A 56791-nucleotide genomic window follows, 5' to 3' on the forward strand; every position below is an offset into this window, starting at 1 on the left:
ATTCAACTGCCTTCTATTTGATCTTAAATAAGTTTAAGTTAATTCCACATCAAATCATCAGGTGTACTTAAATGTTTCCCATGCTTCAAACAGAATGCATGTATGTCATTCAAATACTCAGCAAACTGCTCGACACTGGCATCAGTAGTTGTGATTAATTCATTCAACCCATCAGCCACTTGCTGATACATCGGGTGTTTTTGATCTTTCAAAGCCTTTACTGCTGCAAACGTCTTTCTGTATTGACCGACATCATCTCGATTGTAGATACGTGACAAAAACTCTCTTTTGAAAAACAAATGCTCTGTATCTTTATCAGTGCCTTGATGCTTCGCGAATTGAGCAACCCACAGCCAATAGAGTCTATTCTGCGCCTTGCTTCGATCTTCTTGCTTCTGATCTATGCGAACTACCAAAGGCTTGCCATCACTCAAAGCATCCGCATGATGCCTGTGCATATACGCAATAGCACGACCTACTTCTTCAAATGATTTGATAACAAAGCATGCAGGCTCGAGTTTGACTTTTGTATTCATCAAAACACATCCTCATTTTTGCGCATCATCAATTCTGTTTTGACCAGCCACTTTTCAAACATGGCTTCACTTTGTTCTCGGTTGCCCAATTCAAAACGATCAAATGCGGCATGACAGATTGCACATAATGGAATTACAAAGGCATCACTAGCCTTGATTCCTCTGCCTTTGCCGTGTTTTGCTGAATTACTGTGAGCCGCCTGTGAGTTTGGATTACCGCATCGAATACACGGAAGCTTACGAATCTCAGCGAGTCGCTTAGGACTTCGCATTGAGTTGCTTCTCTATGTTATAAATCTGCCTGCCGATCTCTCTTAACTCAGCAGCGCAATTCTGTCTGAACGCATGGTTTGAAAACAAATGGTTGTAATTCATTAACCGCGCCTGGTTTGCTTTGAGTATTTCTAAGTTTTTAAATGCTTCAACACGATCAACCATGACCACCACCAATAAGAAAAGAAAAACCCCACTCAAGTCTCCAGAATTGAGTGGGGTTTCATGCGCCGTAATCCGTTCGGCAAATGTAATTATTTGTTAATGCAACATTAACAATAATGCTTTAAATTTCTATCAACTATTAATTTATTGTGATGAAAGTCATGAAATACACTTTTTTACTGATATTCTCCGTATTATTACTTACTGGAGGTGTCATTGGTTTTGGGCTTGGGATTTATACAAAGGATTCATTTTTCATGGCAATTGGAGCATTGTTAGTTGTGGCCTCAATCTTAACTTACATTGAATCAAAAAAAGCAAGACGTGATCCATTCCTATGAGTGGGCCTACTTAACTTCTTTCAAACAATCACGACATACTTTGATCTCTTCATCATCAATCGTGTAATCGATCTCAGTCGCACCATGCAGGCCGAATAAGCAGAATAGGAAGTTAAACATATTCTTTTCCCTTAAAAAAAAGCCCGCTTAGCCTGGGTGGGCTAAACGGGCTGTAGTTACATCATCTCTTTTTGTTGTGAAGTTCTAAGAATGAACACAAGATACCAGCTACTCACCATAAGTAAGTATAAGAAATATATGCAGAATGTTTTAGCGTGTAATAATTAAGTTATATTTATTAATAACTTGATCATCATTTATTCAAAAAGATCACTTAATAATCAATCTTGCTTATCTGGCACGCCATGTAGGATTCGAACCGGCTTTGTTGCATAAATATGTAAGCATCTGATTTAAATAAATTTAATTTTGGATCAAAAAATAATCAAAACCTTTAAAATCATATAGTTATGAAATCTTTGTGCAACAAAGCCTAAATAGGACAATCCTGTCATAAATAAAATACTTTTGTATATAAATAAAACCCACGCCTCTCTTTATTCTATTTAAAAGCATGTAACCGTTTAATACGACGTGAATATCTGCCGCTGATTTGTATCGCTTTTATTGCTTTTCATCTTTTGTACGATAGCTTGCATTAGAGTGAAAAAATCCTGTTCTTGAGGCAGTAGTATGGCCAAGTTTCGTCATCATGTGCAACAACATGCGGAGGTCTTTACCGCTAATGGCGTTCATCTGGGCCAAATTGAACAGTTTCTGGATTTAGATCGAATCCAACTAAGTCAGGATGCCGAAGGCAAAGCACATCTGATCCCGCTATCTTGGGTGGGTGATATTTGTGAGCAGCGTATAATCCTGATTAAAAACCTGCAAGAAGTACAAGAAACCTGGATTGAAATACCGCAATAAATTTTGACATCAACCGGACTTTATTCGAGGATCTGCTTATGAATCAGCTGCCGCATCTTTCATCCGTTCAACAATCTTCGCTTTCAATACAGGCCTGTCTGGAATGCATTGTTGCTTGTCAACGCTGCGCAGATGCCTGTTTACACGAAGAACATGTGCAGATGATGCGAACCTGCATCCAGCGCTGTTTGGACTGTGTTGAAACCTGCAAACTCTGTGTTGCCTTTGAAGTTCGCAACTCGGAGCTACATCATTTAGCCATGGACCTGTGTGCCAAAGCCTGTGAACTGTGTGCCGAAGAATGTGGCCAGCATGAAGATGAACATTGTCAAAACTGTGCCCGCGCCTGTCGTGCCTGCGCAGAAGCCTGTCAGATTGAAGGTTAATATGGTTTAACGAATCTCAACTGGAAAATAAAAACCACCCGAAGGTGGTTTTTATTTTTAAAAGAGCACGACTCTGTTTTGCCCTAATAAGTAAATCAGACAGGTGATAATACATGAAGCACTCACCAGAACCGTAATATCTAAAGACCGTCGTGTATTCACTTTCATATCCATACTCCTTTCTTATTATTGTTCTGTTCTTATACCAAGAATTAGTGATATGACCAATTGCATTATATTACAAAAGCTCACCTATTTATAATATACATCCCCTACATGTATATAAATCCAGAATACTTGGTAATTTATATTAAATTTCTATCACCAAAATTAGCAAAAAATAACATTTAATTTTTTTATCTATTTAAAAATACGGATTATTCTTTTTCCACAAAACTTAATTCATACTCATCTTGGGTCACTTTTAGCTTGATTCCACGATAACGGCGCTTGTCCGGATCGAGTGCAGAATCTCGGACTTCCTTGGAAAAACGCATATCATGCATAAAATGCGCATACAATTTATAGCCCAAACGTAGTTTTTTCGGTTTCTTGCCCTCTTTTAGGCACTTATCAATGGCCTGATTTAAAAACTCCAAGCTGACATCGTTCATCTGCTTTAACCTCACTTTAACCTTTATTCATTAGTTTTAAATATAAGTAGCAAAAGTTTCATTTTTAAGAATATAGAAAAAATAATATATAGATATATAATATAAAAAATATCAGTTATTTAGCTTTGCTCGATTTTTACCATTGTTTAAAATATTTTAATAAATTACATTTCTATTAAAATCCAGGCAAAAAAAGAGTCCATACGAGGGATGTATGGACTCAAACTCATAAAGAGAAAAGTCAAGAGAAAATAAGAATTTACAGCGCATATTTCCTGATTAAAATTGTCCTATTTTCCTGGATTTCCAGCATTGGCAAAAGCTTCCATTTTTTATTTTTTTAAACGATAAGTCATATTTTTCAAAGTAATTTCAAAACGTTACTTATCACATTTTATTGACTAAGGTGCTGGCGTTAGCTGATAACCCAAGCCTTGCGCCGCACCCAGTTGTGTTGCCGAAATGGTAAAGATGGCAGTCTGGCCGGTACTGGCACCACATACGGTAATATGTACCAGACCATCATGCCCGAGTGCTTCATTATAAACTTCTATCCCGGCCTGCTGCAGTTGCTCTTTCAGCTGCTGTAAACGCACTTTGGGATCATCCCCCTCACACTGCTTTAAACCTAAGGACTTGGTCACATCTACCTGTTGTGCTGGTGTAGAAGGTACGCTTTGACATGCCATCAGCGTACAACTGGCAAACATGCCAAATAATAAACCGATCTTCATCTTGCATCTCCTTGATCAAACTGCTGCGAGCTCTGCGCTATACTGATGCTTCCTGCCCTGCAACACGTTTGATTTAACTATGAGAAAAGGAGCTGATGGATAAACATCCCCCAGACTTAGCGCTGTACGGCGGTATCCTGTTTATCTCTTGGATGTTGTGGATGCGGATTCTTTTTATTTGGAATCACTTGTGAATCGGTCTTGGGTTGAGGTTGCTGTTGCTGGGTCTTTTCATTCGAGGTTTTTTCTGGTTTAGCCATCATCGACTCCTGTCTTTATTGTTGTGTTGAACTGTTTTTATTGTTCATGATTTAAGACAGCCGCGCTGTATGGCTTTGGTCAATATTTCAGCTTTCTTGTTAATTCAGGCTTTGTTATTGCAACAGTTTTTAAAAATAAGGCGTATAAAAAAGCCGCCCGCAGGCGACTTTCCGTATTATGCCACAGTCACGACTTTGACAATAATACGTTGTAGGTTTTCTGGCTCTGCTGCATTCTGGACGCGTTTCAGTTCTTTACTAATCACTTTAAACTGATGGTTCTGATAAGAAATTACTTCAGGAATCTGGTCAAAATATAAAGCATCGGCCTGTAATTCTTCCTGGAAAAGTAAGGTTCCTAACTGGTAGTCGAGGTCTTTTAAGACCATATATTTCACAATCGTTTTCATTGTATTAACCTACTTTCACTAAGCACTTTATTTTTAGTTTTACCATTCTTTTGCAGCAGAATAAACCGATAATTTCGAGTTTCGCCTAACTGCTATACAATTGAAACCGGAACGCGCGATCTTTAGTGCTAAATGCCTGAATCCGCAACAAGATTGAGGCTGATCTCGCTTAAAATCGCTTGGAAAAGAAGAAGAAATGGAGATTCATCATGCTGAAACGCTGCTGTGATGCACTAGAACAACAGCAACTGACCATTGCTTTTATTGAAAGTGCCAGCTCAGGCTATTTATGCAGTCAGTTTTCAATTTATAAAAATAGCGGCGCAGATATTTTACTCGGGGCGCTGGTCAGCTATGACCCGAGCATTAAAGCCAACCTGTTACAGATTGATCCGGCACTGATTGCGCATTACACGGCGGAATCTGCGGAAATTACCGCGCAGATGGCCTTGCATGGCCAGGCTCTATTTAAACAGGCCAATATTGTGGTGGCCTGTACCGGCTTGCTGAAACCTGGTGGCAGCGCCTCTGCAGAGAAACCCGAAGGCACTTTTTATATTGCCATTCACTATCAGCAGCAATTGCATAATTTTCATTATCTGCTGGATGGTAGCCCGATTGAACGGCTGGATCAGCTGACTCACTTGGTGGCACAGGAAGTATTGGCGCTTATTTTATCTTCACCCGCCTAGATACACTGTTTCTCATCTTTTCTCCATGATTTTAGCTTAAAGTAAAACCATATCCTGCAATGTGGAGTCGAAGTATGAAACTGGTTCAACCATTCTTATTTTCTGCTTTGGCCTGTCTGCCCATCATCAGTTTTGCCACCGTCGGCGGCCAGCAACGGATTGAAGTGCTGGGCTATGACCAGAAAGATCAAAAAGTCTATCTGCTGCGCCATTATGAAGATGGCCGTGGCCGTTTGCCGCAGCTGTATTATTACAACTTTAAATCTAAACAGCCGAATCAGCTGGTTCAGGTCAACTCGCTGTATATTAATCCCAAAACCAAAAAGATTGACTATGACCAGCCACCTACCCGCTTTAATGCCGAGTTGGCCAAAATTAAAAACCGCTTAAAACCCTTAACCAAGATTAGTACGCAACAGGCGCAAATTAAGGTTTTGCACAGTAGCAAACGTAGTGCCAACTGGATTAATGGTACGGAAGCGGTACCGCAGTGGCAATATTGTTATCAGGTTAATGTAGGGAACTTCCGCAGTACCGTCCAGCAAGCCACCAGTTATAAGCAAGGCTTGAACATTCACCAGGCCTATAACATTCCGCAGCAGTCAAAAATGCTGGTGACTGTGAAATATTTAGGCATTCCGTTTGAAATGGGCTATCCGATTGAAGATCCGGTTCTACTCAGCACTCCTCAATAACAGCAAAAAGGAGCGGAAAAAATATAGCAGCAAAAAATAAAGCCTCAGATGAGGCTTTATTCAAGTACACGGTAGATTAAGCCGCCGAAGTACGCTCTGCAATTGGCACCACTTTACGCAGTTCTGGACCGGTATAATCCGCGCTTGGACGGATAATACGGTTATCTGCACGCTGTTCCATCACATGCGCCGCCCAACCGGTCACACGCGACATCACAAAGATTGGCGTGAACAGCTTGGTCGGAATACCCATAAAGTGATAGGCCGAAGCATGGAAGAAGTCTGCGTTACAGAACAGTTTTTTCTCGCGCCACATCACTTCTTCACAGCGGACCGATACTGGATAAAGTACGGTATCACCCACATCTTTGGCCAGACGCTCTGACCAGACTTTAATAATGCCATTACGCGGGTCATTGTCCTTATAAATAGCATGACCAAAGCCCATGATTTTCTCTTTACGCTCCAGCATGCCCAGCATTTCACGCTCAGCTTCTTCTGGAGAGGTCCAGTTTTCAATCATTTCCATGGCCGCTTCATTGGCACCGCCGTGCAGTGGACCACGCAGTGAACCAATCGCGCCGGTAATACATGAATGCATATCAGACAAGGTTGATGCACACACGCGCGCCGTAAAGGTGGATGCGTTAAACTCATGCTCTGCATACAGAATTAACGACACGTTCATCACCTGTTCATGCAACTCATTTGGTTTTTCACCACGTAACAGATGCAGGAATTGCGCGCCAATTGAATCATCATCGGTATTTTCATCAACACGTACGCCGTCATGGCTAAAACGGTACCAGTAACAGATAATGCCCGGTAAAGCGGCCAGAATACGGTCAGCAACATCTTGCTGTACATCAAACGACTGTTCGGTTTCCAGATTGCCAAGCATCGACACGCCGGTACGCATTACATCCATGGGATGTGAATCGGCCGGAATACGCTCCAGCACTTCTTTTAGTGCATCTGGTAACTGACGTAAAGATTTCAGCTTGGCTTTATAGCTGGTTAGCTGTTCGGTGGTAGGTAATTCACCAAAGAAGATCAGATAAGCGACTTCCTCAAACTGGCAGTTTTCTGCCAGATCCTGCACGTCATAACCACGATAGGTCAGACCCGCACCGCTTTTTCCAACCGTCGATAATGCGGTTTTCCCTGCGACTTGTCCGCGCAATCCAGCGCCAGTCAGTACTTTTCCTTCAGCCATTGTTTTAATTCTCCTGCTTGAACAGTTTATCTAATGTGTTTTCAAAGGTGTGGTAATCTAAAAATTCATATAATTCTTTGCGTTGCTGCATTTTATCCAGCACATGGGTTTGTGTGCCATGCTCACGAATCGACTGCATCACTTCCAGCGCTGCTTTTTGCATTGCACGTGTTGCCGACAATGGATATAACACCATACGCACGCCCTGCTCAGCTAGTTCATCAGTGGTGTAATACGGCGTATCACCAAATTCGGTAATGTTGGCCAGTACCGGTACACCGACTGCATCACAAACAGTTTTGTACATGGTAATGTCGGTCATGGCTTCTGCAAAAATGGCATCTGCACCTGCCTCGACACAGGCACAGGCCCGGTCAATCACCGCCTGCAAACCTTCTTTTTGCAAGGCATCGGTACGCGCCATCACCACAAAGTTGGGATCAGTTTTGGCATCGACTGCCGCTTTAATACGATCCACCATTTCCTGCTGGGTCACAATTTCCTTGTTCGGGCGATGGCCACAGCGTTTTTGCGCCACCTGATCTTCAATATGCACCGCAGCAGCACCTGCTGCAATCATTTGCTTGATGGTACGGCCAATATTAAATGCACCGCCCCAGCCGGTATCAATATCCACCAGCACAGGTGTATCGACACGTTCTGTAATACGGCGTACATCTTCCAGGACATTATCGAGGCTGGTCATGCCCAAATCCGGCAAACCGTAGGAATAATTGGCGACACCTGCACCCGATACATAAATGGCTTTATAGCCGACCTGTTTTGCCATCATGGCTGCATAGGCATTGACTGTACCGATAATTTGTAAGGGCTTTTCCGTGTCCAGCGCCTGTCTGAATCTTAAGCCTGCAGATGTTTGTTCTGTCATCGTCCTTTCCACAGTAGTTTCTAATTATTGAGGCTTGAGTATACTCAGAATCTTTGCCTAAACCATGACCAATTAGAATAAAGTCCCTAAAACTTTAGTCAAATATTCAAGTAAATCTATAAGAAAAAAGTCAATACATTTCCGTCTACGCTATTCCATGCCAAGCGGTCATATATTTGCTACAATTATATTTATTCCTTACCAATTGGCGGCCTGCTCCCTGATTATGCATGATTTGGCTCAGTTAGAACCCTTTAGCAAAGATGTCCCTCCGACCAAGCGTGGGCATGAACGCTGTCTGGCTTTATTATTGAGCGCCAATGACCTGTTTCTGGAACATGGCTACGATGCTGTCTCGCTGGATGATATCGTGCATCATGCCGGTGGTTCCAAGGCCTTTATCTATAAATATTTTGGCAATAAAGAAGGCCTGTTTACCGCCATTTGTGATTATCGTGCGGAAAAGTTCTTTAAAGACATTTGCTTACCCTTTGAATCTTTTGAGGGTGATTTACGGGCTTATTTAATTCATACACTAGATAATTTTAAAAGCCATTTAAGTGTGCCGGCCAATTCTGCCTTTTTAAGGTTAATTTTGGAGCGCACCCAGCACAATGTGGAACTGGCGCGTTATATCTATGAACAAGGCCCCAAGCATTTGCAAACTTCCATTGCACATGCGCTGGATCATGCCGCCGCCCAGGGTCTGATTCGCTGTGAGAATTCACTTTATTCAGCGCAGCTGTTCTTTGGCATTCTGCGTAATCTGGAATGGCGGATTTTAATGGGCTTGCCTGTTCAGGATGACCCGCAAACCACAGATGACTATATTCATTACTGTGTCGATCACTTTCTGCAAGGTCACCAAATCGTCTAGTTTTTTGCAATTTCGATTCAATATAGTATATTAGCCGATTCCCTATTTTATTTAACCAACCAACAACTAATTGTTGTTTTGATTTCAATTTCAGCAATTATTGTGGAGTAACGAATGGCTCTACGTCACTTTCTCACTTTACGCGACCTGTCGACTTTAGAACTTAACCAGATTTTGCAACGCGCAATTGAACTTAAACGCAAGCAGCATCAGCATGAAGTTTTCCAACCTTTTATTGGTAAAGTTTTGGGCATGATTTTTGAGAAGTCGAGTACCCGTACCCGTGTATCGTTTGAAGCTGGTATGAATCAGTTTGGTGGTAGCGCAATTTTCTTATCTCCACGCGACACCCAGTTAGGTCGTGGTGAGCCTATTGAAGATTCAGCACGCGTGATTTCAAGCATGCTGGATATTGTCATGATTCGTACCTTTGGACATGACATTGTGGAGCGTTTTGCTTCTTATTCCAAAGTGCCGGTGATTAATGCCTTAACTGACGATCATCATCCATGTCAATTACTGGCCGATATGCAAACCTTCCTTGAGCATCGCGGTCCAATCGAAGGCAAAACCGTGGCCTGGATTGGTGATGGCAACAACATGTGTAACTCGTATATTGAAGCGGCACACATGTGGGGCTTCAAGCTGAAAGTGGCCGCACCTAAAGGTTATGAGCCACAAGAAAAATTCCTGTCTGAATTTGCTCACTGTGTTGAACTGGTCGATTCTGCTGAAGATGCCGCAGTCAATGCCGATTTAATCGTGACCGACGTGTGGGCCAGCATGGGTCAAGAAGAAGAACAGAAAATCCGTGAACAGGCATTTGCCAACTATCAGGTTAATGAACGCCTCATGGATCTAGCGCATCCAGATTGTCTGTTCATGCACTGCCTGCCTGCACACCGCGGTGAAGAAATTTCAGAAAATATGCTGGATCATAAAAATTCTGTGGTTTGGGATGAAGCGGAAAACCGTCTACACGCACAAAAAGCCCTAATGGAATTCCTGATCAACGAGCATTTAAAATAATTGCTAACCGCATCAAGATAAAAAAGCACCGTTCATTCCCGGTGCTTTTTTCGTTTTGATCAAGTCATGAAATCCGGATTAATGATCATCTTTTAAATAGCGCGCTTCACGAGGAATTTGTAGACTATAGAAGAAACAGATCACCAGCATCACAATCACATAGATAAAGAAACTGTTTTCAATACCGGCTGATTTAAACTGTAAAGCCACTGAAGGGGCTGAGCCGCCAAATACTGCATTACCAACCGCATAAGAGAAACCAACACCGAGTGCACGCACATGCGGTAGGAACATTTCCGCTTTTACAATTCCACTGATCGAGGTATACAGACTTAACAGCATCATCAGGAAAATCAACAGCAAGGCCACCATCATGGGTGAATCACTAAAGGCACGCATCCCGATTGCCATAACAGGATAAATGGCAATCGCCATCAGACCACTAAACAGCAGCATCGAATTTCTGCGACCAATCCTGTCTGATAAAATCCCGAAGAATGGCTGCGCCACCATCAGAATAAAAATACAGCCCGTCATGATTAGCCCGACCGTCTGCGAATCAATGCCGATATTGGTCAGATAGGTTTTGGAATAAACCGTAATCACATAGAAACTAAGTGAACCCGCCGAGGTATAGCCCACCACCAGCAAGAAAGTTTTCCAGTGATTTTTAAACAGCTCTTTTAAGCTGCCCGACTCTTCTTTATCGCTGTCTTCATGTGACAACGTTTCTTCCAGACGGCTTCGTGCCAGCAGTGAGGCAATGGCAGCCAGACCACCAATCACAAACGGAATACGCCAGCCGCCATCCTGTAACTGCTGCTCGGTCATAAAACTCAGGAAAATTACACCCAGCAAGCTGGCCAGTAACTGTCCGCCGGTTAAAGTCACATATTAGAACGAGGCAAAAAAGCCGCGCTGACCTTTTAAACCCAGCTCACTCATATAGGTGGCAACCGCACCATATTCCCCGCCAACCGACAAGCCTTGTGACAAACGCACCAGCAACAGCAGGAACGGTGCCGCCATCCCGACTTGCTCATAAGTCGGCAATGCAGCAAACAGAAAGGAACTGAAGGCCATTAGGCAGATGGAAATCACCATGGACTTTTTACGGCCATGTTTATCGGCAATACGTCCAAACAGCCAGCTGCCAATCGGACGCATAAAGAAGCTTGCCGCAAATACCCCCCAGACATAAATGGCCTGGGTAGAACTATCCATGTTCGGTGCAGTCAGCGCTTGGGTAAAGTAAACCGCAAATACAGCATAGATATAGAAATCGAACCATTCGACGAGGTTGCCCGAGGCCGCCCCGATAATTCCCTTAATTCGACTGGCTTTTTCCTGTTTGGTTTAAGCTTGGCTCAAGGTTTATCTTCCTCATTTTTAATTTATTGAAATTTCTCATGTATAGGCGATAAGCTCTTGCCACATAAGGAGATATTTTTGCTTAGATACAGCATAAGCGCGTTGCTAATATAACTTTTAGTGGAAACTTCACACAAAAAACAAAATGTAATTTTTAATCAATTTTTTAGTTAAAAATTATTTAAAAACAAGAATTTACACATAAATAGATTATATATTTCTTATATTTATAAAGATGAAGCCAGATCGGGTGGTTGCTTATCCGCCCTATTCATGTTGATATAAATGTCTAGAATACAGCTCATAATGTGTGACTCGAATGAACAATAAAATCTATTTGTCGACAGTTTTAGCCCTCGGACTCAGTGCCCTTTCATTCACCAGCCATGCCAGTGAACTGGACCAGTATCTGCAACAAAAACAGATCATTGATGCCGAGTACAAAATCAAGAATACGACCGGACTTAATGAAATTCTGAATATTATTAGTGTGGAAGATTCACGCACCCTGCCGTATCAGGTCGATCAGAATACGATTATTGAACAGATGCAGCTATTTGCAGACCGAGTTGAAGTGAAAGGTTTGATTAGCAGCCCGGATTTCGAGCAGTTTGCTCAGGATGTTGGCCATAGCGAAGTGAAAAAAATCATGAAAAAGAATTTACTGCAGAATTGCGAGATGATTTTTGAGCATCAGTTCCAACGCGTCAATCCCTACCGGATTGAGCTGCAGTTAAGCTCGGCGCAGCAGCAGTATCAGTTACAGCTAAAAAATTCGGAATGTCAATTCTAAACCAACCCGATTAATCACTAACTGCGGTAGTAAATCCTGCCGCAGTAAATTCCCATTTTCAGCCAACAATGACAATAGAAAAATTAACGCACCAGTCCTTGTGGCTGCAAAATAATAATCAGCGCGCCGCACATCACCACCAGACCACCCAGCAGATCCCAACGACTTAAACTGACTTGATCGACAAATTTCAGCCACATCAGCGCGGTAAAAATGTAAATTCCACCATAAGCGGCGTAAATTCGCCCTGATGCTGCCGGATGCAAGGTTAACAGCCAGACAAATACCGCTAGAGCCAATACCGTAGGCAACCAGAGCCAATGTGATTTCCCCTGATTCAAAATTAAATAAGGAAAGTAACAGCCCAAAATTTCCGCCACCGCCGTCACCAAGAACAGACAAACCGTGGTCAGAATTTTAGTGATAGAAAAATCCATAAAAACTCACAATACAAGTGACGCGCAGCTTTCCAATAGAAAGGTAAAAAGATAAACCTTAAACAAACAAAAGCCCGTGCATACACGGGCTTTCATATTCAAGTACAGGATTAAGCCGGTTCAGCGGTTTGATCTTCAAATACTTCAAGTTTCAAACCGGTGGCTTTACCGTTTTCTTTCTTGACAGATACGGCTACATTGCCGCCGTGTTCAGCCAGCTCACCAAATAGGATCATCTCTGCCAGTGGTTTCTTCAGGTGTTCCTGAATTAAGCGCTGCATTGGACGTGCACCCATTAAACGGTCATAGCCATGTTCAGCCATCCATTCACGTGCATCCTGATCTACTTCAAGAATAACTTTTTTCTCATCCAGCTGGGCTTGCAGTTCAGTCAGGAACTTGTCGACCACGCTTTCGATCACGCTGGTCGGCAAGGCTTTAAACTGAATCACGCTGTCCAGACGGTTACGGAATTCAGGCGAGAAGGCTTTTTTCATTGCTTCCTGGTTGTCATTGCTATTGTCCTGTTCCATAAAGCCAATGCTGACGCGAGAAATACTTTCTGCCCCAATATTGGTGGTCAGTACCAGCACCACATTACGGAAGTCTGACTTACGTCCATTATTATCGGTCAATGAGCCATGATCCATAATTTGCAGCAACAGGTTAAACACATCCGGATGGGCTTTTTCAATTTCATCGAGTAGCAGCACACAATGCGGATTTTTATGAATCGCATCGGTGAGCAAACCACCCTGATCAAAACCGACATAGCCCGGCGGCGCACCAATTAAACGGGACACCGCGTGGCGTTCCATGTACTCCGACATATCGAAGCGGACCAGCTCGACACCCAGCAATTTGGCCAGCTGCTTGGTGACTTCAGTTTTACCCACCCCGGTCGGGCCGGCAAATACAAAACTACCCACTGGTTTATCAGGCGATTTCAAACCGGCGCGTGACAGTTTGATGGCAGATGCTAACGCTTCAATCGCTTCATCCTGACCGAACACCACACGTTTCAGATCACGTTCCAGATGCTCAAGCACAGTCTTGTCATCTTTAGACACCGTTTTCGGTGGAATACGGGCAATTTTCGCCACAATATCTTCGATATTTTCCACGGTAATCAGACGATCTTCCTGCTCATCTTTCAGACGGCGCTGTGCACCGGCTTCATCAATCACGTCAATGGCCTTGTCTGGCAAGAAACGGTCATTAATGTATTTAGATGACAACTCAACCGCAGAAACCAGTGCTTTATCATCATATTGGACATGGTGGAAATCTTCAAATTTTGATTTCAGGCCACGTAAAATATCAATGGTTTCAGGAATTGATGGCTCATTGACATCAATTTTCTGGAAACGACGCGACAAGGCATGATCTTTCTCAAAGACCTGACGATATTCCTGGAACGTGGTCGAACCGATACAACGCAAAGTGCCATTGGCTAGCGCCGGTTTAATCAGGTTCGAGGCATCCATGGTGCTGCCCATGCTGGAACCGGCACCAATAATCATGTGGATTTCATCAATAAATAAAATCGCTTCCGGCTTTTTCTTTAACGCATTTAACAGCTGTTTCAGGCGTTTTTCAAAATCACCGCGGTATTTGGTTCCGGCCACCAAGGCACCAATATCCAGACTGTAAATTTCTGAATTGAGCAGTGGTTTTGGCGCTTTACCATTCACGATTAACCAGGCCAGACCTTCGGCAATTGAGGTTTTACCCACCCCCGGATCACCGACCAGCAGCGGGTTGTTTTTGCGACGGCGACATAAGATTTGCGCGGCGCGTTCAATTTCTTTTTCACGGCCAATCAGTGGGTCAGTTTTGCCCTTCACCGCTTCATTGTTGAGGTTGGTGGTATACAGCTCCAGCGGACCGCTATTGGCCGAAGTTGAGCTTTCCCCATCGAGTTCTTCAATTTCTTCTTCGGCTTGCGATTCTTCTTTACGCGTACCATGAGAAAGATACTGAGTTAAGGTTAAACGGTTAATTTGATGGCGTTTTAATAGATATACGGCAAAAGAATCCCGTTCCGAATACATCGCAACCAGAATATCTGCGCCTTCGACTGTGCGATCACCACCACTGGATTGCACATGGAAAATTGCTCGTTGCAAAATACGGTCAAAGCTTTCCGTTGGATGCGGTGCCTGATCGCTGTTTTCACCGAGTTTAGGGGTATGTTGTTCTACATATTCTTCAAGTTCTTTGCGCAGCACAATAATATCTGCCCCGCATGCTTTTAGCGCATTTACTGCAGAATCATTGTCGAGCAAAGCCAGTAATAAATGTTCTACCGTCAGAAACTCATGTCTCTTTTGACGAGCCATGCTAACAGCCAAACGTAATGATACTTCTAATTGACGACTGAGCATGTAACCCCCTTAGTTTTTAGGCTCAATCTGACAAAGTAATGGATGACCTTGAGATCGAGCGTAATTATTGACTTGGTTTGCTTTGGTCTCTGCGATGTCTCGCGGATAAACCCCTGCAATACCTTTTCCTTCGTAATGTACAGTTAGCATTACTTGAGTCGCTTGGTCAAGATTCATTGCAAAGTATTGTTGTAAAATTTCAATTACAAAGTCCATTGGGGTATAGTCATCGTTCAATAAAACGACAGCGTATAGTGGTGGACGCTTTAATTCAGGCGGTGCCGTCTGTACGGCAATGTCTCCGTCCTCATGCTCATTCGGCTCATCCGTACTTAAACGCGGATTAAAATGCCAGTCCACCATGCCAGACTGCTGAAAAGACTGTTTGATTTCGTTTAAACAAATTGGTCGTTTGTTACTTCGCATAAGAGATTTATTTCACAGTTATTGCGCAGTGGCTTCTGCTTGCGGTATTTCAGAGATAAAGGCAGAAGGCGCTTCCGTGGCTTTTCCACGTGCCCAGCTGAATCGTTTGGTCACAGGGGTACTACCAGTTAAACGCACTTCAATAAATTGCGGACTAAAGCCTTTTGGCATGGTCCAGCGGCCGGTCAGGCGCTCATAATTATCAAAATTGAAATTATTGTCTTCCATGGGCACCACCAGCACCTCGGTGCCCTGAATCAGACGCAGTTCAACATTGCCTGAAGCACGGCGCTTATTCGGGCTGATCTGCACCAGATCGAGCTGATATTCATAGGCATTATCGGGTAAAGGTTTAATCCCAATATTCTGGATGGTCAGACTTAAACCACCCCGATCACGCAGCACTTCACGGTATAAATTGCCCATGCCATCGGCCTGGATTTTATCATTACGTGCCTGATTCAGGGCCGCATACAGGTCATTGGCATTGCTGACCGCTACATCACGCTCCTGAACCGCTGCATTCAGGGTTTTATTCAGGCTTTCCAGACGAACTTTCTGTTCCTGTACGACTTCAACCAGCTGCTCTGCATCGGCATCATAACCGACCACAGTCAAACCCTGACGATGCCCCACCGAATAGCCCAAAAAGCCGCTGCCTAACATTAATACAGCTGCACCGAGTACGAGAGGTAAATTGCTTTGCATAAAAGGTTTTTTCGGTGGCGTCGGTTGTGACGTGGTATTGGTATCCGTATTCTGCATCGTCATCTCTTGTTTTGATTGCATTCAAACCACACATTTAAATCGAAATCTAAATGTGTGTGAAGTCGAAAAGCGTTTCTTATGGTAATAGACCAATCACCTCGAGGCCAGCCTGCTCTGCAAAGCCAAACATCAGGTTCATGTTTTGTACCGCCTGACCGGCTGCCCCTTTCACCAGATTGTCCTGTGCCACCAGCACCACCAGTTTCTTCGGTTGCGGCTTGTACAGCGCAATACGTAACTGGTTCGCGCCGCGTACTGAACGAGTTTCAGGTGAGCTGCCTGCTGGCATTACATCTACAAACTGCTCTTGCGCATAAAACTGTTCATATAGCGCCTGTACATCTGTCGCATCCCCTGCATCGGTCAGGTCAATATACATGGTGCTGAGCATGCCACGAATCATCGGCACTAAATGCGGCACAAACACAATGTGGTTAAACACATCTTTTTGACCAGAAATATTTTCCAATGCTTCCACAATTTCCGGATGATGACGGTGACCTGCCACCCCATAAGCCTTGAAGTTATCGGCATTTTCAGAGTAAATCATGCCCAGGCTGGCTTTACGGCCGGCGCCGGATACGCCCGATTTGGCATCAATAATAATACTTTCAGGTTTAATCAAGGTTTCAGCAGATTTTAATAATGGTGCCAAACCTAATTGCACGGTAGTTGGATAACAGCCCGGGTTGCCAATCACCTGTGCTGTTTTAATCTGCTCACGGTTCAGTTCAGATAAACCATAGACTGAATCTTTAAGAATCTCTGGGCAGGCATGTTCCATGCCGTACCATTTTTCGAATTGGGCCAAATCCTGTAAACGGAAATCTGCCGCCAGATCAATGACTTTGGTATTGGCCGCAACCAGATCGGCCGCGTGTTTCATGGCAACACCGTGCGGCGTGGCAAAGAACACCACATCACACTGTTTTAAATCTTCAATATTTAAATCTGAATAGCATAAATCGGTATGACCACGCAGACTTGGGAACATATCATCGACACGGCGACCAGCTTCAGTACGTGAGGTTAATACAGTGACCTGTACCTCTGGATGTCGTAGTAAAAGACGTAAAAGTTCAACGCCTGTATAACCTGTACCGCCGACAATACCTACTGAAATCACGTTCATACCTCAATCAAGTGTGCTATGTTCAATAAAGCAGTAGTATGACAGGAAGTTTGTGCTTTCTAAACCTTTTTACTCGGTATTGATGGTTTTTTGTCTTATGTATCTATTGGATCGATCAGAGTACTGATTTTTCAAGAAAATGAACGAGGAATGGGTGAGTTCAACAAGGATGACCCGGCACCCTCACCCCAACCACCAATACGGCAACTGAAAGCGTTTTAAAAAATGTCGATGCTGCTGAAACTCAGGATCATGCCGCGCCACCTCTGCCCAAAAGCGCGGGCTATGATCAAAATGGCGGGTATGCGCCAACTCATGCACACAGACATAACGACAAATCGCTTCTGGCATTAATACCAGCGCACTATTCAGCATAATATCGTGGCGGGCCGAGCAACTGCCCCAACGGGTTTTCGGCTGGCGGATATTGCAGCCGTTAAAGTTCAGCCCGGTATCCAGACTTAACTGTTCTAAATACAGCGGCAAATGCTGCTTGGCATAGGCAATAATAAAAGTTTTTAAATAAGCTTCAGAATGACGATCACTAATCCACAGCTGTAAAGCAGATTCATCCCAGATAAAATTCTGTTTCTGGCTCTGATAACTAATCTGAATAGGCGTATTGAGATTAAACAGTTGTAATTCAGCAGGCAGGCTCTGATCAACCCGCTGCAACTGGGCCTGTTGCGCTTGCCAGGTTTTTAACAGCCAGCTTTCGGCATCGGCAATAAATTTCTGGATTTGACGATTGCTACAAAAAACAGGCGCCGTGACTTTAATCTGCTGACCATCGACACGTAAACGCAGTCGCGTCGCACGAACATTACGGGTGATTTGAATTTCAGGAAGGTCGGATAATGTCATTATTGTTCTTTTTAGAGAGTCCTCCCCGACCCTCCTTTAATAAAGGAGGGAGAAAAGCCCCTCTTTTTTAAAGAGGGGTTTGGGGAGATTAACTCTTAAAGCTGTTAAGTTTAAATTGCAGTACGCTCTTCGATACCATTATTGGTTGCAACAATAGCAATATCAGCTTTGTTTAAAGCAAAAATACCGTTACACACCACACCCGGAATATCATTGATGGTTTTTTCCAGTTCCAGTGCATTTAAGATATTCAGGTTATAAATATCTAAAATCACATTGCCGTTATCGGTTACCACACCTTCACGGTACGCCGGATCACCCCCAAGTGCGACCAACTTGCGTGCCACAGCAGAACGCGCCATTGGAATTACTTCAACCGGTAGCGGGAATTCACGGCCCAACTGTTCAACCCATTTTGAATCATCGACGATACAAACAAATTTTTTCGCAATCGACGCGACAATTTTTTCACGGGTTAACGCCGCACCACCACCTTTAATCATGTGCATATGACGGTCAATTTCATCTGCACCATCGACATAGGCATCTAAACCGCCCACGCTGTTCATATCCACGACCTCAATGCCCAGCTTTTTCAGGCGCTCTGCCGTTGCTTCAGAACTGGCCACAGCCGCTTCCAGTTGCAATTCTGGCAATAAATCGATGAGGAAATTGACGGTACTGCCTGTGCCCACACCCAGAATCCCGCCTTTAGGCAAATGTTTTAAGGCTGCTTTTGCCGCAGCTTGTTTCTTCTCATCTTGGGTTGCATACAGACTCATGACTTCGCTCAACTATTTTTTGACATTTGATGCTGATTTTACAGCCCAAATGTACAGGGGTTTGTTACAATAAACCCCTATTTTAAACTGTTAGATGGAAGATTAACATGCTGTCTCGTTTGGTTCGACAAATTTTACAAGCAACAGTCTACGATGTTGCAATCGAAACCCCACTCGAAGCAGCGCCACGAATTAGTGAACGACTGAATAACAACATCCGCTTCAAGCGGGAAGATTTACAACCGGTCTTTTCTTTCAAACTACGCGGTGCCTATAACCGTATTAGCCAACTACCTAAAGCGCAGTTAGAACGTGGCGTGATCACAGCTTCAGCCGGCAACCATGCTCAAGGCGTGGCTCTTTCAGGAAAAAAACTGGGGATTCGTGCCATTATCGTGATGCCTAAAACCACGCCAGATATTAAAGTACAGGCGGTAAAACGTTTAGGTGGCGAAGTAGTACTACACGGCGATTCGTTTGATGTGGCCAACAAATATGCCATTCAGCGTGCCCAGGATGATGGCATGACCTTCATTCCACCTTATGATGATGAACTGGTCATGGCCGGCCAAGGCACCATCGCCAATGAAATTTTACGTCAATGGCGCGATGTCGATTATGTCTTTGTTGCCGTAGGTGGCGGTGGCCTGATTGCCGGTGTAGCAGCGTACTTGGGTGATGTCGCTCCGCACGTCAAAGTCATTCCAGTGGAATATGATGAATCGGCCTGTCTGAAAGCAGCCTTAGAAGCTGGTGAACGTATTGTTCTGCCTTCGGTCGGTCTATTTGCCGATGGGACCGCCGTGGCACAGATTGGTGAAAAACCCTTTGATGTGATTCGTCTGCAAAAATCAGACAACTCTGGCCCGATTGTCGAACCGGATGTGGTGCTGGTGAATACCGATGAAATCTGCGCTGCAATTAAAGATACTTTTGATGAAAACCGCAGTATTGTAGAACCATCAGGTGCTATGGCGCTGGCCGGCATCAAAAAATATGTCGAGCAGCATGAGCTGATTGGCAAAAATATCGTGTCAATTGTTTGCGGCGCAAACATGAACTTTGACCGCCTGCGTTATATCGCCGAGCGCACTGAACTCGGTGAGCGCAAAGAAGCGATTTTTGCGGTGACTATTCCAGAACAGAAAGGCTCTTTCCTGAACTTCTGCCGCGCCCTGCAAGGCCGTAATATTACCGAGTTTAACTATCGTGCCAGTGATGCATCGGCCGCACAGGTCTTTGTCGGCATTAGCTTAAAAGGCGGTGAAAAAGAACGTCATGACATCTTTGAGGCCTTGAAAGTGCAATATGATGTTGATGATCTGTCCGATGATGAAGTGGCCAAACTGCACATCCGCTATTTAATTGGCGGTCATGCCGATATTGAAAATGAACGTCTGTTCCGGGTGGAATTTCCGGAGCGTCCAGGCGCCCTGCTGACCTTCCTGGAGCGTTTAGGCCCGACCCATAACATCACCCTGTTCCATTACCGTAACCACGGCGCCGCCGAAGGCCGTGTGCTGGTGGGTCTGGAAGCCAGCGATGCCAAACAGAACCCGGACGGGCTGATTGAAACCCTGGAAAGCATTAGCTATCCATATGCGGAAATTAGCAATAACTTAGGTTATCAGCGCTTCCTGAAATAAAATCCAGTTTAAAAAACCGCCATTTGCTGGCGGTTTTTTATTGGTTTACACAAACACCCTAAGAAAAATGATGTAAATATCCACCTGATCTTTAAAATAAATTTATATTCACGCTAACCATAAAAATGTAATTAGGAACACACTATGGCGCAATTTGCAGTCATTGGCTTAGGCAGTTTTGGTGCCACCGTTGCCACGCAACTGGTCAGCCTGAAACATGATGTGATTGGCATCGATATTAATAAAAAATATGTGGAAAATATTGCCGAGGAAATTACCCACGCCGTGATTGCCGATGCTACCGACGAACACGTGCTACAGGAGCTGAATATTCAGAACTGTGATGCGGTGGTGGTGGCCATTGGTGAAGATATTGAAGCCAGTATTTTATGTGTGCTGCATCTGAAAAATATGGGGCTGGAAAAAATTTATGTCAAAGCCAAGTCCAAAGCCCACCACATGATTCTGACCCATCTGCAGGTCAGCAAAATTATTCATCCGGAAGAAGATATGGGTGTCCGCATTGCCCAGTCACTGAGTTATCCGATGGTCAGCCGCTATATGGCGCTGGAAGATGACCACTTTATTGTCAAAGTGGAAGTCACTGAAGCCTTAAACGGTACGCGCTATCATGAGTTTATCGGTCATGCGCCAGAAGTGAAAACCCTGCTGCATAAACGCGGCAGCGAGATTCAGTTCAGCCTCGATCCGCAGTTAATTATGCAGCAAGGCGATATTCTGGTGCTTGAAGGCCAGGTTGAACAGCTGAAACGCTTATCCAAGCATTTTAAATAGCCATGAACCACATGACGAAGAATAAGACTGCCTATAAAAATACGGCGAAGCCCAGCACAGCAACCACGGTCAATTTAAGCCCGCCGAGTCTGCTCGCGCTGGGATTTTTAAGCTTTATTGTGATTGGGACCTTGCTACTTAAACTGCCCTTTGCCCATCAGGGGGACCTGAGCTGGTTACAGGCTTTATTTACTGCCACCTCTGCGGTGACCATTACCGGCTTGTCGGTGGTCAATGTCGGCGAGGCCTATACCGTATTTGGCCAGATTGTGATTATGCTGTTGCTGCAATGTGGCGGGCTGGGCTTTATGACTTTCGCAATTCTGGCCGCCATGAGCCTGTCACCGAAAATTGGCTTAAAACAGCAGATGATGGCCCAGGAAACCATTGGTCAGACCAATCTGGCGACGGTGGGCTTTACCATTAAAGGCGTATTACTCTATTCACTGTTTTTTGAAGGCATCGGCACCTTTATTCTGACCTTGGCCTGGCTGCAGGATTATGATTTTCTGGAAGCCTTTTTCTATGCCGCCTTTTACAGTGTCTCGGCTTTCAATAATGGCGGATTTTCATTATTTCCCAACAGTTTAATGAGCTTTGCCGACCAGTACCTGATTACCTTTACCATCAGCATGCTTTACATTATTGGCGGTGTGGGCTTTGTGGTGCTAATGGACATTAAAAAAACCCGGCACTGGCATAAACTCAGCGCCAACAGCAAGCTGATCCTCTCCACCATTCTGGGTTTAAACCTGTTTGCCTTTATCACCATCTGGTTACTCGAAGCCAGTAACCCTGCGACGCTGGCCGCCATGAGCCTGACCGATCAGGCCTGGAATGCCTGGTTCCATGCTACCGTACCCCGTTCTTCCGGCTTTAACAGTCTGGATATTGCCAGCATGAGTGATGCTTCCAATTTACTGACCATGTTCCTAATGTTTATTGGCGGAGGCTCTTTAAGTACCGCCGGTGGCATTAAAGTCGGCACCTTTATTATTGTGGTGTTAAGCGTGATCAGCTTTTTAAGACGCGCCGATGAAGTGCGGGTGTTTCATTATTCAGTGCCAGAAAAAACCACCTTTAAAGCCTTGGCTGTGGTGTCGATTACTGCATTTTTAGTCTTTGCCGGGATTTTCAGCCTGTTGCTGCTGGAACCTGAACATGAGTTTATGGACTTGTTGTTTGAGGCGGTTTCTGCGGCCTGTACCGTAGGTTTATCTCGCGGGATTACCGGGGAATTACAACCCTTAAGTCTGGTGGCCTTAATGCTGCTGATGTTTGCCGGCCGTTTAGGCCCACTGACCTTAGCCTATTTAATTGCCACGCCTAAACGCAGCCGCCTGCAACATCCCACCACCGATATTCAGATTGGTTGATGCGCGAGTTCCGTTATCAACTGAAATTAAAAAAGCCACTGTCTACAGTGGCTTTTTGCGGGTGCATGAATTTAGAACCAGTTCATTAACGATACACCTAGCCCGACATAGGTCGCGCGGTGGTTATAATCAATCAGGCTTTCTCCATAGCCATCAAACAGCTGGAAATGCCCTCTTAATTTGCCGCTAATCGGGAATACCCAGTCAAACTGGGCGGCGCCATGCGCATCATCACCGCCTTTTAGGCTATGCCGTAACATCAGCGAGAAATCATGATCTTTCCAGCGGTAGAATGCCAGCATATCGCCACGGCCAATATAGTTTTTAATATCCGGGTTGTTGTCATCACTGCGGTCTTCTTCAATGCGATACCACGGACGCAGCATCAGCGCAAAATTATTCTTTTCAAAGCCCAGATTCAAAATGACCCGGTTCCAGCTCCGTGACAGCGGATCGGAACGGCCATTGGACTGATGGTTCAAGGTCAGGCCTAACAAGCGCCCATTCAAGCCCAGAATCTCATAATTGGTTCTGAACATTAAACTGGCTTCAGGTTCATAATTGGTTTCACGAAATGGGCGTGATTCTTCACCATTATAAACCTGCCAGCGTGAGGACTGGGTATAGCCGAGCCAGAGATCGCCATTATCGCCCAGCAGGTTTTCAACCGCTTTGGTTTTTAGTGACAACTGGAATTTGGCTTCGGTTGATGTCAGATTCTGCTGCTGCGCTTCAGTAACGGTATTGTTTTCATTCGGACTGGATGGACGTTCGTTTTTATCGGAGGTCCAGAAGCCCGGCATCAGATACACCGGTTGATAAGCCCGGATATTCCAGGTGCCCAGCTTGCTTTCGGGTGCCAGTTCCCAGCGTTTATCCAGCAATGACACGTTCGGATCAATATGTGAACCTTCCAGTGAAAACAGGTTGTTCACCCCGGCCACAATTTTTTCTTTAACGGTTTCTGGTGGAGGGGCCAATTGCTGCGCTGCCTGACGCTCGGAAACCAGATCTGCCTTTTCCGCTTCCGGCAGCTTGAATAAAGCATCATAACAGGCTAAACGCTCGGCATTGGACTCCAGCGCCACACAGGCTTCCGGTGTCGGTGGAATGGTGACCACCGTTGCTTCCAGCGCCTGTACATGTGTCACAAACAAAGCGCTGAGTGCAGTAACACTCAGCGACCAGCTTGTGCGCTCAACAGGATTGAACGCCATAGAACTTCCTCTATTGTTTTTTTAATTGACTTGTTTGATCTGGAAACCCAGCTCCTGCAGCGCTTCACGTTTCGCCACCGGTGCTACCACCGATTTCACCGGGGTTTGCTGACGCAAATAAACGTCGGCCACACGTTTCAGATCATCTAAAGTAACCGCCAGTAAACGCTCACGCAGTTTGGTTCTAAAGGCCGGGGTGCGCGCATGCAATAAGGCATAACATGCGGTAATTGCTTCACCGGCTGGAGAGCCTGGTTTATCCATACTGGCAATCAGCCCCAAAATAGCTTCTTCCAGCTGATGCGGTAACTGCTCGGCATTCAGCAACCAGTCCACACTGGCCTCAAAATCCTTAAAGGTTTCAGCCAGACGCGGATCACGGTAGCTATAGAAACGGAACGAGCAGGCATTACCATCATAGCTGGCACCGCCACCATAGGCGCCGCCTTTTTCACGGATGGCACTGTGCAGGAAGCCATTGCGTAAATACGCCGCCAAGACCATCAATGGTGCTGCATCTGGATGCGATACTTCCACCGCAGGATACGCTGCCGCACAGAACTGTACATTGGCCTGAATCAGCCAGGCTTCATCTGCATTGTTATTTTCAACAGGCACTTGAGTTAAAGCTGCCTCGTGCGGTTCAATTGCCAGCTTGTCCCACACGGTCTGGATTTCTTCAATCAAACGGTCTGATTGTGGCTCTTCACAGACCAGCAGGAACTGTTTTGGCGCTTGCAGCAACATACTGTGAATCAGCTTAAGCTCATCCATCAGCGCATCAAAAGCAGCATCATCCTGTTCAATTTTGCTGACCAGCTCGCTTAACCAGTTCAATGCACCCAGACCAGTATTGTGATAGTCACGCAGCGCTAAAGCACTGTGGTTACGTGAAGCGGCCTGCATGGCATAGCTATGTCCTGCACCCGATACCCGGGACTGCCAGCGCGTTTTACGTTGCTGTAATAGCTCGATAATCCGGTCTTTTTCATCAAAACGCAGTTGCTCAAAGGCAATTTTTAGCAGGCGGATGGCATCAAAATTATTCACCAGTGATTTGGTGGTTAAGGTCAGCCAGGCACTAATCCGGTTTTTGTCATCGACCTTAGAGCGTAAGGATGCCCCCATACCCAGACCGCCACTCACTGCAGTTTGCAGCTGTTGCAGTTCCAGATAATCATATTCACCGGCACCGACTTCACCCATTAAAATCGACAGCAGATTAAAATAAGGCGATTTCACGATCTCATCGGGAATACGCACCAAGACCTGCTGGTAATAAATACCGTTGGTACCGGCATGATACAGGTTTAATGGTGTATCAATGCGGTTGCAGATAATCTCACGTAGCTGCCCCTGTACAATTTGCAATTCTGCCGGCACATCTTCGAGGCCGACTTTTGGCAGCAGGTTTAAATCATCCGGGGTATCCTGACGCACTTTTAGCGCTTCGGTCTGGGCGATAATTTCTGCTTTTTGTGCTTCGGTCAGCTGCGCACCAATTTCAGCCAGACGGGCTTTTTCAGCTTCGGCATCTTTGGCTGATTTGCTGGCATCTGGGACCAGGGTTATTTGGACGCGATGCGGATTATCAATCAAGTGCTGCTGAATCAACTGAGACAGCCACATTGGATCTTTCAGTTCTTCTTTAACCTGTTCAATGGCACTGTCAACATCCCAGACATGCACCGGATCACTATGGTGAATCGCGCTGCTCAAGCCGTTTAGAATCAGGCTTAAACCGTATGGCATACCATCGCCGTTAATTTCACGCTGATGCAGCTCGATCTGGTGTAAAATGGCATTGACGGTATCGCTGTCGACCGGTTTAGACGCCACTTCTTGCAGTACCTTGAAGACGCCCTCTTTAAAGGTTGCTGCATGCTCAGGATTAGAACCTTGAATGGCACAGAAGAAAGTCATTTCAAAGTTGGAATCATCCACGCCCATAAATGGCCCGGTTGATTGCGCATAACCACAGGTTTCTAAATAATGACGCAGTGGTGAAGCCGAGTTTTCCAGTAACACACCTTCGACCAGACGCATGCCCAAACGCAGTTTAATATCACTGGCTTCTGGCAATAACCAGCTTAGAACATGGTAAGTTTTGTCTTTTAAATCTTCAGCATCGACCGCATAGCTTTCAGTTACGGTCACTGGCGCAGCCAAACGGCGCTCAGGTTTTGAATACAGGGTTTCGCCCTGTTCAAACTTGGCTAAAGCCAAGCTCTGGAACTGTTCTTGCAAGTCATACGCTGACTGATTACCAAAAGTCATAAATACCGCATTACTTGGGTGATAATGGGATTTATAGAAATCCACTAACTCTTGGTAAGTTAAGTCTGGAATATCTTTCGGGTCACCACCGGAATTGTAATGGTAGGTGGTTTCCGGGAACAAATGATGTGCCAACTGGTGATACAGCTGATCTGAAGGCGAACTCATCGCGCCTTTCATTTCATTAAAGACCACGCCTTTATATACAGGCTCACCATTTTCCAGCTCGATACGAATCCCTTCCTGGGCAAAATCCAGTGGATTCAGGTTGGCTGCAAAGGCTGCATCCAGATACACCTCCAGCAGGTTCTGGAAATCTTTCTGGTTTTGGGTGGCAAATGGATAGGCCGTCCAGTCGGCTGCGGTAAAGGCGTTCATAAAGGTGTTTAATGAACGGCGAATCATCAGGAAAAACGGGTCGCGTACCGGGAATTTTTCAGAGCCACACAGTGCAGTATGTTCCAGAATATGCGCTTCGCCCTTGGAATCCATGGGCTGGGTACGAAATGCCACCAGAAATACATTTTCATCATGATTGGTGGCCAAATGATAATGCACCGCACCGGTAACCCGATGCTTATATTCAGACACTAAAATGTCTAAGGCTTCAACATGGTGTTGACGTACCAACTGAAACGCAGGATGAACGGTTTGAGAAATGGTTTCAGTGACATCTACAGTCATGCGATCTCCTAATCATCAAAATAAAAAAACTAAAGCCATTATAGCTTTAGTTCTTGATATAATTCACGCTTAAATCCCGACTAAAATTATAGAAATTTGCAAACCAGGCAATTTTCAAACCCCAGTCCGAAGCTCATGCTGCCGTTTAAACCAGATATTTAAAATAATTATAATTGGGATGGTTTTCGACATAGACATAATTCTGCTTCTGGTAAAAATGCGCCGCAGATTTGGTTTCGGTATCCAGACACAAGGCCGAAAAATGAGGACGTGCCTTTTTCTCTAAGTATTGCAATAACAGCTTGCCTACGCCGTGTTTACGATATTCAGGCAATACATAGAAACGGCGCACCCGGCCAATTCCCTGTTCCACTTCCTGATCATTCCACTGCTGGTTCAGGCCGCCACAGGCGATCAGCTTGTCCTGATCATAAGCAAAAAGTAAAAACTCCCCAGGCTGATCGAAACGATTCTTGGCACTCTGATACTCATCAATTAAACGCTGTACAAAAGCAAAACCCTCTTTTGATGCCTGTTTTTCAAGCTCTACAATTTGCTCTGGTAATCCTTGCGCTTCTTTTATCTCGATATTCATTTCACTATCCTGATCTGCTTTACTAACTTTCCTCAATGAATAAAACCGTCTAAAAAATGAATTTTATTCACAAATCTACAGCAATCCTGAGCATTGGTGTAAACTTAGCATTTATTTTTTGATGTGATTGAACGACATGGCAACTGTTGACCTCTTTGCAATTGGTAATGCACTCATTGACCAGGAATTTCAAGTCTCTGATGACTTCCTTACTCAACAAAATTTGCAAAAAGGCACCATGCAGCTGACCGATGGCGAAACCCAAGCAAATTTATACAACAACTTACAGCAAACGCAAAGCTATAAAGGTCAAGCTTCAGGCGGTTCGGCTGCAAATACAACAGTTGCCTTTAGCGCATTGGGCGGTTCTGCCTTTTATGCCTGCCGCGTGGGCAATGATAACTTGGGTGAAATTTACCTGAACGGCCTGAATGATGCGGGCATTCGCACCACCGCAAAATCGGTCAGTGAAGGCGTAACCGGAACCTGTATGGTATTAGTCAGCCCGGATTCTGAACGTACCATGCATACCTATTTAGGTATTACCGCAGAACTCACCGATGCGCAAATTGACTTTGAACCCTTAAAAACCGCGAAATGGCTGTATATCGAAGGTTATTTATCGACTTCAGACAGCGCCCGTCAGGCGGTAAAACAGGCACGTGAAATTGCCAAAGCTCACCAGACCCAAATTGCCTTAACCTTATCTGACCCGGCGATGGTGCAATATGCGCGTCAAGGTTTAGATGAGTTGCTCGATGATGGCGTGGACCTGCTGTTCTGTAACCAGCAGGAAGCCATGATGTATACCGGCACCGAAACGGCAGAAGCCGCTTTGGAACAGCTGAAGGAAAAAAGCAAATACGTTGTCATTACAATGAGCGCACAAGGCGCAATGATTTTTGATGGTCAACATACCTTTAGCGTTGCAGGCCGTCAGGTGCATGCCATTGATGCCAATGGTGCGGGTGATGCTTTTGCCGGTGCGTTCCTGTATGCCTTAAATGCCAACCTTGGCTTTAAAGCCGCTGCCGAGCTGGCCATTTTAATTTCCAGTGAAGTGGTGTCACAATTTGGTCCACGTCTAGAGGTTGAACAGTACGCAACCCTTCTTCAGAGCTATAACAAGGAATGTGCCTAATGCATAAAATCTGCATGACCGAAGATATCCCTGAACGTGAAGCACGCTCGTTCGAGCTTCCAGATGGCGATACCATTTTTATTACCCAACGTGATGGCATGTTCTATGCCTATCAGAACCTGTGCCCGCATTTGCAGGTCGAGCTTGAATTTCTGGAAAACCAGTTTTTAGACCGGGATCAGGAATTTATTGAATGTTCGACTCATGGTGCGCTGTTTGTAGTGGAAACCGGGGAATGTATTTCTGGCCCATGCCAAGGTCAAGCACTTGAAAAAGTAGAGATTACCGTGCATTCTGATGGCGGAATTTACTTAACAGAATAATTTTAAGCCCCCATCTGCAGGTTACGCCATGCTTGAGTTTGTATTAGACATCGACTTAATTCCTTTTCATTTAAGTCTGATTGCACTTGTCTTGCTCAGCCTGGCGGAAATTGTGGGGCATTATTTTAATCTCAAGCCCAGCGCGATATTCAAGCAACTGTTTCCGCAGCGGCTGCTAGACTCTCCCTTACTCAATGTCAAATTCTCCAAACTGCTAATTTTCGTGTTTCTGCTCCTGAATTTTAGTGTTGCAGGCTATTTCCTGCAGTTTGCGCTCTATTCGCAGCAGCAAAGTTTTGTTCCATCGTACTATCTGATTTTACCGGCGCTTATCATTGCCCTGTTTTTTACCGTGTTTATGATTCACTGTCTGGATCAGGTGATTAAACCGCAAAAAACCATTCAGCATGTCAATTTGCTGGGCCGACTGGCCACCATTTCCAGTGGCAATGCCCGTCCCGGTTTTTCGGCTCAGGCCCGGGTTCGGGATGAATACGGCCAGCTGCATTACGTGCAGGTCGAACCGGAATTTGGTGAATTGGAATTTCAGGCACAAGTCATTTTAATCCGGCAAAAAAAATCCTATTACATTGCCAAGAAAATTTCCGCTTCGAACAATCTGTTCTATGGTGAAACTAGCAGCTGATTTAAGCTCGCTCATCTTTCAGCCACGAGTCAGATACACATCCTTACTTTGTCCAAGGTAAAGCTACAACGCCATGTATCTCGCAGCTTTCCCTTCTTCCTTGCCGTGTACGTTCGTTCTTTCCGTTTAAGCTGCTCGATTCACTTTCTCTTGGCCTCAAGATCAGCTGTTCTGCACATTATGACCATCGCTGTGGTTGTTCGTTGTAGTTGTTCACTCTGCCCTCCACGTTAAAGACTAAAAAATTTTCCGTGTCACTGCTTACTGCACTTTTATCGTACTTCATTGTGCATATTTGCTACAAATTGCTTCATTTTGGTGCTTGACTGTTTTCTGTGCAAATGCTTACACCTCAAGCCTTACAGCCATTTTTAACACCCAACTATTGAATAAAAGTTAAAAATTAAAAGCTGGAATTTTTAATACAATCGTCAAAATTTTTAAATATAACTATTTTAGTCAGAATAATCATTATTATAAATACAAGCATTTTAGTCAGGTTTTTAACTGAAATACTTTTGATTAAAAATTAAAAAAACTTTTTTATAAGTTATTGTATTTTATAATATAAACAATATATTTTCATTTTAACTGTGCAGACTATTTATTTTTTGTATTATTTTGTTTAATAATATAAGACACAGTTTAAAAAACAGGCTTGTTTCTATGAGCTTAGTCCCGAAAGATTTGAACCGTCGCGTAACCCGAGAAATAGCAGCCATTTTAATAATTAAGGTTGTTATTTTAATGGCGATTAAAAATATCTGGTTCGATGCCCCTACCATTCCTGAAAATTTTGACTCTCAAGTTGCTGAGCGTATTGCCAGCAATCCTTCCCAAATCAAGGAGACACGTTGATGATTTCTGAAAGCGTGGTCGATCTCTCGCGGTTCCAGTTCGCAATGACCGCGATGTATCATTTTATTTTTGTTCCACTGACACTTGGTCTTGCTTTTATTCTGGCCATTATGGAAACCACCTATGTGATTTCCGGCAAAGAAATTTATAAGGACATGACCAAATTCTGGGGAAAACTGTTCGGTATTAACTTTGCTTTAGGGGTAACTACCGGCCTGACCATGGAGTTCCAGTTCGGTACAAACTGGGCGTATTACTCGCACTACGTGGGTGATATTTTTGGTGCTCCGCTGGCCATTGAAGGCTTGATGGCTTTCTTCCTTGAATCGACCTTTATTGGTCTGTTCTTCTTCGGCTGGGATCGTCTGTCCAAGGTACAACACTTGTGTGTAACCTGGCTGGTGGCCTTGGGCTCAAACATGTCGGCGCTGTGGATTCTGGTGGCTAACGGCTGGATGCAAAACCCGGTCGGTTCTGCGTTTAACTATGAAACCATGCGTATGGAAATGATTGATTTCGGTGCGCTAATTTTCAACCCGGTGGCACAGGTTAAATTCGTCCATACCGTTTCTGCCGGTTATGTTACAGGTGCGATTTTCGTTCTGGCGATTTCGAGCTACTACCTGCTGAAAAAACGTGACTTGCCATTTGCGCGTCGTTCATTCGCGATTGCGGCTATCTTCGGTCTGGCATCTACCCTGTCTGTAATCTTACTGGGTGATGAATCTGGTTATGAACTGGGCGATGTCCAAAAAACCAAACTGGCTGCAATTGAAGCGGAATGGGAAACTCACCCGGCACCGGCTGCATTTACTCTGTTTGGTATTCCAAATCAGGAAACCCAGACCACCGATTATGCGATTAAAATTCCGTATGTGATGGGTTTGATTGCCACACGTTCAACCACTGAAGAAGTGACCGGGATCAAAGACCTGATTGCCCAGCATGAAGTGCGTATCCGTAACGGTATGGTGGCTTATCAGCAACTTGAACAACTGCGTGCAGGTGACAGCTCACCAGAACTCAAAGCGGCATTTGATGAATCTCAAAAAGACCTAGGTTATGGCCTGTTACTGAAAAAATATACACCTAACGTGGTAGATGCGACTGATGAGCAAATCAAACTTGCTGCAGCAGACACTATTCCACACGTTCCAAGCTTGTTCTGGGCCTTCCGTGCCATGGTGGCTTCTGGCTTCTTAATGCTACTCCTGTTCGTTCTGGCAACACTGGCTGTAGCAAAACGTAATGCAGAAAACAAACCTTGGTTATTAAAATTCGCCCTGATTGCCCTACCATTGCCATGGATTGCTGCGCAAACTGGCTGGTATGTGGCTGAAGTAGGTCGTCAACCTTGGACTATTGGTGAAGTTCTACCAACATATCTCTCTGCATCTAGCTTAAGTACTGGCGATGTATGGGGTTCAATCATTGCATTAGCATCGTTCTATACCGTACTGCTGATCATTGAAATGTACCTGATGATTAAATTCTCTCGTCTTGGTCCAAGCTCGTTACATACCGGCAAATACCATTTCGAAAAATTGGAAGCTGCCAAAAAAGCATCTGAGGAGACTCAAGCATGATCGAATATGAATTACTCAAAATCATCTGGTGGGTACTGGTGGGCGTACTGCTCATCGGTTTCGCCCTCACCGATGGTTTCGATATGGGCTCTATGGCGATCATGCCATTCGTTGGAAAAAATGATGAAGAACGTCGTGCGGCAATCAACACGATTGCCCCACACTGGGACGGTAACCAGGTCTGGTTCATTACTGCTGGTGGTGCACTATTTGCTGCATGGCCAATGGTGTATGCAACTGCCTTCTCGGGCATGTACTGGGCGCTGCTTTTAGTCCTGTTTGCGCTATTCCTGCGTCCGGTCGGCTTTGACTACCGCTCCAAGCTTGAAAACACTAAATGGCGTACTGCCTGGGACTGGGGTCTATGTATCGGTGGTGCAGTACCTGCGCTGGTATTTGGCGTAGCGTTCGGTAACATGTTCTTAGGTGTACCTTTTGAACTGGATGAGACTGTACGATCCAACTACACCGGCACCTTCTTTGCCCTGCTTAACCCGTTTGCTTTGGTCTGCGGTATCGTGAGTCTGGCCATGCTGTGTGCGCATGGTGGTGCATGGTTAATGTTACGTACCGATGGTGCTTTACGCGAGCGTTCTGCCAAAGCCACCAAAATCAGCGGTATCGTGTTCCTGGTCTGCTTCCTGCTAGCAGGTGCATGGTTATACTTTGGTGGCATCCAAGGTTATACCCTGGTTACACCATATGACACCGGTAGCGTTGCAAACCCGTTAGCCAAAGAAGTGATGACCAATGCCAACCCGGGCTGGATGAACAACTACTCGGCTTACCCGATCACCATGATTGCGCCAATTATGGGTATTCTAGGCGGTATCATTGTGATTCTGGCAGCCTCTAAAGGTAAAGCAGGTTTAAGCTTCACTGGTTCTGCACTGGCAGTAACAGGTGCGATTCTGACTGCAGGTTTTGCCCTGTTCCCATTCCTGATGCCATCGAGCATAGATCCTGTATCTAGCTTGACCATGTGGGATGCGGTATCTAGTCAAAATACCTTAACGGTAATGACTGTTGCAGCCTGTATTTTTGTGCCAATCATTTTGCTGTACACCACTTGGTGTTACTACAAGATGTGGGGCGTGATTACCAACAAACACATCAAAGAGAATTCGCATAGCCTGTACTAAGGCTATGCGCTAAAGGAGTAAAGATTATGTGGTATTTTGCTTGGATTCTCGGTATTTTGATGGCCTGTTTTGCAGGTGTACTGAGTGCGCTCTATATCGAGCATCATCAAGACCTGGATGAGGAATAAGTCATGACAGAGGTTGTAATGGAAACTCCAGTAATCGAAAAAAAACCGAATAAACTTGCGATGGTCATTTCTTGCTTATTGGCCTTTCCATTGGCAGCCGTGTTATTACTTCATCCAGCTGCCATGTTGGATGCCGATGGCAATTACAGCCACAGTGCCATGATGTATATCATGATTGGCATTTCCGGCGGATTTATCCATGGTGTTGGTTTTGTCCCACGTTTCTGGCTGTGGAAATGGCTGTTTAGTCCATTTGTGGCCTGGCCATTAATGATCTGGGGCTATTACACCTGGTTCTTTTCTTGATGAAACAAGCTCCCTTCGGGGAGCTTTTTAATTTCTGGGAGATCCATTCTGATACAAAATGGGATCAGCACAATTTCATCACAAGATGATTTCCCACATCCTTTAAAAAAGATCAGCCCGATCTCTTTTAAAAATTAAAATCTATTTTTATCCAACCCCGCTTTTTATTTATATCTGAATTGATGTCTATGTGGATGCTTAATTTAAGGTGGTGATAAAGCAACTAATATTTAGATTCAAGCTCAATCAACTTCTGTATTTATCTCATTGATCGTGGTATTTTCTTAGGAAATTTCAAACGGATACAACCTATCGCCATAAAAAAAGCCGGACATTCAGTCCGGCTTCTTTAATCTGGGATAATTAAGGCTCAATCGGTGCAAATGGCGCCACCACATCGGCATTTTGTGCACGGTGACGTAAGAAATGATCCATCAGCACAATCGCCAGCATCGCTTCCGCAATTGGTGCAGCACGCACACCCACACATGGATCGTGACGGCCTTTGGTCAGTACATCGGTATCTTCACGGTCAATGGTAATGGTTTTACCCGGTGTGGTAATAGACGCCGTTGGTTTAAGCGCAATCGCCACACGAATGGTTTGACCACTGGAAATACCACCCAAAATACCGCCAGCATGATTGGCCAGGAAGCCTTGTGTGGTCAGTTCATCACGGGTTTCATGACCGAACTGTTCCGCCACGGCAAAACCATCGCCAATTTCTACGCCTTTAACCGCGTTAATCGACATCATGGCATGGGCAATATCGGCATCTAAACGGTCAAATACCGGCTCGCCCCAGCCCACAGGCACTTTTTCGGCCAGAATTTCCAGTTTGGCGCCACAGCTGGTGCCTTGTTCACGTAATGAAGTCACCAACGCTTCAAAACGTGGCACAGCATCGGCATCGCCACAGAAAAACGGGTTATTCGGCACTTCATTCCAGTCCAGCTTTTCCGCTTTTTCTGTACCAATTTGGGTCACATGACCACGAATCAGAATCCCGAATTTTTCTGCCAGATATTTTTTGGCAATCGCACCGGCAGCTACACGCATCGCAGTTTCACGGGCACTGGAACGACCACCACCACGATAATCACGGAAACCGTACTTTTGCGTATAAGTATAGTCGGCATGACCCGGACGGAAAGTCTGGGCAATGTTGCCATAATCCTTGGATTTCTGGTCGGTATTGCGAATCAGCAAGCCAATTGGGGTACCTGTGGTTTTACCTTCAAATACCCCAGAAATAATTTCAACCTGATCCGGCTCTTTACGCTGGGTTGCAAATTTGGAAGTCCCCGGCTTACGGCGGTCCAAATCGTGCTGTAAATCGGCTTCAGTCAGTTCCAGGCCCGGCGGTACACCATCAACAATGGCCATCAGGCCTACACCATGCGATTCACCACAAGTCGTGACACGGAAGAGTTGTCCAATACTATTACCTGCCATGTGCAACGACTCCTTTATGAATTAACAGATTGAATGAATAAATCGCGGTATTGACGGCACTGTGCTGCGGTTAGGGCAAAAATGCCTGAACCACCTTTCTGGAATTGTAGCCAGTGGAAATCGACGGTATTAAAGTTCTGTTTCATGGCCCATTCAGAGTTACCGACTTCAATCACAATCAGACCATCTTCGGTTAAATAGTCTGCGGCTTGGGCCAGCATTTTACGCACCAAGTCCAGACCATCCTGACCGGCAGCTAACGCCAGCTCTGGCTCATGACGGAATTCATCTGGCAGGTCGGCCATGTCTTCGGCATCGACATATGGTGGATTCGATACAATCAGATCATACTGATTTTCTGCTGGAATTTTAGAGAACAAATCCGACTCAAGCAGCGCCACCTGATACTGCATGTTGTGATGTTCGGTGTTAATGGCCGCAACTTCTAAAGCATCTTTAGAAATATCGGTCGCATCCACTTCTGCATCCGGGAAAGCATAAGCCAATGCAATTGCGATACAGCCTGAACCGGTACACATATCCAGAATACGACGTGGCATTTGCGGATTTGGGTTGGCTGGCAAGTTATTATTGGCTTCACCCATCTGGCCATTTTCATCCAGACAATATGGCGCAAAACGGTTTTCGATAAGTTCAGCAATTGGCGAACGTGGAATCAGTACACGCTCATCGACATAAAACGGCTTGCCATAGAAATAGGCCAGATTGAGCAGATAAGAGGTTGGCGTGCGTTCATTAATACGACGCTCCAGCAGACTTAAAAATTCCTGCTTTTCGCTCGGCAGTAATTTGGCATCCAGAATTTCTGCATCGGCATTCCAGTCCAGCGACAGGGTTTGTAATACCAACGCGGAACTTTCAGCAAAATAATCTTCTGTACCTTGACCTAGATGTGCATCATATTGACGTAATGCTGTTACACCAAAACGGATAAAATCACGAATGGTGACTAATGTTTCAGCGGCTTCCTGCAAATGTTCAGGGCTAATAGTCGGTCGATCCACCTAAGGTCTCTCCAGAGTCAATTTTTTAAAACGCCTTATGATACCTTGTTTTGTGCGCTTTTATAATGTCTCTGTGCGTAAAAGCCGGATTTCAATCTGATAAATTGATCTCAACTTTCACGACCTTAGTCAGATTTGGAATAAAGCCCTGAAATGGTAAGTACAGGATTAACGGGCAATAAATTTGCTCTGATAATAATTGGCCTGATCAATCACCTGTGCCAGCGTACAACGCGATTGCTGCAATTTGGCAACATCACCGTTCATGCCCCGATAGCATTGCTGCTTTAAACGCTGCTCCCACAGCACATGTTGCTGGGCAATATTGGCCTGATATGCCCCACTGGCCCGATAGTAAGACTTATAGCTTTTCTTTAAGCGTTTTTGCTGCTGTTTCAGCTCTTTATCGACACATTTTTGCAAGACTGATGGTTGCCCATAGGCATGATTGCTACATTGAATATACTGTTTTGAATAACTTTCCTGCGCATAGGCCGAACCCGCCAGCAGCGCCCAGGCCATTCCCCCGATGAATGCTAAACGCATCATATTCCCCTTGCTGCCAAACACAGCGATCATCTTTGTTTTAATTTATGTAAAGCATATTACTGAACTTCAGGCAAAAAACCTATAGCGATGAACAGGATAGAATTTCCATATCTTCACAATTTCCTGCCATTTTGCGATTGAATCTGCAAAAATAGACCTTATATTGACTATGAGACTCCCGTGAACCTGTTGATATGAGTTACAAACACAATAACCTGCTGGCCATGCGTCAAAACTACTGGAATGACAACGATTCACCGCGTGTCTTGCAGGAAAAACAGTTTTTACAGCAGATGCTGGTGGAACGCGGCATTTTTCAGGATGCGACTTTGGATGATGCCAAATATCTGTTCTTTAACCTGCCCAGCATTATTATTGTCAAAGGCTATGCGCATGGTTTTCTGCATGAATCGGTACAAAGCCTGATTTTAAAATACATTGATGAAAACAAGCAGATGCTGCAACAAAAAAGTACCCTCAAGATTAAATTCCGGATGTGAGTGAGCGAAATTGCATCTTTATAGATTTTGCTTAGGCTATTTCATAGAGAATGCAAAACTTAACTCGACATTCAGCAACTTGAACTTTTTTAATACGTTAAGACCCGTTAATATTCGTTAAACTATGACCTTTCTGCGAATTGCTGATTGAAGGATTAAATTTACATGTCAGATCAGAACGATAAGCTTAAACAATTGAAAACTTCCTCTATGGATCGACGCTTATCGATCGCGAAGGCATCGTTGCTGGCCGGGACACGTTGGGCCGCCTCCAGCGCCGGTTCAATCTTTTCCAGTGAAGAAGAAAAAGAAAAGAAACGCAAAAAAGCCATGAAAGAACAGGCCGATTATCTGGTCGCAGAAATTGGCAAACTGAAAGGCTCTATCGTTAAAATTGGCCAGATGATGGCGCTTTACGGCGAACATTTCCTGCCTGAAGAAATCACCCAAGCCCTGAATACCCTGAATAACCAGACTGTTGCCCTGGCCTGGCCTGCGATTAAAACCCAGTTACAGGACCAGTTAGGTTCCAAACTTAATGATCTCACCATTGACCATGAGCCTTTAGGTACCGCCTCTTTAGCTCAGGTACACCGCGCCACCCGTAAATCTGATGGTATGGAACTGGTATTAAAAATCCAGTATCCGGGTGTGGCCGATGCCATTGATTCGGATATGAGTCTGTTTAAAAACATGCTGAAACTGACCCGCATGGTGCCGCAAACCCGCGAATTTGATCAGTGGTTTGATGAAGTCCGCGAAATGATGCACCGCGAGGTCAATTATCGGATTGAGGCAGCCACCACACGCCGTTTTGCCGAGCGTTTAAAGCAGGACCCGCGCTATATCGTTCCAACCATTATTGAAGATTACTGTACCGATCAGGTGCTGTGCATGACCTTTGAACGTGGCGTACCAATCAACAGTCCGGTGATGCTGTCTTTACCACAAGAACGTCGTAACCTGCTTGGTGAAGCCTCTTTAGAAGTGGCTGTGCGGGAAATTTTTGAATGGGGCGAAATGCAGACCGACCCAAACTTCGGTAACTATCTAGTACGTCTGGGCAATGGCGCAGATGTACAGGATAAAATTGTGCTGCTGGATTTCGGTGCCATTCGCCAGTTTGATCACAACCTGCTCTCGGTCGCACGTAACCTGATTCAGGCCGGCTATCAGCATGACGCGGAGATGATGGTGAAAGCCATGACCGGTTATGAGTTTTTTGACTCCATTCCGCAAAGCATTAAGCCGGATATGGCCAAAGTCTTTTTACTGGCCACCGAAGCCTTTAGCAGTCCTGAAAACAACCCGGATTTACCAGCCGGTGTGATGGATGATCAGCATCGTTATGACTGGAAAAAAAGCCAGCTGCATAGCCGGGTGATGCAACAGGCCTCTAAATCCATGGCTTCACGTTATTTCAGTGTTCCGCCGAAAGAGTTTATGTTTATTAGCCGTAAATTTATTGGGGCTTATACCTTTATGACCGTGATTGATGCCAAAACCAATGTGCGCGACATGATCAAAAAATTCCAGTAAAGCCACACCCGACCCGAATGCAGCTAATGTCATTCGGGTCAATCCTCTCCCTTCCCCGCTCTTTCCAAAAATTAAAAATATAAACAGAAGCAACTATTTAGATTCCTGTTTCATCTTGCAACAACCGTTTATCTTTGACAATTGAGTATGTCAGTTCTGACATGGTTTTTTAAACAGCCGCGTGTCAGCATAAAAATAATCACCCGCATGATGGAACAACAACAATGACCAATATGGTAAACAAGGCCCAAGGATTTGGACTGTCGCTGCTCACTCGGCTTGCCAGCAGCGAGGTTTTAGACCAGCTCAAACTGCGTAAATTTGTAGAAAAATCTTTATATCAGGGGGCCAAAGCCGGCTTTAAAACCTTAAGCGTGACCCAGAAAGCTTTTCAAAAGCACGATGATGTCCCCAGACAGCGTTTACCCCATCAGCAAAAATCCCTGTTTGATTTAAGCCTGAGCGAAGAACAGCAAATGACGGTAGATACCATGCAGCAGTTTGCCACAGAGGTGCTTTATCCACTGGCGCATCAGGCGGATCATCTGGAACAGTTTCCTGAAGTGTTATGGCGACACAGTCAGGATTTGGGCCTGAATGATTATGCACTGCCGGAGGCTTTGGGTGGCGTGGCCAGCGAGCAGAATATTGTCACTAATATTCTGATGGCCGAGCATTTGGCCCGGGGTGATTTCAGCCTGACCGCAGGTTTATTGTCGACCTTTGGGGTAATCAATGCCCTGACCCGCTGGGGTTCTGAAAGCATCCAGTCACGTTATCTGACCAGTTTTGCAGAAGATTCGGAACTGCGCGCCAGCTTTGCCGTGCAGGAAGCTACACCGGCTTTTGATCCGCTGCGTTTAAATACACAAGCCACTTTTAGCCAGGGCCAGTACTGGATTCAGGGTGAAAAAACTCTGGTAATGCTGGGTGAAACGGCGGACTTGTATCTGGTAAGTGCTGAATTCAATGGCCAGCCAGAAGTATTTGTGGTGAAACGCGACAGCAGCATTCGTGCACAAAAAAGCCCGGCAATGGGGCTGAAGGCCACAGAAACAGTCACCCTCAGTTTTCAGCATACCCCAGCCGAACGTCTGGGCGATGATGATTTTGACTATAGTGCTTTTATTGATTTGGGTAATTTAGTCTGGTGTGCCATGGCGGTTGGGTGCTGCGAAGCCGTGAAAGCCTATTGTATTGACTATGCCAACCAGCGCACGGCCTTTGGCGAGCCCATCTCACATCGTCAAAGTGTGGCTTTTATGATTGCCGATATGGCGATTGAAATTGATGCGATGCGCATGCTAGTGCTGAATGCTGCCAGTCTGGCCGAAGCTGGACAGGACTTTCATCGGGAAGCCTATCTGGCACGCTTGTTATGTGCAGAAAAATCCATGCAAATTGGCACAAATGGCGTGCAGATTCTGGGCGGTCACGGCTTTACCAAAGAACATCCGGTCGAGCGCTGGTATCGTGATCTGCGCGCGACCGCGATTGTCCAGTCTGGCCTGCATACCTAAATAACCATAAAAATAAGGAACAGCCCATGAATTTACAGAACCCGAAAAAATTTAAACTGCTGATTGATCAGGCACATGAGGTTGCCCTGAATGTCCTGCGTCCAATTTCACGTAAATATGATAAGGCGGAACATGCCTACCCGAAAGAACTGGATATGCTGGCCTCAGTGGTCGATGGCATGAATGCAGGTGGCGATGGCATGAACGCCGGCGCTGCGGTGAATAAACGTGGCGATACCGCCAGTGGCAATAAAAATGGCGTCAATATGTCCACCGCTTTAAGTATTGTCGAAATGTGTTATGGCGATACCGGCCTGCTGCTGAGTATGCCGCGTCAGGGTCTGGGGAACTCCGCCATTGCTGCGGTGGCCAATGACGAGCAGTTACAGCGTTTTCACGGCACCTGGGCCGCCATGGCCATTACCGAACCCGGCTGCGGCTCCGATTCAGCGGCAATTCGCACCACAGCGGTCGCAGATGGCGATGATTATATCCTGAATGGCGAGAAAATCTTTGTGACCTCGGGTGAACGCGCCGATGCCGTGGTGGTCTGGGCCACACTGGATAAAAAGCTCGGCCGTGCTGCCATCAAGTCTTTTGTGGTGCCGAAAGGCACGCCCGGCATGACCGTAGAGCGATTGGAGCATAAACTCGGGATTAAAGCCTCCGATACTGCAGCCATCAGCTTTGTCGATTGCCGGGTGCCGGCCAGCAACCTACTTGGCAATGCCGAGATTGATGTCTCCAAAGGCTTTGCCGGGGTGATGGAGACCTTTGACAACACCCGTCCTTTGGTCGCGGCCATGGCGATTGGCTGTGCCAAAGCATCGCTGGAACGGATCAAGCAGATTTTTAAACACGAGCTGGATGAGCATTATCAGACCGCCTATTTACACAGCTCCCAAATAGCCGCGCAGATTTATCGGATGGAAGCCGAATGGGAAGCGGCCCGTTTATTAATGCTTAAAGCCGCATGGATGGCCGATAACAAGCAACCCAATTCCAAAGAAGCCTCAATTGCCAAAGCCAAAGCTGGCCGTGTCGGGAATGAAATTACCCTGAAATGCGTAGAACTGGCCGCCGCTGTGGGCTATAACGAAGATGAACTGCTGGAAAAATGGGCGCGCGATTCCAAAATCCTGGATATTTTTGAAGGCACCCAGCAAATTCAGCAACTGATTATTGCCCGACGTGAACTGGGCAAAAGTTCCAGTGAACTTAAATAAGATACCGAGTACAGCATCAAGCGACATTTAAAGTCCAATAGATGTGCCTCAAATCTGCTCAAGAGATGAATATTTAGTGATAAAATTCATCTCTTTATCTTTTAGCACTGCGCTTATGTATTTTTTACGCCCGATTCAAGCCCAAGATAATCCTGCACTGGCCCGTATTATTCGTGAGGTTTCCAAAGAATTTGGACTGGCGCCGGAATCCGGTTTTGCCGTGGCCGATGCTGCGGTCGATGATTTATATGCGGTGTATTCACAGCCACACGCACAGTATTGGGTCGTTACCAATAATCAAGGCGACATTTTTGGTGGTGGCGGTGCTGCGCCTTTGCAGGGTGATCCAAGCCGCCTGGAAATCCAGAAAATGTATTTTCTGCCAGCAGTACGTGGCTACGGATTTGCCAAACAGATTCTGGAACACGCTTTTGACTTTGCCCAGCAGGCCGGTTTTCAGTCCTGCTATCTGGAAACCACAGCATCACTGTGGCAGGCAGTGAAACTCTATGAAAAGCTCGGTTTTGTACATTTGTCTGCCCCACAAGGCCAGACCGGTCATAGTCATGCCTGTGAAATCTGGATGGAAAAGAGCGTTAAATGAACATGAATCTGGGTAACATCAACCGCCTGCGTACAAAAAAGCCCTACTCACCATAGGGCTGACTAAAACAGTCGAATGGATTTTTCTATACTTAATCTGCCTTCAGGCCGAACTTTTTAAACAGGCTTAAACGGCGTTTCGGCTGGATATTGGCTTTGTTTAAATCACCTTTATAATGCTTGAACACGCGTTTATCCATCATTTTAAACCAGAGCGGTGGAAGCAGCGCTGGCAGCAACATACTGGCATAACCGCTTGGCAATTCAGGCGCTTCATCAAAATGTCGCAAGGCCTGAAATGGACGGGTCGGATAGGCATGATGATCGGAATGACGCTGTAACTGATATAAAAACAGATTGGTGACAATATTATTGTTATTCCAGCTATGTTCCGGCTGGGTACGCTCATATTTGCCCTGCGCATCTTTTTGTCGCAGCAAGCCATAATGCTCAATATAATTGACCAGTTCAAACAGGCTGATGGCATAAAAGGCCTGCGTGCTTAAATACGGCACAATGCCTTTCCCAAAGCTCACCAGCATTCCGGCATGAAACAGCGCACTCATGCCCCAACCTTGTAGCAATTCATTGTCTTTGGACCAGAAATTCTTGCCTTTACGTTTTAAACGCTGGGTTTCAATTTCAATCGCCGATTTAAACGAGCCTTTCACCGTACGTGGCCAGAACTCATAAAAGGTTTCTCCCATACGGGAAGACGCCGGATCTTCTGGGGTTGCAGCACGTTTATGATGCCCATAGGGATGTTCAATCCGGAAATGGTTATAACCCGATGGTACCAGCGCCAGATGCGACAGATAATGCTCCAGTTTGGAGGATTTATGACTCAGTTCATGTGCAGTATTAATCGCCACCCCATTAACCAGTCCCATCGACGCACCCAGAAAAATTTTATCCAGCAGTGAAGTCTCTTTACGTGAGACCAAATAGGCCGCATAAATATTGGCGATATACTGCAAGGGAATAAAACTTTTTACCAAACGGGAATAATACGGGTCCTGCTCCAAGAGCTTGACTTCTTCCGGGCTTGGATTGTGCTCGTCTTTACCGACCAGGGTATCAATGCTGGGAATAATCACATGAATTAACAGTGGTCCACCTAGGGCAAATACAGTTTTAAATGGTTTCGGTGCAAACTGGTAACCGGCCAGAATCCCAATGCCTAAAACCGGTAAAAATGGGCTAATCAGCCATAAATAACGTTTTTTATCTAAAGCCAGACCGGATTTTTCAAGTAAAAATTGCTGTTGTTGTTCTGTGAGTTGTAGCGGAGCATTCATTGCCTGCACTTCCATCCTGCTTAACTTATCTATATATTTCAGCAAACAAGCCACAGAGAACAGTTGCAAACGTCCAAAAAAGCTATGTAAACGTCTTTGGCCCACATTGCCTGAAATTGGCCTTTCATCACACGATAAATTCAGGCTTAATGACCAAATAGCTAAGCTCAAATAAGAAGATATCAACCCGGTATGGATGCTTTAAGTAAAATTTTTGATGATATTCATCTCAACAAATCTGAATTTATCTATTTGAATCCACAGGGAAACTGGGCATTTCAATATCAGGATCACAGCGCCATTATTGCCTATGTGGTACTAAGTGGTGAATTACATCTGGAATTATCGACCCAGCGTCAGGTCTATGCGCAGGCCGGTGATATTGTGCTAATTCCTTCGGGCTGTAGCCATGTCGGTAAAAGCAGCGCCCAACTGGACTGGCTAAACGCTCTGGATATTAGTGACCTGTTTCAGCAGAAACGCCAGCAGACCATCGAGTTTGGTGATGCATCCGGTGAAAAATCATTTATTTTAGCCATGCACGGCACAATGGACAGCATTATGGCCAAGCCGCTGTTAAATGCCTTGCCGGACTATATGCATATTCATCATATTATGAGCAGCACTGCGCCGGAATGGCTGCAAATTGGCTTACAGTTTCTGGCGGTAGAAAGCCATCAGATTCGCCCCGGCCGCGATAAAATTCTCGATCATCTGATCAGTATTTTATTTATTGAATGTGTGCGTGATTATATTGCCCAGCTGAATGATTCTAATAACTGGCTGAGCGCACTGACGCATCCGGAACTGTCCAATGCTTTAACCGCCATTCACGGACAACCGGAAAAAAGCTGGACCGTCGAAACCCTGGCCGAACAATGCTGCATGTCGCGCTCAAAATTTGCCAATCTGTTTACCCAGATTGTTGGCGAATCTCCACTGGCCTATTTGCAGCAGCATCGCTTAAGGCTGGCGGCTCAATATTTACGTCATGGCCAGCTCTCAATCCAGCAAATTGCCTATAAAGTTGGCTACTCTTCTGAAACTGCCTTTAGCCAGACTTTTAAAAAGCAGTTTTTCCTGACCCCAAGCCAGTACCGGCAGCAGTTTCAGCAGGCTCTTATAAAATAGCCAGAATTGCTGCCACCGGGTCTTCACAGTTGCCCGACAGTAGCTGTTTATGCATAGTGCGATGCTGCATTACCTGAATTTGTGCAGCTTCAATATGCATCAGCTTTTCAATTTCATGTGCCAGACGCTCTGGTGTAGCCTCTTCCTGAATCAGCTCTTCAATCACTTTTTTACCAGCAATAATATTCGGTAGCGAGTAATACGGAATTTTAACCAGCAGTTTGGCAATCCAGTAAGTAATCCGGTTGAGCTTATAGAAAGTCACCATCGGCCGGTGCAATAACATTGCTTCCAGCGTTGCAGTACCCGAAGCCAGCGCGACAATATCCGCTGCATTCATGACCTGACGGCCAATTTTTGATTCTGTATCGGTATTTTCCAGCAGACTAACCCGTGATCTCAGATCAGCAGCACAATGCTGTAATAAACTTTCAATCTGCTGTTTACGCGCATCGTTAATGGCGGGAATTAAGAAGTGATAGTTTGGATATTTCGCAGCCAGAATTTCAGCGGCTGCCAGAACCAATGGCCCTAAACGCTCAATTTCACCACGACGACTACCGGGCAATAAGGCAATATGCTTTTGCAAAGCTTCCAGCCCCAGTTCCAGTTTGGCATCGGCCAGATTATTATCGACAGGCAACTGACTCGCTAATGGATGCCCGACAAAGGCAGCCGGAACCTGCCATTTTTGATAAAAGGCTTTTTCAAACGGAAATAAACACAGCACCAGATCAATATTGGCTTTAATGCCGTGGACACGGCCCTGACGCCATGCCCAGACCGAAGGACTGACATACTGCACGGTTTTAATGCTTGGACTTTTCTGCTTCAGGCTTTTCGATAAACGCAGGTTAAAATCCGGCGCATCAATCCCAATAAAAACATCGACCGGCTCCTTGCTCCACTGTTCAACCAGTCCATCACGCACGGCAAACAGCTTTTTAATGTCTTTTAAGACTTCAACAATGCCCATGACCGACAAAATATCCATCGGATAATAGCTTTTAAAGCCTTCAGCAATCATTTGCGGGCCGCCAATACCTTCAAATTCAGCCTCAATGCCTTGCTCACGAAAACGGCGGATCAGTCTGGCACCCAAGGTATCCCCAGAAACCTCTCCCACTACAATGCCTATTTTCAGTTTTCGTTTTTGCAAGACCTTGCTCCTTCAATTGCTGCGTGGAATTTTAACATATTCTGCTTGAAGTGACTGTAACGACTGTTTGTTCTGAGCCGAGAAAAAATTCAGGTTTTTCTATATTTTAACTGCTTTGTTTTTATCCAGTATGGCTATCAGGTTTGATTGATGATGCTGTGCTGGGCTCATTCATTTATTACGCTTTCACCGCTTTATTTCACTCTATTCCACCTGACTTGCAGTTTCATGACCATCAGCAACTTTTTATCATGCTGAAAGATTGATCAAATAAAATCCCAAACTCCAACACATGTCATCTCTATGTAATGACACTGAATACACAAATAATGAATTTAAAGTGAAATTTCCTGCTATTTTTAATCTTTTTATCTTTCCATTTTGCTGCGCTGTCATCACAAAATCCGTCTATTCGGCCCTGCACATCCTGATCTTTTTACTAAAAAATCCCCTTTTTTTCAGCTTTAAATCCAGCAGATTTCAGATAGATCTATCTCCACGCTGTTTCACTATAAATGTTGATCTTTTTCTCATCTTTAGCATTTTTTAGAATAAGCAAATCATTAATCATGCCAACGACTTATATCCGAAAGTCATAAGATAAGCACGTTTTTTGATGTATGGCATATCCCCATGTTTGGTGCAGTTGAGTTTATTTTGGCAGGTGTTTTGGTTGGCTTCTGTGTAGGTGTGACCGGTGTAGGCGGTGGTTCGTTAATGACCCCGATTTTAATCAGCCTGTTTAAGATTGAACCGCACATTGCCATTGGTACCGATCTGCTCTATGCCGCAATTTCCAAATTCTGTGGTTCACTGGTCCATGCCAAAAAAATGAATATCGTCTGGCCAATTGTGATCTGGCTGTCTGTCGGCAGTATCCCGGCGTCTTTTGCAACGCATTGGGTACTCGACAACTATTTAAGCCAGTCCACGCATTATAAAGCTGTGCTGACCATGGTCTTGGGCTTTATGCTGACCCTAACCGGCATATCTATTATTTTCCGCAGCCAGATTGAAAAATTTTTCAACAAATATCGCAAACATGAATTGCCAGATATGACTCAAGACCTGGAAAAGGTCGACCTGAAGGCCACCAACAAGCGCGCGATGATTGTGGTGATGGGAATTGTCCTGGGTGTGTTCGTCACCCTATCTTCGGTGGGTGCAGGTGCCTTCGGCATTATGGCGCTGGTGCTAATGTTCCCGAACTTGCCAATGATCCGCATTATCGGCTCCGATGTGGTCCACGCAGTCTTATTGACCTTTGTCGCCGGTATGGGTCACATGACCTCGGGCAATGTCGATTTTGAACTGCTGATGTGGTTACTGGTCGGTTCTATTCCGGCAATTGTGGTCGGTACTTTAGTCAGCTCACGCCTGCCTGAAAAAATTATCCGTAAAGTGCTGGGCATTACCCTGTTCGCGCTTGGGGTGAACTTTATGCTGAACCCGGTCAAATCCAAACCGGCACAACCAGTTGAAGCGGCGATGGTGGTGAGCGCTGAAAAAACATCGCCAGTTTAATTTATCTCTGCGATTCATCACTTTTTTTTCAGTAATCTATTGATCTTTTTTATAACAATAGGCTGCTATATTCGTGTTATATTCAGGCTATTAAACAATCTTGTATACGATTAAACCAGTGACGGCAATGAACACTTTACAGTCTAACCCTATTACACCTTCAGATATCGATGATGTGAATATTAAAAGCATCCAGCCACTTGTGACCCCTGCTGAACTCAAAGCAGAACTTCCACTGACTGACTCTGCTTATCACACCGTACTGAAAGGTCGTGAAACCATCCGCAATATTCTTGATGGTAAAGACAAACGTCTGTTTGTGGTCATTGGGCCTTGCTCGATTCATGATCCTGTGGCAGCACATGATTATGCAGACCGCCTGAAAGTGCTGAGCGAAAAAGTAAAAGATACCTTATACATCGTAATGCGGGTGTACTTTGAAAAACCGCGTACGACCGTGGGCTGGAAAGGTCTGATTAACGACCCGGACATGAATGACTCTTTCAATATTGAAAAAGGTCTGCGTATTGGCCGTAAACTGCTGCTGGAACTGAATGAAAAAGGTCTGCCTTGTGCCACTGAAGCACTGGACCCGAACTCTCCACAGTATTATCAGGATCTGATTTCCTGGTCAGCGATTGGTGCGCGTACCACAGAAAGTCAGACTCACCGTGAAATGTCTTCTGGCCTGTCTTCACCGGTTGGCTTTAAAAATGGTACTGATGGCGGCTTAACTGTTGCGACCAACGCAATGCAGTCTGTAAAACATGGTCACAGCTTCCTGGGGCTGAACGAACATGGTCAGGTGTCGGTAATTCGTACCAGCGGTAACAACTATGCGCACGTGGTATTGCGTGGTGGTAATGGCAAGCCAAACTATGATGCCGGTTCAGTCGCCGATGCAGAAGCAGCGCTAATTAAAGCCAAAGTCAGCACCAAAATCATGATTGACACCAGTCATGCCAACTCCAACAAAGACCCGTACCTGCAACCACTGGTCTTAAAAAACATCACCGAACAGATTTTAGATGGCAATAAATCAATTGTCGGGATTATGGTCGAAAGTCATTTGAAAGGCGGTCGTCAAGATATTCCTGCAAATCTTTGCGATTTGGAGTATGGTAAGTCTGTTACCGATGGATGCATCGACTGGGAAACCACTGAAAAATCCCTGCTTGAGATGCATGAAGCATTGAAAGAGGTTTTAGCCAGCCGCTAAAACTGACTCAAAAACGCCATCGTCAAGATGGCGTTTCCATTTCAGTTGCAGGAAATTTTATCTGATGAATGAAATTGAAACCGCTTTAAGCCAAATTGATCACTTTCAGTTTGTGCATGAACACCTGTACACATCCGGCCAGCCGAATGCGGAACAGTTACGTCAGATTAAAGAATATGGCATTACCACTGTGGTTAATGTCGCACTGAGTGATGCCGAGCAGCATCTAGCCAATGAAGATAAAATCTGTCTGGAACTGGGCCTGAACTATGTACAACTGCCCATCTCTTGGGAAACTCCATCTGACGCCCAATGTCTGCTGGTTTTAGACCTGATTGATCATCTGGTGCAGGATCAGATGGTGTGGTTGCATTGCGGTACCAATCAGCATGTCAGCAGCCTGATGTATTTATATCGTCAGTATTATATGAATATGGACATGCCTACCGCGCAGGAAATGTTGCACCAGATCTGGGAGCCGAATGAAACCTGGACCGGTCTGATTCACGCTGTTGCCTTACAACTTCAGGGCCGTAAAGCAACCCAGGAACTGCAAATTTCCTTAATGAAAACCGATCACTTTGCGTGACAAATTAACACCGTAGCTGTAGCCAGAATTCCTTCCTGACGGCCGGTAAAGCCTAATTTTTCCGTGGTGGTGGCTTTAATGCTGATTTGAGTCACATCCACATCCAGCACATCGGCAATACTCTGGCGCATTTCCAGATTGTGCTTAGCCAGTTTCGGGCGTTCACAGGCCACGGTAATGTCGGCATTATTCAATAGATAACCGCGGTCTAAAATCAGCTGATAAACATGCTTCAGCAACACCCGGCTGTCAGCGCCCTTAAATTCAGGATCGGTGTCGGGAAAATGCTGTCCAATATCGCCCAGTGCCAATGCACCCAATAAGGCATCGCATAGCGCATGTAAAATCACATCCCCATCTGAGTGGGCTTTCAGAGCATGGGTATGTGGAATTTTAACCCCAGCCAATGTCACAAAATCGCCTTCTTCAAAGGCATGTACGTCTATTCCCTGCCCAATTCGTATTTGTGCAACCATATTCAACTCCTTCAGAAATAAACGATTGAAATCTTGTATTCACAGTTTCTCTTTCGCTATAGTTAGCTTACGCAAGCTAATGAAAGTATAAGCGATCATGCTGTTGAAAACCGAGATGAATCTTATAAAAATCATTGGAACCCTGTTGTTTTTGGGCGCCGCGGGCACCCCGCTATCGCATGCACAGAAAATCAATTGCGAGCAGGCCAACACGCCTGCTTTCAATAAAATCTGCCATGCCGATTTACAGGAGATTCGTGAGCAGCTCAATGATCAGTTTCTGACGGCTTTTCTGGTGACTGATGCCCCGCTGCGTATTCTGCAAGATACCCATCAGCTCTGGTTTAAACGTGCGCAGCAGTGTAAAACCACCGAGTGTTTTAAACAGCAGTTTGAAGCGCGTCTGGATCAGTTAAATTTCTTTAGCTCGATGAACCAGAGCATGACCCAGCATTATCTGAAATTTGAACAGGGACAACTGGCCAAGCAGCCGGTACATTTGCAGATTCATCAACTAAATAAAGACAGTATTAAAATTGAAGGTGTGGCCTATCGCAGTCCAAACAACAAGCTAGACACCCAAACCATTTCCTTACTGGCCTATACCTCACCGCAGCAAAAGCAGCATATTATTGATAATGAACATGACTGCAATTACCAGCTCGACTTCCAGAAGGCTTATTTAGCCGTGCGTACTGAACAAAAAGGCTGCGAGCGTTTTAGCGGTATTTATCGTCTCTATGATTAAAACCTGACAGCGCTTTACATCACCCACCACAAAATCAATGGCAAACTGAACGCCGCACACACAGTCTGCAGGCTAATCACACTGGCCATCAGCTGGCTATCTCCCCCCAAAACTTTGGTCAGAATATAAGCCGATGAGGCCGTCGGCAAGGCAAAAAACATCACCAGAATCTGGGTATGCAGGGCCGGCAGATTCAATGCCAGACAGGTCGCCAACGCAATCATCGGCATCAACAGCAAGCGTCCAAAAGTGTTTAATAACAAGGTCCGCAGATCTTTACGCAGCCCCTGAAACTGTAATGCTGCACCAATACACATCAAGCCCAATGGCAAACTGGAAATGGCAATCTGTTTTAAATAATTTTCAAAGCCAATCCATAAGCGTAAATTCAGCAGATTAAACACCCCGCCTGCAATACAGCCTAAAATTAAGGGATTTTTCAATAATGATAACAGGATGGATTGCAAGCGCATCCCTTCTGAATTGGTCAGGGCCAAAACCGAAAGCACATTGACCAGAGGAATGCAAAACACCAGCAGAATAGCAAACAGCGCCATACCCTGCTGATAAAACAAAGACGCCGACAGCGCCAGACCGATATAGGTATTAAAACGCACCATGCCCTGCATATACACGCCAAAACGTGCCGCTGCAGTGCCATACAGCGCCTTGAGGATATATAACAGACAAACCGCAATCAGCAGGGTCAGACCCGCTCCCAGCATCATGTGGCGAATTTCGCTGGCCTGAATTTCGGCATGCGCCAGGCCCAAAAACAGCATCACCGGGAACAGCAGATAGTAGTTGAGCTTTTCTGCACCGTGCCAGAATTTATCTTCTAAAAACCTAAAGCGCTTGAGTACATAGCCCAACGCAATCAGAAAGATTAAAGGAAATAGCGCAACCAGAATTATATTTGCCATCGTTTATCCATACATATCGCGGTCTGCCCAGGACGGCAGCATCTCAATCCATTTTTTTAATGGCAGTTCAAAATCTTAAAGCAAAAAGATATTTTATTTAAAGCCTGAGTATAAGCCAAATAGCCCGTTGAATTGACAGCGATTTGCTTCATTTTGATGGATTTATTTTGCCAGAACCCGGCAGATGATCAGCATCTCTCCTAATGCCCTGTTACTTTAAAACAGAGCTTAACTGAATGTTCTCATTACCCGTCACCGGATAATGCTGCGCAATTTCCTGACTAATCATCAATGCTGTCGCCGCAGATAAGGTCCAGCCCAGATGCCCATGGCCAGTATTATAAAATACCCGTGGATGCTGGCCCTGCCGAATCACCGGCATCATATTTGGCATCATCGGACGTAAACCTGCCCACGGCACCACGCTTTCGGTTGAAATATCAAAATTCCGCTGCACCCAGCGCACCAGTGGCTGAATCCGGTCATGGCGAATATCGCGATTATAACCATTAAATTCGGCCGTTCCGGCAATCCGCAGCCGATCTGTGCCTAAACGTGAGGTCACAATTTTGGCACTTTCATCTAGCAGACTGACCCAAGGTGCCTGCTTTTGGCTCTGTTCATCCTGTAAATTGACGGTAATGGAATAGCCTTTGACCGGATAAACATTGACCCGATCACCTACCTGTCGCGCCAATTGATAGCTCCCCACACCGCCGCAAATCAGCACGGCATCGGCATGTAAGGTTTCCACCATCGGCTGATCTGCCAGCGGATCTTCAATGGCTGGCCGATAACTCAGCTGTACCTGCTGGGCGTCTAGCTGAATATCATGAACATCCCGGCCGAAAATATAACGTACACCCTGCTGCATGGTGACTTGAGCCAGCCCCACCGTGAATTTATGAATGTCGCCGGTGGCATCTCCCGGGCAGTAAAAACCTGCATAATATTGCCCAGTTAGACTTGGTTCAATCTGTCGGATTTCATCCAGACTGACCTGATAACGCTCCAGCCCCCCCTGACAGAGCAAATCATTGACCCGAATTGCAAAGTCAAAATCCGCTTTATTATGATAAAAATGTAAAATTCCACGTTTTTCCAGATTGAAATCAATCTGTTCCTGTTCTGCAATTTCAAATAAACGTTTGCGTGCCAGAAGTGCCAGGCGCACTGTTTCCTGGGTATTGTGTTCATAGTTGCGGATATTGCTTAAGAACTCGATCAGCCAGCCATACTTATGCAGATCAAATGCAGGATTTAATAAGAGCGGCGCCGACTTTTGCGACATCCATTTCAGGCCTTTCAGTACAGTGGCTTTCTGATTCCAGACTTCTGCATTACTGGCCGATAACTGGCCACCATTGGCATACGATGTTTCCATCGCCGGGTATAAATGCCGGTCAATCACCGTAACCTGATAGCCTAAACGCATCAGCTCATAGGCTGAAGTGACCCCGGTAATTCCTGCACCAATGACAACAACATGCGGCATAAAACGCTCCTTGGAACAGCTGTTCCATTCGTGATGCCCCATCTGTCAGGGTACCTGAGAGCTTCGATTTAACTGATGTTCAGCCCAACCATCCCCTTCGGTGAGCACTGCGCGTGCTTCTCTCCAGATTTTTGAATTATTACGGTCCTTTTGCCTGAGAGTTTCCGGGGTCGTTGCTCCTTCGGCGAGCACCAAGTGCCGCTCTCCCGCAATAATTTTTATTGTATAGCTTGAATATGAGCAAAATCCGGGCCAAGCACGAGTAGAAATTTGTATCTGATGTTCAAGAAACCTCAAAATCTGGATATAAAAAAACTGCCCCAATTGGAGCAGTTTTTTGAATCAGCTTCAAACAGCGTGTTAGCGTACAATCCCGCGTTTAGACTGTTCTAGTGAATCAATTAAACGCTGTGCTTCCGGCACTTCTGGCAGAATCTCTGCACGGATTTTCTGAATGGCTTCTTCAGTGGTTAATCCTGATTTGTAAATCAGTTTAAAGGCGTCCCGTAATCCTTGAATCACATTTTTCGACCAGCCTTTACGACGCATACCTTCAATATTCATAGCAAAAGCATGCGCAGGATTACCCGAAACCATCACATAGGCCGGTACATCTTTCAGAATTAAAGATGCGCCACCAATCATACTGTAAGAGTCAATTTTACAGAACTGATGAATACCCGAGTTTCCACCCACCACCACATAATCACCGACATGCACGTGCCCTGCGACACCGACATTATTGGCAAAAATATTGTGATCACCCACGATACAGTCGTGAGCAATATGCGTATTGACCATCAACAGGTTGTGGCTACCAATTTTAGTGATGCCTTTGTCCTGAACCGTCCCGCGATGTAAGCTGGAATGTTCACGAATCAGGTTATAGTCACCAATTTCCAGCCAAGTTTCTTCACCCTGATATTTCAGGTCCTGACAGACTTCGCCAACACTTGCGAACTGGAAAATCTCATTATGCTCACCAATACGGGTATAGCCACCCACCACCACGTGTGAATGCAGCTTTGTACCCGCACCAATGCTGACATTCGGACCAATAATACTATAAGGTCCAATTTGCACATCAGGCGCAATGACTGCAGAGGAGTCAATTATAGCGGTGGGGTGAATGAGGGGGTTATTGCTCATGCTTGCTCTGTTTTCTGATGCGAAATCATAATTTCCGCGGTTGCTGCAACAATGCCATCGACCGTGGCGATACAATTATATTTGTAAATACCACGTTTCTGCATTACTAATTCAGATTTTAATACAAGTTGGTCGCCTGCAACCACTTGTTTTTTAAATCTAACTTTTTCGGCACCGGCAAATAGGAATAATGCACCCGCAGTCGGTTTCTGATTATTCATAATAAAGCCAAGCACGCCTGAAACCTGTGCCAGCGCTTCTACAATCAATACCCCTGGCATAATTGGATATTCAGGGAAATGTCCTTGTAAAAACTCTTCATTAATCGAAACGTTCTTATAACCCACAATCCCGTTGTCAGTTACATCAACGATTCGATCTACCAATAAGAATGGATAACGATGTGGCAAATATTCACGGATGGTTTGAATATGCATTGGCAATTCAGGTTTCGTAAATGTTGGGGTATTCGACTCAGTCATCATAATTATTTACGCAATTTTAAAGTTGATTCAAGGGACTCAATTTGAGTCTGCATATGATCGAGTCTTTTCTGCAATTGGGTCAATGGCACATCTGCTAATTGTCTAAAGCGAATCACCGCGCGTTTCCATTGCGCATTTGGTAATGCACCGGTGCCCGAAGAATAGGTTCCTGGTTCAGAAATACTCTTTGTGACCATTGACATTCCGGTTAAAGTCACGTTGTCAGCAATAGAAAGATGACCAGAGACCCCACACGCACCTGCCAGAATACAGTTTTTGCCAATGATGGTACTGCCGGCAATACCGCATTTTGCAGCGATAGCAGTATTGGCCCCCACTTTCACGTTATGCGCGATTTGCACAAGGTTATCAATTATGACACCATGTTCCAAAATGGTGTCATCCAGCGCACCACGGTCAATACTACAATTCGAACCAATTCGTACATCATTACCAATCTGTACTGAACCTAACTGTGCAATGCGGTGCCATTTGCCCTGATACGGAGCAAAACCAAAGCCTTCACTCCCGATCACGGTATTGGCATGAATGCGGACCCGGTCAGCAATTTTGGCTTCACCAGTGATGGTGACATGCGAATCAATAAAACATTCTTTACCAATTTCAACAAAATCATCAATTTTGCTATGCGATTGGATAATGGTTTTATCACCCACCACACAATTTTCACCCACCACCACATAATGGCCAATATAAGCACTTTCAGAAATGATCGCTGAGGGATGAATTTTTGCGGTACTTTCAATACCCGTTTGGGTGTGCTTACGCTCAAAGACATGGGTTAAAATTGCAAACGCCAAATAGGGATTTGCCACCACAATAAAGTTCTGATGCGTATCAAGCTGCTGCTGTAACTCGGGCGTGACAATTAAAGCACCCGCTTTAGATACTTTTGCCTGCTCCACATACTTGTCAGCATTGACAAAAGCAATGTGCTGCGGTTTAGCAAGCTCCAGGCTCGCTAAACCCTGGAGACCTAAATCGGCCTGACCGACCAGCTCGCCCTGGACCAGACGAGCAAGTTCTTCTAAGCGATAATGTTGATAACTCATTGATTACTTGATTGCATTAACCTTTTGAATCATTTTATCAGTTAAATCATACTTAGGGTCATAGGCAAGTGCTGAGTTTTTGTTCAAAACCACATCTAAATTATTTTCTTTACGCAATTGTTCTGCTGCCTGCTTGATGCGCTGCTCAAAATTGTCATTCATTTTTTGCAGATCAGCCTGCACTTTGGTCTGCAAACCTTGCTGTAAAGTATTAAATTCTTTTAACTTGGCCTGATACTGCACCGATAATTTTTGCTTATCGGCTTCAGATAAGTTCGCTGACTGCTGGGCACGTTGCTGCAAATTTTCCAGCTCTTTACCCAGCTGTTCAAGTTTAGTGGTTTGAGGTTTAAGCGATTGTTGCAATGCACTATTTTGCTGTTTTAAATAGCTACTGCTTTCAACCACACGCTCTAAGCTGACCACACCATAACCTGCCGCCTGTGCCGCTGCGGCACAGGACAGTGTGAAACCTAAAACCGCCAGTTGTATCTTCTTCATCTTGATCTATCCCTATTTCAAGCATCCATGAACAGACCGTACTTAGAACGTACGGCCAATTTCAAACTGGATATTCTTGGTTTCATCACCTGGTTTTTCATTCAGCGGATATGCATAACTTAAGGACAATGGGCCAATCATGGTAATCCAGGTAAAGCCTACACCGACGCTATAACGCATTTCACCGAAGTCAAAGCCAAAGTTATCTTCACAGTACTGTTTACTACTTACTGAATCCCCATTTACGAAAATATCGTTATTAGAAACATTACATTGAGTATCGAATACTTGTGCACCTTCAGCAAAAATCACCGGACGAACCTGACGTGCCCAGTCCCCTTTAAATGGTACCGGCAAAGCCAGTTCAGTACCAAACTGTACTAAAGCATTACCACCCACTTCTTCTGGAGATGGATCAGTCTTTCCAATATCAGAGAAATAAACACCTGGATATTTTGGTCCTAAGGTACTGTTGTCATAACCACGTACCGAACCATAACCACCGGCATAGAAGTTCTTATAGAATGGTAAGTCATTACCATAACCCACCTTACCATAGCCACGCAGCACAAAATCTTTGCCCAGCGGATAATAGGCCTGTGCATCATAGGTAACTTTTTGATATTCCACATCACTGCCCGGTAAAGCAATTTCTGCATTCACCCGATGCGACATCCCCATTGTTGGGAAAATCGGACGGTTAAGGGTATTATATGACCAACCTAAATTTAGGTTATAAGTCAGGAAGTCACCCTTAAACTCTCGACCATATGGGATGGTTTGAACTAGAGTTCCATTTTCATCCACACACTCCCCATCTGCATTGATATTTGCTGGACAATGATCGCCTCTTTGTGTTTCTCGACCACCATGGCTT

General features: G+C 45.1%; 60 protein-coding genes, 1 pseudogene and 1 riboswitch (1 of these 62 cut by a window edge). Of the genes and pseudogenes, 28 read left to right on the forward strand and 33 right to left on the reverse strand.

Annotation, left to right across the window (positions count from 1 at the left end):
- Positions 1-38: 38 nt before the first annotated feature.
- Genes ACPEPR_RS03105 through ACPEPR_RS03115 form a run of 3 tightly spaced genes read right to left on the reverse strand, consistent with a single transcriptional unit; the run spans position 39 to position 974 of the window.
- On the reverse strand, positions 39-536 hold the full coding sequence (locus tag ACPEPR_RS03105; RefSeq protein ID WP_286423126.1) for a hypothetical protein: 498 nt from the start codon (positions 534-536) through the stop codon (positions 39-41).
- Positions 536-808, reverse strand: coding sequence for a hypothetical protein (locus tag ACPEPR_RS03110; RefSeq protein WP_423561915.1), 273 nt, complete (start codon positions 806-808; stop codon positions 536-538). The genes ACPEPR_RS03105 and ACPEPR_RS03110 overlap by 1 nt, the downstream gene beginning before the upstream one ends.
- A complete protein-coding gene (locus ACPEPR_RS03115) occupies positions 795-974 on the reverse strand; it encodes a hypothetical protein (protein WP_286423124.1) in 180 nt (59 codons plus the stop codon). The genes ACPEPR_RS03110 and ACPEPR_RS03115 overlap by 14 nt, the downstream gene beginning before the upstream one ends.
- Positions 975-2008: 1034 nt before the next feature.
- Here ACPEPR_RS03115 and ACPEPR_RS03120 point away from each other — a divergent pair.
- Together ACPEPR_RS03120 and ACPEPR_RS03125 are read left to right on the forward strand one after the other, a co-directional pair.
- Positions 2009-2245 carry a DUF2171 domain-containing protein gene (locus ACPEPR_RS03120; RefSeq protein WP_075174873.1) on the forward strand — a complete coding sequence of 79 codons (237 nt, stop codon included), beginning with the start codon at positions 2009-2011 and terminating at the stop codon, positions 2243-2245.
- A 38-nt stretch (positions 2246-2283) separates the two neighbouring features.
- Complete coding sequence (locus tag ACPEPR_RS03125; protein ID WP_016658164.1) at positions 2284-2631, forward strand: four-helix bundle copper-binding protein; 348 nt, start codon at positions 2284-2286, stop codon at positions 2629-2631.
- A 377-nt stretch (positions 2632-3008) separates the two neighbouring features.
- Here ACPEPR_RS03125 and ACPEPR_RS03130 read toward each other — a convergent pair whose 3' ends face one another.
- The 4 genes from ACPEPR_RS03130 to ACPEPR_RS03145 form a co-directional block, all read right to left on the reverse strand.
- Positions 3009-3245, reverse strand: a complete 237-nt coding sequence (locus ACPEPR_RS03130) for a hypothetical protein (RefSeq protein WP_005177751.1) — start codon at positions 3243-3245, stop codon at positions 3009-3011.
- A gap of 401 nt (positions 3246-3646) precedes the next feature.
- Entirely contained in the window at positions 3647-3979 is a 333-nt protein-coding gene (locus ACPEPR_RS03135) for a hypothetical protein (protein ID WP_160241333.1), read from the reverse strand.
- A gap of 116 nt (positions 3980-4095) precedes the next feature.
- The gene (locus tag ACPEPR_RS03140; protein ID WP_005177747.1) at positions 4096-4239 is read right to left on the reverse strand and encodes a hypothetical protein; all 144 of its coding nucleotides are present in this window, start codon (positions 4237-4239) and stop codon (positions 4096-4098) included.
- A 176-nt stretch (positions 4240-4415) separates the two neighbouring features.
- Complete coding sequence (locus ACPEPR_RS03145) at positions 4416-4649, reverse strand: hypothetical protein (RefSeq protein WP_005177745.1); 234 nt, start codon at positions 4647-4649, stop codon at positions 4416-4418.
- Between the two features lie 209 nt (positions 4650-4858).
- Here ACPEPR_RS03145 and ACPEPR_RS03150 point away from each other — a divergent pair, with 209 nt between their 5' ends.
- Together ACPEPR_RS03150 and ACPEPR_RS03155 are read left to right on the forward strand one after the other, a co-directional pair.
- On the forward strand, positions 4859-5341 hold the full coding sequence (locus tag ACPEPR_RS03150; RefSeq protein ID WP_423561916.1) for a CinA family protein: 483 nt from the start codon (positions 4859-4861) through the stop codon (positions 5339-5341).
- Positions 5342-5415: 74 nt separating this feature from the next.
- A complete protein-coding gene (locus tag ACPEPR_RS03155; RefSeq protein ID WP_423561917.1) occupies positions 5416-6036 on the forward strand; it encodes an aminotransferase in 621 nt (206 codons plus the stop codon).
- A gap of 76 nt (positions 6037-6112) precedes the next feature.
- Here ACPEPR_RS03155 and prpC read toward each other — a convergent pair whose 3' ends face one another.
- Both prpC and prpB read right to left on the reverse strand, forming a co-directional pair.
- Positions 6113-7252: a bifunctional 2-methylcitrate synthase/citrate synthase gene (gene prpC, locus ACPEPR_RS03160; RefSeq protein ID WP_045795691.1), complete on the reverse strand. Its 1140-nt coding sequence runs from the start codon at positions 7250-7252 to the stop codon at positions 6113-6115.
- Between the two features lie 4 nt (positions 7253-7256).
- On the reverse strand, positions 7257-8141 hold the full coding sequence (gene prpB / locus ACPEPR_RS03165) for a methylisocitrate lyase (RefSeq protein ID WP_016658168.1): 885 nt from the start codon (positions 8139-8141) through the stop codon (positions 7257-7259).
- Between the two features lie 226 nt (positions 8142-8367).
- Between prpB and ACPEPR_RS03170 the strand changes: the two genes are divergently transcribed.
- Both ACPEPR_RS03170 and argF read left to right on the forward strand, forming a co-directional pair.
- Positions 8368-9018 (forward strand): TetR/AcrR family transcriptional regulator, encoded by a 651-nt coding sequence (locus ACPEPR_RS03170; protein WP_075167741.1) that lies wholly within the window; start codon positions 8368-8370, stop codon positions 9016-9018.
- Positions 9019-9132: 114 nt separating this feature from the next.
- Positions 9133-10047: an ornithine carbamoyltransferase gene (gene argF / locus ACPEPR_RS03175; RefSeq protein WP_005177730.1), complete on the forward strand. Its 915-nt coding sequence runs from the start codon at positions 9133-9135 to the stop codon at positions 10045-10047.
- 78 nt (positions 10048-10125) lie between these two features.
- Here the strand turns inward: argF and ACPEPR_RS03180 are convergent.
- Positions 10126-11379, reverse strand: a pseudogene (locus ACPEPR_RS03180) (MFS transporter).
- 358 nt (positions 11380-11737) lie between these two features.
- On the opposite strand from ACPEPR_RS03180, the gene ACPEPR_RS03185 reads away from it, so the two are divergent.
- Positions 11738-12211 (forward strand): hypothetical protein, encoded by a 474-nt coding sequence (locus tag ACPEPR_RS03185; RefSeq protein ID WP_016658171.1) that lies wholly within the window; start codon positions 11738-11740, stop codon positions 12209-12211.
- An 83-nt stretch (positions 12212-12294) separates the two neighbouring features.
- Here ACPEPR_RS03185 and ACPEPR_RS03190 read toward each other — a convergent pair whose 3' ends face one another.
- The 7 genes from ACPEPR_RS03190 to rpiA form a co-directional block, all read right to left on the reverse strand.
- Complete coding sequence (locus ACPEPR_RS03190) at positions 12295-12648, reverse strand: YnfA family protein (RefSeq protein WP_005177718.1); 354 nt, start codon at positions 12646-12648, stop codon at positions 12295-12297.
- Between the two features lie 110 nt (positions 12649-12758).
- Entirely contained in the window at positions 12759-15035 is a 2277-nt protein-coding gene (clpA, locus tag ACPEPR_RS03195; RefSeq protein ID WP_005177712.1) for an ATP-dependent Clp protease ATP-binding subunit ClpA, read from the reverse strand.
- Between the two features lie 9 nt (positions 15036-15044).
- Positions 15045-15461, reverse strand: a complete 417-nt coding sequence (clpS, locus tag ACPEPR_RS03200; protein WP_035363010.1) for an ATP-dependent Clp protease adapter ClpS — start codon at positions 15459-15461, stop codon at positions 15045-15047.
- A gap of 18 nt (positions 15462-15479) precedes the next feature.
- Complete coding sequence (locus tag ACPEPR_RS03205) at positions 15480-16226, reverse strand: DUF6776 family protein (protein ID WP_075167738.1); 747 nt, start codon at positions 16224-16226, stop codon at positions 15480-15482.
- Between the two features lie 79 nt (positions 16227-16305).
- Complete coding sequence (gene argC / locus ACPEPR_RS03210) at positions 16306-17361, reverse strand: N-acetyl-gamma-glutamyl-phosphate reductase (protein WP_171261361.1); 1056 nt, start codon at positions 17359-17361, stop codon at positions 16306-16308.
- A gap of 183 nt (positions 17362-17544) precedes the next feature.
- A complete protein-coding gene (locus ACPEPR_RS03215; protein ID WP_423561918.1) occupies positions 17545-18225 on the reverse strand; it encodes a M48 family metallopeptidase in 681 nt (226 codons plus the stop codon).
- Positions 18226-18335: 110 nt separating this feature from the next.
- The gene (gene rpiA, locus ACPEPR_RS03220) at positions 18336-19007 is read right to left on the reverse strand and encodes a ribose-5-phosphate isomerase RpiA (RefSeq protein ID WP_168397627.1); all 672 of its coding nucleotides are present in this window, start codon (positions 19005-19007) and stop codon (positions 18336-18338) included.
- Positions 19008-19114: 107 nt separating this feature from the next.
- Here rpiA and ilvA point away from each other — a divergent pair, with 107 nt between their 5' ends.
- The 3 genes from ilvA to ACPEPR_RS03235 all read left to right on the forward strand — a co-directional run bounded on the left by ilvA (position 19115) and on the right by ACPEPR_RS03235 (position 22824).
- Complete coding sequence (gene ilvA, locus ACPEPR_RS03225) at positions 19115-20653, forward strand: threonine ammonia-lyase, biosynthetic (RefSeq protein WP_005177685.1); 1539 nt, start codon at positions 19115-19117, stop codon at positions 20651-20653.
- A gap of 144 nt (positions 20654-20797) precedes the next feature.
- A complete protein-coding gene (locus tag ACPEPR_RS03230; RefSeq protein WP_005177682.1) occupies positions 20798-21448 on the forward strand; it encodes a potassium channel family protein in 651 nt (216 codons plus the stop codon).
- An 11-nt stretch (positions 21449-21459) separates the two neighbouring features.
- The gene (locus tag ACPEPR_RS03235) at positions 21460-22824 is read left to right on the forward strand and encodes a TrkH family potassium uptake protein (RefSeq protein ID WP_423561919.1); all 1365 of its coding nucleotides are present in this window, start codon (positions 21460-21462) and stop codon (positions 22822-22824) included.
- A gap of 71 nt (positions 22825-22895) precedes the next feature.
- Here the strand turns inward: ACPEPR_RS03235 and ACPEPR_RS03240 are convergent, their stop codons facing one another.
- The 3 genes from ACPEPR_RS03240 to ACPEPR_RS03250 form a co-directional block, all read right to left on the reverse strand.
- Positions 22896-24041 (reverse strand): phospholipase A, encoded by a 1146-nt coding sequence (locus ACPEPR_RS03240; RefSeq protein WP_005177679.1) that lies wholly within the window; start codon positions 24039-24041, stop codon positions 22896-22898.
- Between the two features lie 21 nt (positions 24042-24062).
- Complete coding sequence (locus tag ACPEPR_RS03245; RefSeq protein WP_411684103.1) at positions 24063-27002, reverse strand: insulinase family protein; 2940 nt, start codon at positions 27000-27002, stop codon at positions 24063-24065.
- 145 nt (positions 27003-27147) lie between these two features.
- A complete protein-coding gene (locus tag ACPEPR_RS03250; protein WP_005177673.1) occupies positions 27148-27597 on the reverse strand; it encodes a GNAT family N-acetyltransferase in 450 nt (149 codons plus the stop codon).
- Between the two features lie 136 nt (positions 27598-27733).
- On the opposite strand from ACPEPR_RS03250, the gene ACPEPR_RS03255 reads away from it, so the two are divergent.
- The 8 genes from ACPEPR_RS03255 (at position 27734) to ACPEPR_RS03290 (ending at position 33727) form a co-directional block, all read left to right on the forward strand.
- Positions 27734-28738 (forward strand): adenosine kinase, encoded by a 1005-nt coding sequence (locus ACPEPR_RS03255; RefSeq protein ID WP_168398607.1) that lies wholly within the window; start codon positions 27734-27736, stop codon positions 28736-28738.
- A gap of 14 nt (positions 28739-28752) precedes the next feature.
- The gene (locus tag ACPEPR_RS03260; protein WP_171065079.1) at positions 28753-29061 is read left to right on the forward strand and encodes a Rieske (2Fe-2S) protein; all 309 of its coding nucleotides are present in this window, start codon (positions 28753-28755) and stop codon (positions 29059-29061) included.
- Positions 29062-29089: 28 nt separating this feature from the next.
- Positions 29090-29707, forward strand: coding sequence for an OB-fold-containig protein (locus ACPEPR_RS03265; protein ID WP_016658183.1), 618 nt, complete (start codon positions 29090-29092; stop codon positions 29705-29707).
- Positions 29708-30373: 666 nt separating this feature from the next.
- On the forward strand, positions 30374-30565 hold the full coding sequence (gene cydP / locus ACPEPR_RS03270; protein ID WP_005177663.1) for a cytochrome oxidase putative small subunit CydP: 192 nt from the start codon (positions 30374-30376) through the stop codon (positions 30563-30565).
- On the forward strand, positions 30565-32151 hold the full coding sequence (locus ACPEPR_RS03275) for a cytochrome ubiquinol oxidase subunit I (protein ID WP_127799519.1): 1587 nt from the start codon (positions 30565-30567) through the stop codon (positions 32149-32151). Before cydP ends, ACPEPR_RS03275 begins: the two co-directional genes overlap by 1 nt.
- Complete coding sequence (gene cydB, locus ACPEPR_RS03280) at positions 32148-33293, forward strand: cytochrome d ubiquinol oxidase subunit II (RefSeq protein ID WP_423561920.1); 1146 nt, start codon at positions 32148-32150, stop codon at positions 33291-33293. Before ACPEPR_RS03275 ends, cydB begins: the two co-directional genes overlap by 4 nt.
- 26 nt (positions 33294-33319) lie before the next feature.
- Positions 33320-33421 carry a cytochrome bd-I oxidase subunit CydX gene (gene cydX, locus ACPEPR_RS03285; protein ID WP_002120988.1) on the forward strand — a complete coding sequence of 34 codons (102 nt, stop codon included), beginning with the start codon at positions 33320-33322 and terminating at the stop codon, positions 33419-33421.
- 3 nt (positions 33422-33424) lie between these two features.
- The gene (locus ACPEPR_RS03290) at positions 33425-33727 is read left to right on the forward strand and encodes a cyd operon YbgE family protein (RefSeq protein ID WP_005177656.1); all 303 of its coding nucleotides are present in this window, start codon (positions 33425-33427) and stop codon (positions 33725-33727) included.
- Positions 33728-34090: 363 nt separating this feature from the next.
- Here the strand turns inward: ACPEPR_RS03290 and aroC are convergent, their stop codons facing one another.
- The 3 genes from aroC to ACPEPR_RS03305 form a co-directional block, all read right to left on the reverse strand.
- Complete coding sequence (aroC, locus tag ACPEPR_RS03295; protein WP_016658184.1) at positions 34091-35182, reverse strand: chorismate synthase; 1092 nt, start codon at positions 35180-35182, stop codon at positions 34091-34093.
- A gap of 14 nt (positions 35183-35196) precedes the next feature.
- Positions 35197-36207, reverse strand: coding sequence for a 50S ribosomal protein L3 N(5)-glutamine methyltransferase (gene prmB / locus ACPEPR_RS03300; RefSeq protein ID WP_045795711.1), 1011 nt, complete (start codon positions 36205-36207; stop codon positions 35197-35199).
- 168 nt (positions 36208-36375) lie between these two features.
- Positions 36376-36753 carry a DUF1311 domain-containing protein gene (locus tag ACPEPR_RS03305; RefSeq protein ID WP_423561921.1) on the reverse strand — a complete coding sequence of 126 codons (378 nt, stop codon included), beginning with the start codon at positions 36751-36753 and terminating at the stop codon, positions 36376-36378.
- Between the two features lie 197 nt (positions 36754-36950).
- Between ACPEPR_RS03305 and ACPEPR_RS03310 the strand changes: the two genes are divergently transcribed.
- The 5 genes from ACPEPR_RS03310 (at position 36951) to ACPEPR_RS03330 (ending at position 42145) form a co-directional block, all read left to right on the forward strand.
- Positions 36951-37256, forward strand: coding sequence for a hypothetical protein (locus ACPEPR_RS03310; protein WP_005177647.1), 306 nt, complete (start codon positions 36951-36953; stop codon positions 37254-37256).
- Between the two features lie 165 nt (positions 37257-37421).
- Positions 37422-38795 (forward strand): ABC1 kinase family protein, encoded by a 1374-nt coding sequence (locus ACPEPR_RS03315; RefSeq protein WP_180103392.1) that lies wholly within the window; start codon positions 37422-37424, stop codon positions 38793-38795.
- Between the two features lie 224 nt (positions 38796-39019).
- The gene (locus tag ACPEPR_RS03320; RefSeq protein ID WP_423561922.1) at positions 39020-40315 is read left to right on the forward strand and encodes an acyl-CoA dehydrogenase family protein; all 1296 of its coding nucleotides are present in this window, start codon (positions 39020-39022) and stop codon (positions 40313-40315) included.
- A 26-nt stretch (positions 40316-40341) separates the two neighbouring features.
- A complete protein-coding gene (locus ACPEPR_RS03325) occupies positions 40342-41541 on the forward strand; it encodes an acyl-CoA dehydrogenase family protein (RefSeq protein WP_075174883.1) in 1200 nt (399 codons plus the stop codon).
- A gap of 115 nt (positions 41542-41656) precedes the next feature.
- Positions 41657-42145, forward strand: a complete 489-nt coding sequence (locus ACPEPR_RS03330; protein WP_104513276.1) for a GNAT family N-acetyltransferase — start codon at positions 41657-41659, stop codon at positions 42143-42145.
- A gap of 91 nt (positions 42146-42236) precedes the next feature.
- Here ACPEPR_RS03330 and ACPEPR_RS03335 read toward each other — a convergent pair whose 3' ends face one another.
- Positions 42237-43442 carry an alkane 1-monooxygenase gene (locus tag ACPEPR_RS03335; RefSeq protein ID WP_423561923.1) on the reverse strand — a complete coding sequence of 402 codons (1206 nt, stop codon included), beginning with the start codon at positions 43440-43442 and terminating at the stop codon, positions 42237-42239.
- A 192-nt stretch (positions 43443-43634) separates the two neighbouring features.
- On the opposite strand from ACPEPR_RS03335, the gene ACPEPR_RS03340 reads away from it, so the two are divergent.
- Entirely contained in the window at positions 43635-44573 is a 939-nt protein-coding gene (locus tag ACPEPR_RS03340; protein WP_286421992.1) for an AraC family transcriptional regulator, read from the forward strand.
- Here the strand turns inward: ACPEPR_RS03340 and lpxB are convergent.
- A complete protein-coding gene (gene lpxB / locus ACPEPR_RS03345; RefSeq protein WP_160243249.1) occupies positions 44563-45732 on the reverse strand; it encodes a lipid-A-disaccharide synthase in 1170 nt (389 codons plus the stop codon). The genes ACPEPR_RS03340 and lpxB overlap by 11 nt on opposite strands.
- 633 nt (positions 45733-46365) lie before the next feature.
- Here lpxB and ACPEPR_RS03350 point away from each other — a divergent pair.
- The 3 genes from ACPEPR_RS03350 (at position 46366) to ACPEPR_RS03360 (ending at position 49064) form a co-directional block, all read left to right on the forward strand.
- Complete coding sequence (locus ACPEPR_RS03350) at positions 46366-47256, forward strand: sulfite exporter TauE/SafE family protein (protein WP_016658193.1); 891 nt, start codon at positions 46366-46368, stop codon at positions 47254-47256.
- Positions 47257-47383: 127 nt separating this feature from the next.
- On the forward strand, positions 47384-48475 hold the full coding sequence (locus ACPEPR_RS03355; protein WP_005177632.1) for a 3-deoxy-7-phosphoheptulonate synthase: 1092 nt from the start codon (positions 47384-47386) through the stop codon (positions 48473-48475).
- A gap of 64 nt (positions 48476-48539) precedes the next feature.
- Complete coding sequence (locus ACPEPR_RS03360) at positions 48540-49064, forward strand: protein tyrosine phosphatase family protein (RefSeq protein ID WP_016658194.1); 525 nt, start codon at positions 48540-48542, stop codon at positions 49062-49064.
- On the opposite strand, the gene ispF is transcribed toward ACPEPR_RS03360, so the two are convergent.
- Positions 49052-49540: a 2-C-methyl-D-erythritol 2,4-cyclodiphosphate synthase gene (ispF, locus tag ACPEPR_RS03365; protein WP_005177629.1), complete on the reverse strand. Its 489-nt coding sequence runs from the start codon at positions 49538-49540 to the stop codon at positions 49052-49054. The genes ACPEPR_RS03360 and ispF overlap by 13 nt on opposite strands.
- Before the next feature lie 97 nt (positions 49541-49637).
- Between ispF and ACPEPR_RS03370 the strand changes: the two genes are divergently transcribed.
- Positions 49638-50288, forward strand: a complete 651-nt coding sequence (locus tag ACPEPR_RS03370; RefSeq protein ID WP_005177627.1) for an A1S_1983 family putative colistin resistance protein — start codon at positions 49638-49640, stop codon at positions 50286-50288.
- Between the two features lie 14 nt (positions 50289-50302).
- Here ACPEPR_RS03370 and ACPEPR_RS03375 read toward each other — a convergent pair whose 3' ends face one another.
- From ACPEPR_RS03375 to bamA, 7 genes are all read right to left on the reverse strand, one after another.
- Positions 50303-51211 (reverse strand): AEC family transporter, encoded by a 909-nt coding sequence (locus ACPEPR_RS03375; RefSeq protein ID WP_104488970.1) that lies wholly within the window; start codon positions 51209-51211, stop codon positions 50303-50305.
- A gap of 211 nt (positions 51212-51422) precedes the next feature.
- Complete coding sequence (locus ACPEPR_RS03380) at positions 51423-52706, reverse strand: D-amino acid dehydrogenase (RefSeq protein WP_423561924.1); 1284 nt, start codon at positions 52704-52706, stop codon at positions 51423-51425.
- Between the two features lie 132 nt (positions 52707-52838).
- Positions 52839-52925: riboswitch (glycine riboswitch) on the reverse strand.
- Positions 52926-53066: 141 nt separating this feature from the next.
- A complete protein-coding gene (lpxA, locus tag ACPEPR_RS03385; protein ID WP_016658197.1) occupies positions 53067-53855 on the reverse strand; it encodes an acyl-ACP--UDP-N-acetylglucosamine O-acyltransferase in 789 nt (262 codons plus the stop codon).
- A complete protein-coding gene (gene fabZ / locus ACPEPR_RS03390; protein WP_087662207.1) occupies positions 53852-54337 on the reverse strand; it encodes a 3-hydroxyacyl-ACP dehydratase FabZ in 486 nt (161 codons plus the stop codon). The genes lpxA and fabZ overlap by 4 nt, the downstream gene beginning before the upstream one ends.
- Positions 54338-54342: 5 nt before the next feature.
- Positions 54343-55413 carry a UDP-3-O-(3-hydroxymyristoyl)glucosamine N-acyltransferase gene (lpxD, locus tag ACPEPR_RS03395; RefSeq protein ID WP_423561925.1) on the reverse strand — a complete coding sequence of 357 codons (1071 nt, stop codon included), beginning with the start codon at positions 55411-55413 and terminating at the stop codon, positions 54343-54345.
- A 3-nt stretch (positions 55414-55416) separates the two neighbouring features.
- Positions 55417-55914 (reverse strand): OmpH family outer membrane protein, encoded by a 498-nt coding sequence (locus ACPEPR_RS03400; RefSeq protein ID WP_005177611.1) that lies wholly within the window; start codon positions 55912-55914, stop codon positions 55417-55419.
- A gap of 42 nt (positions 55915-55956) precedes the next feature.
- Positions 55957-56791, reverse strand: partial view of an outer membrane protein assembly factor BamA gene (gene bamA / locus ACPEPR_RS03405; protein WP_160243254.1) — the end only. It continues 1667 nt past the right edge of the window; 835 of the gene's 2502 nt are visible here — the last part of the coding sequence; its start codon lies off the right edge, out of view — the gene reads right to left on this strand; it ends in the stop codon at positions 55957-55959.

It is taken from the genome of Acinetobacter sp. AND/436, from assembly GCF_049546925.1.
Classification (GTDB): domain Bacteria; phylum Pseudomonadota; class Gammaproteobacteria; order Pseudomonadales; family Moraxellaceae; genus Acinetobacter; species Acinetobacter indicus.

Coding starts and splice junctions, on each gene's coding strand:
- ACPEPR_RS03105 (WP_286423126.1), bottom strand. CDS start 536: ATGAATACAAAAGTCAAACTCGAGCCTGCATGCTTTGTTATCAAATCA.
- ACPEPR_RS03110 (WP_423561915.1), bottom strand. CDS start 808: ATGCGAAGTCCTAAGCGACTCGCTGAGATTCGTAAGCTTCCGTGTATT.
- ACPEPR_RS03115 (WP_286423124.1), bottom strand. CDS start 974: ATGGTTGATCGTGTTGAAGCATTTAAAAACTTAGAAATACTCAAAGCA.
- ACPEPR_RS03120 (WP_075174873.1), top strand. CDS start 2,009: ATGGCCAAGTTTCGTCATCATGTGCAACAACATGCGGAGGTCTTTACC.
- ACPEPR_RS03125 (WP_016658164.1), top strand. CDS start 2,284: ATGAATCAGCTGCCGCATCTTTCATCCGTTCAACAATCTTCGCTTTCA.
- ACPEPR_RS03130 (WP_005177751.1), bottom strand. CDS start 3,245: ATGAACGATGTCAGCTTGGAGTTTTTAAATCAGGCCATTGATAAGTGC.
- ACPEPR_RS03135 (WP_160241333.1), bottom strand. CDS start 3,979: ATGAAGATCGGTTTATTATTTGGCATGTTTGCCAGTTGTACGCTGATG.
- ACPEPR_RS03140 (WP_005177747.1), bottom strand. CDS start 4,239: ATGGCTAAACCAGAAAAAACCTCGAATGAAAAGACCCAGCAACAGCAA.
- ACPEPR_RS03145 (WP_005177745.1), bottom strand. CDS start 4,649: ATGAAAACGATTGTGAAATATATGGTCTTAAAAGACCTCGACTACCAG.
- ACPEPR_RS03150 (WP_423561916.1), top strand. CDS start 4,859: ATGCTGAAACGCTGCTGTGATGCACTAGAACAACAGCAACTGACCATT.
- ACPEPR_RS03155 (WP_423561917.1), top strand. CDS start 5,416: ATGAAACTGGTTCAACCATTCTTATTTTCTGCTTTGGCCTGTCTGCCC.
- prpC (WP_045795691.1), bottom strand. CDS start 7,252: ATGGCTGAAGGAAAAGTACTGACTGGCGCTGGATTGCGCGGACAAGTC.
- prpB (WP_016658168.1), bottom strand. CDS start 8,141: ATGACAGAACAAACATCTGCAGGCTTAAGATTCAGACAGGCGCTGGAC.
- ACPEPR_RS03170 (WP_075167741.1), top strand. CDS start 8,368: ATGCATGATTTGGCTCAGTTAGAACCCTTTAGCAAAGATGTCCCTCCG.
- argF (WP_005177730.1), top strand. CDS start 9,133: ATGGCTCTACGTCACTTTCTCACTTTACGCGACCTGTCGACTTTAGAA.
- ACPEPR_RS03185 (WP_016658171.1), top strand. CDS start 11,738: ATGAACAATAAAATCTATTTGTCGACAGTTTTAGCCCTCGGACTCAGT.
- ACPEPR_RS03190 (WP_005177718.1), bottom strand. CDS start 12,648: ATGGATTTTTCTATCACTAAAATTCTGACCACGGTTTGTCTGTTCTTG.
- clpA (WP_005177712.1), bottom strand. CDS start 15,035: ATGCTCAGTCGTCAATTAGAAGTATCATTACGTTTGGCTGTTAGCATG.
- clpS (WP_035363010.1), bottom strand. CDS start 15,461: ATGCGAAGTAACAAACGACCAATTTGTTTAAACGAAATCAAACAGTCT.
- ACPEPR_RS03205 (WP_075167738.1), bottom strand. CDS start 16,226: ATGCAGAATACGGATACCAATACCACGTCACAACCGACGCCACCGAAA.
- argC (WP_171261361.1), bottom strand. CDS start 17,361: ATGAACGTGATTTCAGTAGGTATTGTCGGCGGTACAGGTTATACAGGC.
- ACPEPR_RS03215 (WP_423561918.1), bottom strand. CDS start 18,225: ATGACATTATCCGACCTTCCTGAAATTCAAATCACCCGTAATGTTCGT.
- rpiA (WP_168397627.1), bottom strand. CDS start 19,007: ATGAGTCTGTATGCAACCCAAGATGAGAAGAAACAAGCTGCGGCAAAA.
- ilvA (WP_005177685.1), top strand. CDS start 19,115: ATGCTGTCTCGTTTGGTTCGACAAATTTTACAAGCAACAGTCTACGAT.
- ACPEPR_RS03230 (WP_005177682.1), top strand. CDS start 20,798: ATGGCGCAATTTGCAGTCATTGGCTTAGGCAGTTTTGGTGCCACCGTT.
- ACPEPR_RS03235 (WP_423561919.1), top strand. CDS start 21,460: ATGACGAAGAATAAGACTGCCTATAAAAATACGGCGAAGCCCAGCACA.
- ACPEPR_RS03240 (WP_005177679.1), bottom strand. CDS start 24,041: ATGGCGTTCAATCCTGTTGAGCGCACAAGCTGGTCGCTGAGTGTTACT.
- ACPEPR_RS03245 (WP_411684103.1), bottom strand. CDS start 27,002: ATGACTGTAGATGTCACTGAAACCATTTCTCAAACCGTTCATCCTGCG.
- ACPEPR_RS03250 (WP_005177673.1), bottom strand. CDS start 27,597: ATGAATATCGAGATAAAAGAAGCGCAAGGATTACCAGAGCAAATTGTA.
- ACPEPR_RS03255 (WP_168398607.1), top strand. CDS start 27,734: ATGGCAACTGTTGACCTCTTTGCAATTGGTAATGCACTCATTGACCAG.
- ACPEPR_RS03260 (WP_171065079.1), top strand. CDS start 28,753: ATGACCGAAGATATCCCTGAACGTGAAGCACGCTCGTTCGAGCTTCCA.
- ACPEPR_RS03265 (WP_016658183.1), top strand. CDS start 29,090: ATGCTTGAGTTTGTATTAGACATCGACTTAATTCCTTTTCATTTAAGT.
- cydP (WP_005177663.1), top strand. CDS start 30,374: ATGAGCTTAGTCCCGAAAGATTTGAACCGTCGCGTAACCCGAGAAATA.
- ACPEPR_RS03275 (WP_127799519.1), top strand. CDS start 30,565: ATGATTTCTGAAAGCGTGGTCGATCTCTCGCGGTTCCAGTTCGCAATG.
- cydB (WP_423561920.1), top strand. CDS start 32,148: ATGATCGAATATGAATTACTCAAAATCATCTGGTGGGTACTGGTGGGC.
- cydX (WP_002120988.1), top strand. CDS start 33,320: ATGTGGTATTTTGCTTGGATTCTCGGTATTTTGATGGCCTGTTTTGCA.
- ACPEPR_RS03290 (WP_005177656.1), top strand. CDS start 33,425: ATGACAGAGGTTGTAATGGAAACTCCAGTAATCGAAAAAAAACCGAAT.
- aroC (WP_016658184.1), bottom strand. CDS start 35,182: ATGGCAGGTAATAGTATTGGACAACTCTTCCGTGTCACGACTTGTGGT.
- ACPEPR_RS03305 (WP_423561921.1), bottom strand. CDS start 36,753: ATGCGTTTAGCATTCATCGGGGGAATGGCCTGGGCGCTGCTGGCGGGT.
- ACPEPR_RS03310 (WP_005177647.1), top strand. CDS start 36,951: ATGAGTTACAAACACAATAACCTGCTGGCCATGCGTCAAAACTACTGG.
- ACPEPR_RS03315 (WP_180103392.1), top strand. CDS start 37,422: ATGTCAGATCAGAACGATAAGCTTAAACAATTGAAAACTTCCTCTATG.
- ACPEPR_RS03320 (WP_423561922.1), top strand. CDS start 39,020: ATGACCAATATGGTAAACAAGGCCCAAGGATTTGGACTGTCGCTGCTC.
- ACPEPR_RS03325 (WP_075174883.1), top strand. CDS start 40,342: ATGAATTTACAGAACCCGAAAAAATTTAAACTGCTGATTGATCAGGCA.
- ACPEPR_RS03330 (WP_104513276.1), top strand. CDS start 41,657: ATGTATTTTTTACGCCCGATTCAAGCCCAAGATAATCCTGCACTGGCC.
- ACPEPR_RS03335 (WP_423561923.1), bottom strand. CDS start 43,442: ATGAATGCTCCGCTACAACTCACAGAACAACAACAGCAATTTTTACTT.
- ACPEPR_RS03340 (WP_286421992.1), top strand. CDS start 43,635: ATGGATGCTTTAAGTAAAATTTTTGATGATATTCATCTCAACAAATCT.
- ACPEPR_RS03350 (WP_016658193.1), top strand. CDS start 46,366: ATGTTTGGTGCAGTTGAGTTTATTTTGGCAGGTGTTTTGGTTGGCTTC.
- ACPEPR_RS03355 (WP_005177632.1), top strand. CDS start 47,384: ATGAACACTTTACAGTCTAACCCTATTACACCTTCAGATATCGATGAT.
- ACPEPR_RS03360 (WP_016658194.1), top strand. CDS start 48,540: ATGAATGAAATTGAAACCGCTTTAAGCCAAATTGATCACTTTCAGTTT.
- ispF (WP_005177629.1), bottom strand. CDS start 49,540: ATGGTTGCACAAATACGAATTGGGCAGGGAATAGACGTACATGCCTTT.
- ACPEPR_RS03370 (WP_005177627.1), top strand. CDS start 49,638: ATGCTGTTGAAAACCGAGATGAATCTTATAAAAATCATTGGAACCCTG.
- ACPEPR_RS03375 (WP_104488970.1), bottom strand. CDS start 51,211: ATGGCAAATATAATTCTGGTTGCGCTATTTCCTTTAATCTTTCTGATT.
- ACPEPR_RS03380 (WP_423561924.1), bottom strand. CDS start 52,706: ATGCCGCATGTTGTTGTCATTGGTGCAGGAATTACCGGGGTCACTTCA.
- lpxA (WP_016658197.1), bottom strand. CDS start 53,855: ATGAGCAATAACCCCCTCATTCACCCCACCGCTATAATTGACTCCTCT.
- fabZ (WP_087662207.1), bottom strand. CDS start 54,337: ATGACTGAGTCGAATACCCCAACATTTACGAAACCTGAATTGCCAATG.
- lpxD (WP_423561925.1), bottom strand. CDS start 55,413: ATGAGTTATCAACATTATCGCTTAGAAGAACTTGCTCGTCTGGTCCAG.
- ACPEPR_RS03400 (WP_005177611.1), bottom strand. CDS start 55,914: ATGAAGAAGATACAACTGGCGGTTTTAGGTTTCACACTGTCCTGTGCC.